Raw genomic sequence first — 57333 nt, 5'->3', positions numbered from 1 at the left:
ATTATGCCGACTGGGGCAACGCCGACGCACCGCTCGTGCTGATGGTCCATGGCGGCTACGACCACTGCCGCAGTTGGGACTGGATGGCCGCCGGGCTGCGCGCCGACTGGCGGGTGATCGCGCCCGACCTGCGCGGCCACGGCGATTCCGACTGGGACACGGGCGGAGCGTACCTGCTGCTCAATCACGTGTATGACCTCGCCCGCCTCGTCGATCATCTGCAAGCGGAAAAGGTCAGGATCGTCGGCCACTCCTTCGGCGGCTTCATCTCGCTGCTGTACGCCGCGCTGTTTCCGGAACGCACGGAACGCGCGCTGGTCATCGACCCCTTCATCCATTACACGCCGCGACGCCTGCGCGCCCAGCACACGGACGCCCCGGCAGAGGTGGCGCGGGAATGGTTCGAGCGCGCGGGCAGGGCGGAAAAACGCGGCACGCGCCCATACCCGAACGAGGAAGAGGCCATGGCCCGCCTCGCCGTCGAGCATCCGCACCTGTCGGCCGATCAAGTGCGGCATCTGACGGTCCATGGCCTGAAGCGGAAAGAAGGCGGCCTGTACTGGAAATACGACCCCTACCTGGCGGCCATGCCGCCGCAATTCCTCTCCGGCCCCGAAACCACGGCCCTGTGGCCGAACGTCACCTGCCCCGTGCTGTTTCTGCGCGGCGACGCTTGCGGAGAACACTCCGACCCGCAACGCAACGGCGCCCTGGACCTGTTTCCAGACGCCCGCTCGATCACGATTCCAGGCGCCGGACACTGGGTGCATCACAACCAGCTGGAACGCGTCCTGGAGGAGGCCCGGCGCTTTCTTTAGGAAGCGCGGAACAAGTCCGTTCGTACTGAGCCCTTCGTCAAGCTCAGCCCGAACGGGTCATGACTTGTTCAGCGTGTCCTGTAGGTGCGGGCCAGTCGGAATCAGCGTGCCCTCAGGAAGAGCGCATCCCGTCGAGATAGCGTTCCCGCAGTTTTTCCCGGAATGCCGGATCGACCCCCAGCCCTTTGACCAGGTAGTTGTCGATCGATCCGTAATCGGCGTTGATCGTGTCGAACGCCGCCTGTAGATAGCGTTTTTCGACGCCCATGATGAAGCGGATGCCGTCCGTGTCGGCGCGGAACAGCGAGAAGACTTTCAGCTTGAGAACGGACCGCTCGTTCTTGTCTCTCAGGTAATCGTTCGAAGCCAGGTAATCCTGCATCACCGTATCCATCGGCACGCCAAGGCTGAGCAGGAAAACCGCCGCGGCGAAGCCGGTGCGGTCCTTCCCGGACGTGCAATGGATGACCTGCGCGCCCTCGGGGGCATTCGCAAGACCATGCAGCCATTCCCTGAATACCGGCGTGAAATCCCTGACGAATTGGCGGTTGATGTCGACCAGCATGTCGTTGAGTTTCATGTCGGCCGTATCGCCGCGCATCAGCCGCTCGACGAACTTGCGGTCCCCTTTCAGCTCCGCGACCGGCATCGGCATGCTCACATACCGTGCGGCAAGGGGCGCCGGCAGCCGGTCCGGCGCGTCCTTGACCTCCAGCGGACCGCGGAAATCGACGATTCTCTGGATGTTCAACCGTTCGAGGTACGCCTCGTCGCCATCGGTCAGCTCATTGAGCGCGTCGGTTCGATACAGCATTCCCCACTTCACCGACAGGCCATCGGCCGTTCTGTAACCGCCGAGATCGCGAAAATTCGGCGCGCCCTCGACGGGCAGATGACGAAACTTGAAACGCTCCGCGGAAGGCAATTGACTCGTCACGGGTCGCTGATCCGCGGGCAGCGAGGCCGGATTCCTGTCGCACGCGACGACGGCGACGGAAAGAAACGCCACAAGAGACAGAGAACGGACGAAACGCATGTGCCAGCTCCAGAGAGTTCATTTCAAACGCGCTGATTTTACAGAAAAATTACATCACTTGACCAACCTACTAACTAGTAGGTAGTCTACTTGCGTGGCTCGGCGATCAAAGACGGCCGCTATCGTTGGCAGGCAATAAAACAACAGGAGGAGAGGATATGTCACGCAAAAAAATCGCATCGGCGATCTGCCTGATGCTCGGAGAAGCGGTGGTCGCCAACAGCGTCGCCGCGAAACAGCCGGAACAATTGGAAGAGATCATCGTGACCGCTGAAAAGCGGGCCGAGTCCCTTCAGAAAACCAACATTTCCATCGTTGCCCTGACCGAGGACAGCCTGGAAATCAGAGGCATCAGCGGTCTCACCGACCTGCGCTCCCAGGTGCCCAACCTGCAACTGACCCCCCATCCCAACAGCGCGGGCACCGCACTGCTCTACATCCGCGGCATCGGTCTCACCGATGACCAGATCACGCAGGACCCCAGTGTCGCAATGTACGTAGATGGCATCTATGTCGCCCGGAGCCAGGGGTTGGCGAGCAGCGTGGCAGAACTGGAGCGGGTGGAGGTATTGCGTGGTCCTCAAGGCACGCTGTACGGCCGCAACGCCACGGGTGGAGCGGTCAACTTCATTTCCAAGGCCCCCAGTACCGGCGAATGGCGATTCAAGCAGCAAATTTCCTTTGGCAACCGAGATCGTTTCGACGCGCGCACTTCCGTGAACGTGCCGATCGGCGAAGACTTCGCGGTACGCATCGGCTACTTGAAGGAAAAAGAAAATGGATTCATCAAGAATCTCGGCACCGGCGTTGCCCGCTATGGCGATAAAGACCGCGAGGCCTGGCGCATCGACGCACTGTGGAAAGCCAGCAACACGGTGACGGTGCGCTACGCCTATGACGAGACCAACATCAACGACACGCCCTTCTATGCTGCCCCGGCGACCCTCTTTCCCAAAATAACCGACCGGCCTACAGCCGGCGGCGCCCTGGCACGCAACGTTCTCCCCAACGACGTGAAGTCTTCCGGCCACAGCCTGACCGTCACCTGGGACGTGGGCCCGAGGATGCAAATCAAATCCCTGACCGGCTATCGGAAACTGGACAATTTCCAGAACCAGATCTTCTACGCCAACCCGGTCACGCTGGGCAACTATCCTCTGCTGCAGAATGCCGGCCGCACTCACCAGGAACAGCTCAGCGAAGAGCTTCAGTTCCTGGGGAGTTCCGCCGACGATCGTTGGAAATATGTTGCCGGTATCTACTACTTCTGGGAAAAAGGGGATGCGAACGCAATCACGCAGACGATTCGCAACCCGGTCAACAGCGTAACCGCCAGCCTGCAGAATCAGCAGATCCACAATGAATCGACGGCCCTGTTCGGTCAGGCCACGTGGACGCCCGACGTACTTGACAACCGCCTGCACTTGACCGTTGGCGGCCGCTGGAGCAGCGACAGCCGCTCGGCAAGCAAGTACCAGGCATCTCAGACCATTCTTCCGGTGCGCGGCGCAATCGTGCCCGATCCCACGGCGCCGGGCGGCGTGGCAAACGGAGACAAGGATTTCCGGAACTTCAGTCCCAGCTTTGTCGCTGCCTATGACATCAATGACACCACGAATGTCTACGGCAAGGTGGTGAGGGGCTACAAGAGCGGTGGCTACAACGTTCGGGCACCGAGCCCCGCGGCGTTCGCCCAGGGATTCAGCGAGGAAACCCTGGAGAGCACCGAACTGGGTCTCAAGACCCAGATGTTCAACAATAAATTGCGCCTGAATTCGGCTCTGTTCCAGGCAAAGTATGACGATATCCAGGTGAACGTACAGGCCGATCCACTGAACCCGGCGATCACCAACATCTTCAACGCCGGCAAGGCCACCATCCGCGGCCTGGAACTGGAAGCCACGGCGTTGTTGACCCGGGGACTCGTGATCAATGCCAACTACGCCTATCTTTACGCCAACTACGACAAGGTGGTGAGCCCCGCAACCGGCAAGGATGTATCGAGCACTTTCCGTTTCCCCAATGCCCCGGGTCACGCAGCGAATGTCGACATCACCTACGAGTTGCCGCGTATTCCGGTCGGTCTCCTGACGGCCAACCTGAACTATTCGTGGCAAGGCCAGAAGTTTTCGCAAACCAGTGTCGCCACATCGCAGTACATCATTGGCGACTACAGTCTGCTGAACGCACGCCTGAGTCTCTCTGAAATGCCGGGACTCAAAGGGGTGCGCCTGGCCGTGTGGGGCAAGAACCTGGCGGATACCAAGTACTATGTCGGCCACTTCAACGCGGGCGCCCCCACGGCGGTGTTCGGTGCGCCACGCTCTTACGGCATCGACATGATCTACGAGTTCTGACGGGAGGGGCGACGCATGCGCTGCATCAACAACCCGCACTGGCGATGGCTGACCATTGCATTGCTGGTCGTGACTGCCACGGGCTGCGTCAGCCCCGCACCGTCACCGCTGGATGCCACCATTCCTCAGACTGCCAGGCCGATCCAGGCAGACCCTCAGGAATTCCACTTCGCCATGGTCGGTGACCGCACCGCCGGTCACCGGGTTGGCGTTTTTGAGCAGGCCATGGCCCAGCTCAATCTGCTGCGACCCGAGTTCGTCATCAACGTTGGCGACCTGATCGAGGGCTATAGCGAAGACCAGGCGACCATCAATGCCCAGTGGGACGAGATCGAAGAGTTCACCCAACGATTGGGCATGAAATTCTTCTACGTGCCCGGCAACCACGACATCAGCAACGATCTACAACGCAGGGAGTGGAACCGGCGTTTCGGCAAGGACCACTACCACTTCGTTTACAAGAACGTGCTGTTCGTCGTCCTCAACACCGAAGACCCGCCGCCGCCAAAATCCAACAAGCGGGCCTTGCTGTCCGAATATGGCGGCGCGGCCATGGGCAAGGTCATGCAGGCCCTGCAGGCGAACCCCGATGCGGACTTTCCCGACGATCCAAAGTTGATGGAACTTGCGCGGAAGGTTCGCAGTGCGGACGCGGTCAACATCAGTCCGCGGCAGGTTGAATCGGTGCGGCAGACGCTGGCGCGGAACAAGGACGTGCGCTGGACGGTGTTCCTCATGCATCGTCCGGGGTGGCGCTACCAATCCGGGGAGTTCCGCCAGATCGAGCGGATGACGGCCGATCGTCCCTACTCGATGTTCGCCGGCCATTTCCACAAATATGCCTACGAACAACGCAACGGCCGCGATTACATCACCCTCGGCACCACGGGCGGATCGCAACCGACCGGCAGTGTTGATCATTTGATGTGGGTGACCATGACCTCCAACGGCCCCGAGATCGCCAACATCCTGCAAAGCGGTCTATCGGACCGCAAGAGGCTCGCAGTCGACGTCACCAAGCCGGAGCCGGTAGATATGAGCCGGCACTGAGCCGGTACCAAGCCTGCATCGAGTGCGCTTCAGATTGAAGCGATCGAAGCTGCCGGTACCAACACCGGCAGCTTTTTCATTTCCCGGGCGGCGTCAGCAAGGCCCGGGCCGCGCGATGGACCATCGCTCGAAAGGCGGCCATCCGGGCCGGATCGTCGGGATGATATGAGCGAACGGGCCCCAGATGCGGCGCGATGCAGACGTATTGAAGAATGCTGCCGCCCAACAGGCAAATCAGGTCGCTGGCATTGCACTCGATGAACTCGCCCTGTTCGATGCCGGATCGGATGATGCGTTCGAAATGCAGGATGATGGGTCCGGCGAACTGGATCGGATCATTGATGCGCGGGGTGATGTCCGCCGTTATCCGCAGAATGATGCGGGCCCCGGTCGGGCGCCCGGTCCAGAATTCGAGCCACACGTCGATCAAGGTCAGAAGCTGTTCCCAGGGCGTCTTGCAGTCGCGCAGTTTCTGCTCCGCATAGGCTTCAAGCTCGCGAAAGATATCCGCCTCGACCTGATCGTAAAGTTCCTGCTTGGTGGGGAAGTGATACAGCAGCGAAGCACGACGAATGCCCACCGCATCCGCCACGTGGTCGAGACGCGCGGTGGAGAAACCATACTCGGCAAAGACCTTCTCCGCAGCCTTGAGCAAAGCGGCCTTGGTCGCCTCGCCGCTCCCCGGCCGTCGATCGCGTGAAGCGGAAAGCGCGCTTTTCTGTCTGGTTTTCAGAGGCACTGTATTTTCCTGAAACGATGGAGGAAACGCATTTGAAACCGCGACCATTTCGAATTTGTGATTTTACTGGCAGCACTATGATGAAAATGGCTAAGACACCCATTTCGTTGCCTTCAGCGTGAAAAACGAGCTTTTCCGCCGGGCCGCTATTTCCCACGATGGGGAAAAGCGGCACGCGGCGCCAGCCGCATCCTATCGGTGCCGCCCACAAAGCTCCCCCAAACACCCGAGCGCAGCGAGCAAATGAGAACCCCCCGGAGGGGGGCGAAGGGGGGAGAGCCAGTAGTCTCGCCTACCGGTTTTCCATCCGATACCCCCGCGGGCTGCTGCCGGTCCAGGCGCTGAAGGCCCGGTAGAAGGCGGCGCCGTCGGCGAAGCCCAGATCGGCGGCGATCTGTTGCAGGGGGCGCTCGCTCTTGGTCAGCCATTCGATGGCCAGTTCCTGGCGCAGGCCGTCGCGGATGGCGCGGAAGCTGGTGCCCTCGGCTTCCAGCCGGCGATGCAGGGTGCGCGGCGAGACGAACATCGCCCGGGCCAGGTCCGGCAGGCTGCGGTTCTCCGGCAAGGCGGCCTTGAGCGCGTCGCGCACCCGTTGCGCATACACCCGGTCGCCCCGATACAGGGTGGTGATGCTGGCCGGCGCTTCCTTCAGATAAGCCCTCAGCGCGGCCTCGTCCCGGCGCAGGGGCAGGGCCAGGCAGGCGCGGGAGAAGCGGGCCTGGAGCATCGCGCCGACGCCATCGCCGAAGTTACCCTGGTCACCCTGGTCGCCCTGGTCACCGAGGTCGCCGAATTCGCAATGGGGCGCGAAGATCCGCGCATAGTCGGCGGCGTGCGCCGGGCGCGCGTAGGGGAAGCGCACCGCGTCCAGCGCCAGCGGCTGCGCCGTGAGCCAGGCGGCCAGGTCGTGCAGCAGGCGCAGCAGCCATTCGAAGGCGAAAATCCGCCCCGCCGCGTCCACCGGCAGCGGGTTCACCTGCCGGATCGTCAGCACCGCGGCGTCCCGCTCCACGGTCAGGGCGACGGCCAGATCGTCGAGCAGCAGTTCCAGGTAGCGGCCGGCCCGTTGCAGCGCCTCTTGCAGATCGGCGGCGGAAATCACCGCGCGGCAGAGAAACTCGAAAGCGCCCGGTTTCAAGGGACGGGAGAACAGCGCGAAGCCCTCGTCCGCCAGCGCCGCGCTGACGCCGCGGTACAAGGCCGCGTAACGGGAAAGGGCCACCCGCGCCTTGGGATTCGCCATCTGTGATTTGGCAATTCCTACAGTGTGCAGAAAGCCATCCGGGCTTTGGCCATGACGCTCAAGCCCAGATAGCATCCCGGTTACGAATCCAATGCTGACGGTTGGGTGTGAATCGATACTCATGATTTTGTCAATTCTTGCATAGTTTTCGTCCGCTTGCGCCATGGCGCCGCCGGCCCCGTTTCCCTAACATGAGGAACATTCCCTCACTCCCGTCCCGGATTCGTCGCCATGACCTCCTCTTCCGCCGACAAATGCGCGCCCTACAAACCCCGCCACAAGGTGCGCATCGTCACCGCCGCGTCCCTGTTCGACGGCCATGACGCCTCCATCAACATCATGCGCCGGATCCTGCAATCGTCCGGCGCCGAGGTGATCCACCTGGGCCACAACCGTTCCGTCGAGGAAGTGGTGAATGCCGCCTTGCAGGAAGACGTGCAGGGCATTGCCGTGTCGTCCTACCAGGGCGGGCACGTGGAGTATTTCAAATACATGATCGACCTGCTGCGGAGCCGCGGCGGCGAGAACATCCAGGTCTTCGGCGGCGGCGGCGGCGTGATCGTGCCGGCCGAGATACGCGAACTGCACGACTACGGCGTGACCCGCATCTACTCCATCGAGGACGGCCAGCGGCTGGGCCTGCAAGGCATGATCAACCACATGCTGGAATGCTGCGACCGCGACCCGGCCGACCTGCTGCCGCCGGCGCCGCGCGATCTCGCCGCGCTCGATGCGGCCCTCGGCGCGACCGACGCGGCGGCCCGGACGCGGGCCCTGTCGCGTGTCGTCACCGCGCTGGAAAACGGCGCCTGGTCCGAGGAGCAGACGGCGGCGCTGCGGGCGCGGGCCGCCGCCCTGACGGTGCCCACGCTGGGCATCACCGGCACCGGCGGCGCCGGCAAGTCCAGCCTCACCGACGAACTGATCCGCCGCGCCCGCATCGACCAAGACGACGCGCTGAGGATCGCGGTGATCTCCATCGATCCCTCGCGCAAGCGCACCGGCGGCGCGCTGCTGGGCGACCGCATCCGCATGAACGCCATCGAGCACCCCAGCGTCTTCATGCGCTCCCTGGCGACGCGGGATACGGGCAGCGAAATCTCCACCGCGCTGCCCGAGGTGATCGCCGCCTGCAAGGTGGCGGGCTTCGACCTGGTGATCGTGGAAACCTCCGGCATCGGCCAGGGCGACACCGCCATCGTGCCCCACGTCGACACCTCGCTCTACGTGATGACGCCGGAGTTCGGCGCCGCCTCGCAACTGGAGAAGATCGACATGCTCGACTTCGCCGACTGCGTCGCCATCAACAAATTCGACCGGCGCGGCGCCGCCGACGCCCTGCGCGACGTGCGCAAGCAATACCAGCGCAACCGTGAGCAGTTCGACCGGGCGCCCGACGAAATGCCGGTCTTCGGCACCATGGCGAGCCGCTTCAACGACGACGGCGTCACCGCCCTGTATCAGGCGCTGCTGCCGCGGCTGACGGCGCAGGGTCTGAAGCTCCCCGTCGTTCCCGGCCGGCTGCCGCCGGTCGCGGTGCGGCATTCCTCGCTGGGCCGGGCGATCGTCCCCGCCGAGCGCGTCCGCTACCTGGCCGAGATCGCCGACGCGCTGCGCGGCTACCATCGGCACCTCCAGCAACAGTCCGTGATCGCCCGTGAACGCCAGGCGCTGCGCATCACCCGGCGGCTGTTGACGCAGGACGGCAAGCCCGCCGAGGGCCTGGACGAACTGCTGGCGAACAAGGAACAGGAACTCACTCCCCACAGCCGCAAGCTCCTGGCCCAGTGGCCGGACCTGGTGCAGTCCTATGCCGGCGACGAATACGTGGTGAAGATCCGCGACCAGGAAATCCGCACCGGCCTGATCAATGAATCCCTTTCCGGCACCAAGGTGCGCAAGGTGGCGCTGCCGCGCTACGAGGACGAGGGCGAAATCCTCAAGTTCCTCAAGCGCGAGAACGTGCCCGGCAGCTTCCCGTTCACCGCCGGCGTGTTCGCCTTCAAGCGCGAGGGCGAGGACCCGACCCGCATGTTCGCCGGCGAGGGCGACGCCTTCCGCACCAACCGCCGCTTCAAGAAAGTGTCCGAGGGCATGCCGGCCCACCGCCTGTCCACCGCCTTCGACTCGGTGACCCTCTACGGCTGCGACCCGGACCTGCGCCCCGACATCTACGGCAAGATCGGCAACGCCGGCGTCTCCATCGCCACCCTGGACGACATGAAGGTGCTGTATTCCGGCTTCGACCTGTGCGCACCCAGCACCTCGGTCTCGATGACCATCAACGGCCCGGCGCCGATGGTCCTGGCGATGTTCTTCAACACCGCCATCGACCAGCAGTTCGACAAATTCAAGACGGACAACGGCCGCGAACCCTCCGACGACGAGATCGCCAAGATCCGCGAATGGACGCTCTCCAACGTGCGCGGCACGGTGCAGGCCGACATCCTGAAGGAAGACCAGGGCCAGAACACCTGCATCTTCTCCACCGAGTTCGCGCTGAAGATGATGGGCGACATCCAGGAATTCTTCGTCCACAACCAGGTGCGCAACTTCTACTCGGTCTCGATCTCCGGCTATCACATCGCCGAAGCCGGGGCCAATCCGATCAGCCAGCTCGCCTTCACTCTCGCCAACGGCTTCACCTACGTCGAGAGCTACCTGGCGCGCGGCATGCACATCGACGACTTCGCCCCCAACCTCTCCTTCTTCTTCTCCAACGGCATGGACCCCGAATATTCGGTGATCGGCCGCGTCGCGCGCCGCATCTGGGCCGTGGCGATGAAGAACAAGTACGGCGCCAACGAGCGCAGCCAGAAACTCAAGTACCACATCCAGACCTCGGGCCGCTCGCTGCACGCGCAGGAGATGGACTTCAACGACATCCGCACCACGCTGCAGGCGCTGATCGCCCTCTACGACAACTGCAACAGCCTGCACACCAACGCCTACGACGAGGCGATCACCACCCCGACCGAGGAATCGGTGCGCCGCGCCATGGCGATCCAACTGATCATCAACCGCGAATGGGGCGTCTCCAAGAACGAGAACCCCAACCAGGGCGCCTTCATCATCGAGGAACTGACCGACCTGGTGGAAGAGGCCGTGCTCAAGGAATTCGAGGCCATCGCCGCCCGCGGCGGCGTGCTGGGCGCGATGGAAACCGGCTACCAGCGCGGCAAGATCCAGGAGGAGTCGCTGTATTACGAGCACCGGAAGCACGACGGCTCCTATCCGATCATCGGCGTGAACACCTTCCTCAACCCCCACGGCAAGGCCGTGCCCGACCAGATCGAACTGGCCCGCTCCACCGAGGAGGAAAAGCAGTCGCAGCTCGCCCGCCTGGCCGATTTCCAGACCCGCAACGCCGGCGATTCCGCCCGCTGGCTGCAAACGCTCAAGGACACGGTGATCGCCGACGGCAACGTCTTCACGGTGATGATGGATGCCGTGCGCCACTGCTCGCTGGGCCAAATCTCCCGCACGCTCTACGAAGTGGGCGGACAATATCGGCGCAACGCCTGAAACCGCGCCTATTGATATGGCACTCATGGTCTTGAAAACCCCGTTCGGGCTGAGATTCTGTGGTTCAGGTCAAGCCCCGTAGGTCGGGTTAGCCCGCAGGGCGTAACCCGACAGACAGCCGTTGCAGACACCGATGTCGGGTTACGCTACGCTAACCCGACCTACGGGACTTCAAGTACATCTCTGCCGGCTCAATAAAACCACGCCTGAAACCGCGGCGACCGATTTCGCGGCCCTTCGCTTTCGAAAGGTTCTTCACATGAACACCTACACCGCCCCCCTCAAGGACATCCGTTTCGTCCTCAACGAACTGGCCGACCTGCGTGGCATCTCCACGCTGCCCGACTGCGAGGAGGCGACGCCGGAGGTGGTGGACGCCATCCTGGAGGAAGCCGCGCGCTTCGCCGGCGGCGTGCTGGCGCCGCTCAACCACAGCGGCGACGTGGAAGGCTCGCGCTGGCAGGACAAGCGGGTGATCCCGCCCGCCGGCTTCGCCGCGGCCTATCGCGAGTTCGCCGCCAACGGCTGGTCCGCCCTGCCCTGCAAGCCCGACCACGGCGGCCAGGGCCTGCCGCGGCTGGTGGCGGCGGCCGTTTCGGAAATGTGGAAATCGGCCAACCACGCCTTCTCGCTGTGCCCGATGCTGACGCTGGGCGCCATCGAGGCCCTGGAACTGTGCGGCACCCCGGCGCAGAAGGCCACCTACCTGCCGAAGATGGTGAGCGGCGAATGGACCGGCACCATGAACCTCACCGAGCCCCAGGCCGGCTCCGACCTGGCGGCCATCCGCACCCGCGCCGTGCCGCAGGGCGACGGCACCTATCGCCTGTTCGGCCAGAAGATCTTCATCACCTGGGGCGAGCACGACATGACCGACAACATCGTGCACCTGGTGCTGGCCCGCACCCCCGACGCGCCGGAAGGCGTGAAGGGCATCTCGCTCTTCGTCGTGCCCAAATACCTGGTCGATGCCGACGGCGGCCTGGGCGCGCGCAACGACGTGTATTGCGTCTCGATCGAGGAAAAGCTCGGCATCCACGCCAGCCCCACCTGCGTGATGGCCTACGGCGACAACGGCGGCGCCGTCGGCACCCTGGTCGGCCAGGAGAACGAGGGCCTGAAATACATGTTCATCATGATGAACGCGGCCCGCTTCGCCGTCGGCCTGGAGGGCCTGGCCAACGCCGAGAGCGCCTACCAGAAGGCCCGCGCCTACGCCCGCGAACGCGTCCAGAGCCGCGCCATCGAAGGCTCGCCGGCGCCGGTCGCCATCGTCCACCACCCCGACGTGCGCCGCATGCTGATGACCATGAAAGCGCAGGTGGAAGCCATGCGCGCCCTGGCCTACCCGGTCGCCGCCGCCGCCGACCGCGCCCAGCGCCATCCGGACCCGGAAGAGCGGCGGCGCCAGCAGGCCCTCGTCGAACTGATGACCCCGGTGGTGAAAGGCTGGCTGACGGAAACCGGCATCGAAGTCGCCTCGCTGGGCATGCAGATCCACGGCGGCATGGGCTACATCGAGGAAACCGGCGCCGCCCAATATCTGCGCGACGCCCGCATCACCACCATCTACGAGGGCACCACCGGCATCCAGGCCAATGACCTGATCGGCCGCAAGATCGTCCGCAACGGCGGCGCCGCGGTGAAGGCCCTGATGGCCGAAATGCAGGCCACGCGGATCGAGGCGGCGCGCCAGCAGGACAACGGCTTCGCCACGATCGCCCACCAGTTGGGCCGGGGCATCGCCGCGCTGGAGCAGGCGGTGGATTACATCGTCGGCAACAGCACCCAGGACATCCGCGCCGTGGCCGCCGGCGCGGTGCCCTGCCTGAAACTGATGGGCATCGTCTGCGGCGGCTGGATGCTGGCCCGCGCCGCGCTCGCCGCCCAGGCCCGCATCGACGGCGGCAGCAGCGACGCCTTCCACCCGGCCAAGATCACCACCGCCCGCTTCTTCGCCGAACACCTGCTGCCCCAGGCCCCGGCCCTGGCCGAAACCATCGTCAGCGGCGGCGCCAGCGTCCTGGCGTTGCCGGAGGAGATGTTCTGAGCGCCGGTCGCCGGCAGGCGTCGGCGTCTAATCCAATCGGCTCAATTCCGCGCGGCCCCCGCCCGCGATAATTCATATCGGCGTGCAAGACTTCCTTCCATAGCGCGATGCGTCACTGATTGCCGCGGAAGGCGTTTCCAGCCCCGGTAGCCGGTAGCCACGTTCCGGCTCCATCCCCGGCGCAGCGCGGCGACGCAAAGCGACAGGGCTGATGGACGGCGCCGTCCGACGCTTGCCGACTGCCGCGATCGCCCAGGCGGACCCGGCAACGTCGTCTCCCATGGACGGCACTCGTCACCCGACAGGGGGTGCCGCCATGAAACTCGCGCAAAGCCGTCGATTCCTGTGGACGCCGCTGCTGGTGTCCGCGTCCCTCACGCTGGCCGCCGCGCCCGGCGTCCGCAATCCGTCGTGGAACACCAACGGCGATGGCGGCCCGGTCGACGTCGATGCCGCCAACCAGCTCCGCGCGGCGAACGCCGCCTATGCCAGCGGCGACTATCCCAAGGCGCTGAAGCTGTTCCGCAACATCGCCGTGCTGGGCGTGCCCGAGGCCCACTTCCGCCTCGGCATCATGTATGCACGGGGGTTGGGCACCCGCCAAAGCAGCCGCCAGGCGGAATACTGGCTGGCGCTGGCGGTACGGGCGAACTACCCGGGGGCGGCCGATGCGCTGGCGGCCCTGAGCGCGCCCCCCGAGGGCGAGCCCTGAAAACGTTCCCCGAGGATTGTTGAGACCGACGCCATCCTTGCGGCCGGGCGCGTCAGGGATCATCATGGCGCCCTTTTCGATGATTTGGGCCCCGCCCGACGCACCATGGCGCAACTGATACTCGAACCCGGCAAGGAACGCTCGCTGTTCCGCCGCCATCCCTGGATTTTCGCCGGCTCGGTGAAGCAATTGAGCGGCCGCGCCCGGCCTGGCGACACGGTCGAGGTGGCGTCCGCCGACGGCCGGGTGCTGGCGCGGGCGGCCTGGAGCCCGGAGTCGCAGATCCGCGCCCGGGTGTGGAGCTTCGATCCGGCCGAGAGCATCGACGACGCCTTTTTCAAACGCCGGGTGGCCGCCGCCGTGGCGCGCCGCGCCGCGCTGCCGGAACTGGCCGGGCAGAGCGGGCTGCGCCTGATCCACGCCGAATCCGACGGGCTGCCCGGCGTGATCGCCGACCGCTACGGCGACACCGTGGTGGTGCAACTGACCAGCGCCGGCGCCGACAAATGGCGCGACGCCATCGCCGGCGCGCTGGTCAAGGCCACGGGCTGCGGGCGGATCTTCGAGCGTTCGGATTCCGAGGTGCGCGCCCTGGAGGGGCTGGCGCCGCGCACCGGCTGGCTGCTGGGCGAGGCGTCGGATAGCCCCCTGCTGATCGAGGAACACGGGGTCAGGATGACGGTGGACATCGAGTCCGGCCACAAGACCGGCTTCTACCTGGACCAGCGCGACAACCGCCGCCTGCTGGGCGAACTGGCCCGCGACAAGCGGGTGCTGAACTGCTTTTGCTACACCGGCGGTTTTTCCCTCCAGGCGCTGGCCGGCGGCGCCCGCCAAGTGGTCTCGGTGGACAGCTCGCAGCCGGCGCTGGACACCGCCGCCGCCAATCTGGCGCTGAATCCGCAACTCGACGCCGGCCGCGCCGAATGGCGCTGCGCCAACGTCTTCGACGAACTGCGGCGCCTGCGGCCGCGCCGCGAGGATGAGTCCGGCCCGGCCCAGGCGGGCGAGCAGTACGACGTGATCGTGCTGGACCCGCCCAAGTTCGCCCCCTCGGCCCGCCATGCCGAGCAGGCCAGCCGCGCCTACAAGGACATCAACCTGCAGGGCTTCAAGCTGCTGGCGCCGGGCGGCTTCCTGATGACCTATTCCTGCTCCGGCGGCATCGGCCTGGAACTGTTCCAGAAGATCGTCGCCGGCGCGGCGCGCGACGCGGGACGCAGCGCCCGCATCGTGCGACGCCTGCAAGGCGCCGCCGATCATCCGGTGGACCTGGCCTTCCCCGAGGGCGAGTATCTGAAGGGCCTGCTGGTGCAGGTAGACTGACCGGGGGAGGTGATTACGTTTGCTCGCGGCGCTCGGATGTTTGGCCCGCCGTTTCAATGGGCTGTTTCACAGTCGACAAACCCCAAATACAACGAGGAGAACACCCAATGAAGCTGCGCCGTCCGCTTGCCGCCTTGCTGCTCGCCGTCCTTCCGGCCATCGCCACACTGGCCACCCAGGCCGCCGAGCCGACGGCGGCGCCGACCCTGCCGACCCTGCCGACCCTGCCGACCCTGCCGGCCTTTCCGACGCTGCCCGCCGCCACCCGGTTGACGGAAACCAGCGCCGGCGACATCTACTTCGAGACCCGCACGCCCTACGACTTCGACATCCTGGTCAGCCAGGGCGCCCGGCTGCCGACCCACCGCGGCATGGGCCGCTTGTTCCTGCCCGCCGGCGCCAGCGCCAGGCAGCCGGTGCCGGCGGTGGTGCTGGTTCATGGCAGCGGCGGCATCTCGCCGGGGCGGGAGATGGAATACGGCGCGCTCCTGGCCGCCGACGGCTATGCCGCGCTGGTGATCGACTACTACCGGCCCCGGGGGATGACGGAGACCACGCCCTACCTGACCAAGACCCTGGGCGTGACCGAGTTCGACGCCACCGCCGACGCCTACGCCGGCCTGCGCGCCTTGAGCAGCCATCCGGCGATCGACCCCAAGCGCATCGCCGTGGCGGGCTTCTCCTACGGCGGCATGGCGGTGCGCATCGCCCTGGACGCGCGGGTGCGCGCCGCCCTGGCGCCCGATCTGCCGCCCTTCGCCGCCCACGTGGATTACTACGGCCCGTGTTTCCAGGACTTCCACGTCCAGCACACCACCGGCGCCCCCCTTCTGTCGCTGCGCGGCGGCGAGGATGCCTCCAACGATCTGGCGGCCTGCGCCACCCGCGAGGCCCAGTTGCGCCAGGCGGGCTCGGAGGTCAGCTCGGTGATCTACGCCCGCGCCGGCCATGCCTGGGAAAACCGCGCACCGCGGGGTCCCAACAAGTATCCCTACCTGGCCGGCTGCACGCTCGACTACGACGGCGCGGGCTTCCCCTCGGTGAACGGCACGACCCTGATCCCGCCCGGCACGGCGCCGGACCGCCAGCGGCGCTTCCAGTTGCGCATGGTCAGCGGTGGTACGATGGGCGCCTGCGTCAAGACCGGCTACATCGTCGGCCGCGACGACGCCACCCGCGTCCAGTCGGACTACCAGTTGCTGCGCTTCCTGCGCCAGACGCTGAATTGAATGGCGTGATCGGCGAGCCCGATCCAGACTCGAACCGGAGACGACGATGCAGATAGCCGAATACACCCAGGTCAGCGAAGAGGAATACCTGGCCCTCGAAGCGCGCAGCCCGGTGCGCCACGAATATGTCTGCGGCGAGGTCTATGCCATGACCGGCGCCTCGTTGCGGCACAACGTCATCGCACTGAATATCGCCGCGCTGCTGCGCGCCCATCTGCGCGGCACGCCCTGCCGGGCCTTCGTCTCCGACGCCAAGCTGCGCATCGCCAAGGCGGGCGCCTACTACTACCCCGACGTGATGGTCACTTGCGACCCGCGTCATCTCACGGTGGGCAGCGACGATCAGGTAGTCGAGGCGCCGCGGGTCGTGATCGAAGTGTTGTCCACCAGCACCGAGGCCGTGGACCGGCGCGAGAAGCTGATCGCCTATCGGGGCATTCCGTCCCTGCAGGAATACGTGCTGGTGGCCCAGGACGAAGCGAGAATCGAAATCCACCGCCGCCACGGCGATATCGGCTGGGAGATCGTCACCCTCGTTCCGGGCGACCCCGTGGAGCTCGGAAGCCTCGAATTCGCCAGCGATTTTTCGGCGATCTACGAAGAGACGGGGCTGGTCATGGGCGGCGTGGCCGGGTAGGCCGCCCGCAGTTGCCCTACGCAGTTGCCCTGCGATTGCCAGAACCGCCACAACCGATTACCCTGCGTCCCCCATGAAGCGTTGCCCTTCCCCGATCCTTGCCGTCGTCCTCGCCCTGCTGCTGCTTTGCGCGCAGCAGGGGGCCTTGGCGCACCTGATCGGGCACTTGGGCACTGCGCCGCAGGTAGCGGTGCAGCAGGACGAATCGGGGCACGGCGCCGCCCTGGCCCTGGCCGACGTCTGCACCACCTGCGTCGCCTTGTCGGCCCTGGGCGGACCGCCGTCCGCCGACTTCCAGGCGCTCACCCCGGCGTTGGCCGCGAACGAAGCTCCCGGCTTCGTCCATGTCCCCGCGCCCACTCCGCCCCACCTCCGCCCGCGCGCCCGCGCTCCACCCACCGCTTCTGCCAGCTGATTCGGATTCGCCAAGATTCATTGCCCATCGCCGGAAGGCGATGGGCATTCCAGCTATCAGGAGTTCATCATGTCGCAGCTATCCGTGCGGCGTTCCCGGCGTTCGCGCCCGGCCGCCTCCCGTCTCGTTTTCTGTTTCTCCGCCCTGATCCTCGCGCCGGCCGTCCGGGCCGATCAGACCACCATTCTGGAAGAAGTCACCGTCATCGCCAAACGGCTGGACGAGTTCCGCAACGCCCTGTCCCCGAAGACCGGTGGCAGTCTTTACCGATTCAATGCGGACGACGTGTCGAGCCTGCCGGAAGGCGGCAATACCGCCTTCAACCAGGTGCTGCTGCAAGCCCCCGGCGTGGTCAATGATTCCTACGGTCAACTGCATGTGCGCGGCGACCACGGCAATCTCCAGTACCGCATCAACGGCGTGATCCTGCCCGAAGGACTGAGCGGCTTCGGGCAGGCGCTGGATACCCGCTTCGCCAAGCGCATCGACCTGATGACCGGCGCGTTGCCGGCCCAGTACGGCTACCGCACCGCCGGCGTGATCGAGATCGAAACCAAGAGCCAGTTCGACAGCGGCGGCCGCATCGACTACTACGGCGGCAGCAACGGAACGGCCAACCCCAGCTTCGAGTATGGCAACAGCACGGGCCCCCTGAGCTATTACATCACCGGGTCCAGCTTCGCCAGCGATATGGGCCTGGAGAACCCCACCACGGCCCGCTCGGCCACCCACAACCGCACCGAGCAGACAAAAGGCTTCGGCTACTTGTCCTATGTGCTCGACCCGACCAGCCGGGTCAGCCTGATGCTGAGCGGCTACGACGGCAGCTTCCAGATTCCCGCCAATCCCGGCCAGGACGCGACCGCCAATGCCGCCGCCTATCTGGGCTCGACGCCGGCGCCCGATTCCGCCGGGCTGCGCGACCGGCAGCGCGAAACCAACCGCTACGCGGTGCTGGCGTTGCAGAGTTCCATCGGCGCCGGCTTCGATTACCAGTTGTCCATGTTCAACCGCTACAGCCAGGTACGCTTCGTCCCCGACGGCAACGACCTGTTGTTCACCGACGTCGCCTCCAGGGTCATGCGCAGCAGCGACAGCTTCGGTCTCCAGGCCGACGGCAGCTATCGCTTGAACGAGTCGCACACGGTCCGCATGGGGCTGTTCGCCAACCACGAAGACGTCCGCAGCGACAACACGGCGACGGTGTTCCGGGTGGACGCCGCCGGCGCCTACCTGCCGGGCACGGTTCCGCTGACGCTGATCGACAACAACTCCAGGAACGACAACCGCTTGTGGGGGCTTTATCTGCAGGACGAATGGCGGGCCGGCGACCGCCTCACCGTCAACTACGGCGCCCGCTTCGACCAGGTGAATGCCTTCGTCACGGCCAGCCAGCTCAGCCCCCGCCTGGGCCTGGTGTTCAAGGCGACGCCGAGCACCACGCTGCACGCCGCCTACGCCCGCTACTTCACGCCCCCGGCGACGGAGCTGGTGAGCGCCGCCACGGTGGCCCGCTTCCTCGGCACCTCCGGCCTGCCCGACCAGGGCAACCTGCGCAACGACGCCGTGCAGGTGGAACGTTCCCACTACCTGGACATCGGCATCAGCCACGAAGTGAACGCGCGCCTGACCCTGAGCGCCGACCTGTTCCTCAAGCGCGTCAGCAACCTGCTCGACGACGGTCAGTTCGGCAATGCCCTGATCTTCACGCCCTTCAATTACGCGCGGGGCAAGATCTACGGTTTCGAGCTTTCGGCCGCCTATCGTTCCGGCAATCTCTCCGCCTACGCCAATCTGACCCGCACCGTCAGCCTGGGCAGGAACATCGTTTCGGGCCAGTTCAACATCGACCAGGCCACCCTGGACTATGCGGCCGATCACTGGGTCCATACCGATCACGACCAGGCGTATACCGCGTCGGCGGGCATTGCCCACCAATGGCGCGGCACGACGCTGTCGGCCAACGCGATTTTCGGCAGCGGCCTGCGCAACGGCGACTTCAACACCGACCGCCTGCCGGCCTATACGCAGGTCAACCTCGGCGCGTCGCGCATCTGGCACAGCGAGGCGCTGGGTACGGTCGAAACCCGGCTGGCGGTGATCAACCTGTTCGACAAGGTGTATGCGATCCGCGACGGCAGCGGCATCGGCGTCTTCGCCCCGCAGTACGGGCCGCGCCGGGGCGTGTTCATCGGCTTGAGCAAGCTGTTCTAGGGAAACGCCGAACACGTCGCCATCCGTTCGGGCTGAGCCTGTCGATCCATCCGCGATGGCAGGACCGGCATGCCCCGGGGAGCGGGTAAAATCCGCGCTTCATTCATTTTCCCCGGGGCATCCCCATGGAGCAGTATCACGGCACCACCATCCTTTCCGTGCGCCGCGGCAGCCGCGTCGCATTGGGCGGCGACGGCCAGGTCACGCTGGGCAACATCGTCGTCAAGGCCAGCGCCCGCAAGGTGCGGCGCCTCTACAACGAGAAAATCCTCGCCGGTTTCGCCGGCGGCACGGCGGACGCCTTCACCCTGTTCGAACGCTTCGAGGCCAAGCTGGAGAAACACCAGGGCAACCTGGTGCGCAGCGCGGTGGAACTGGCCAAGGACTGGCGCACCGACCGCATGCTGCGCCGCCTGGAGGCGATGCTGGCGGTGGCCGACCGTGAAAGCTCGCTGATCATCACCGGCAACGGCGACGTGCTGGAGCCAGAGCTGGGCATCGTCGCCATCGGCAGCGGCGGCCCCTACGCCCAGTCCGCCGCCCGCGCGCTGCTGGAGAACACCGAGCTGACGCCCGCCGAGATCGTCAAGAAGTCGCTGGCCATCGCCGGCGACCTGTGCATCTACACCAACCAGAACCACCTGATCGAGACCCTGGAATGACCCAGATGACCCCGCCGGAGATCGTCTCCGAACTCGACAAGCACATCGTCGGCCAGGGCCGCGCCAAGCGCGCGGTGGCCATCGCGCTGCGCAACCGCTGGCGCCGGGCCCAGGTGGCCGAGCCGCTGCGCCAGGAGATCACGCCCAAGAACATTTTGATGATCGGCCCCACCGGCGTCGGCAAGACCGAGATCGCGCGCCGCCTGGCGCGGCTGGCGAACGCGCCCTTCATCAAGATCGAGGCCACCAAGTTCACCGAAGTGGGCTACGTCGGCCGCGACGTGGACACCATCATCCGCGACCTGGTGGAGACCGCGATCAAGGACGGCCGCGAGAAGGCCATGCGCCAGGTGCGCTACCGGGCCATGGACGCCGCCGAGGACCGCGTGCTGGACGTGCTGCTGCCGCCGGCCCGCTCGGTGGGCTTCGGCGAGTCCGCACCCGCCGAGGACAGCGCCACGCGGCAGAAATTCCGCAAGAAGCTGCGGGAGGGCGAACTGAACGAGAAGGAGATCGAGATCGAGGTCGCCGCCCCTTCGGCGCAGATGGAGATCTTCGCCCCGCCCGGCATGGAGGAACTGACCCAGCAGATCCAGGGCATGTTCCAGAACATCGGCGGCGGCAAGCGCCGCAGCCGCAAGATGAAGATCGCCGACGCCCTGAAGGCGCTGGCCGACGAGGAAGCGGCGCGCCTGATCAACGACGAGGAAGTGAAGACCGCCGCCGTGCGCAACGTGGAGCAGAACGGCATCGTCTTCCTGGACGAGATCGACAAGATCGCCGCCCGCTCCGACGTCCACGGCGCCGACGTCTCGCGCCAGGGTGTGCAGCGCGACCTGCTGCCGCTGGTGGAGGGCACGACGGTGTCCACCAAGTACGGCATGATCAAGACCGACCATATCCTGTTCATCGCCAGCGGCGCCTTCCACCTGTCCAAGCCCTCGGACCTGATTCCCGAACTGCAGGGCCGCTTTCCGATCCGGGTGGAACTGGACTCCCTCTCCGTCGACGATTTCGTGCGCATCCTGACCGAGACCGATGCCTGCCTCACGCGCCAGTACCAGGCCCTGCTCGAAACCGAGTCGGTCACCCTGGCATTCGCGCCGGACGGCATCCGCCGCATGGCGGAGATCGCCTTCCAGGTGAATGAGAAGACCGAGAACATCGGCGCGCGCAGGCTGTACACGGTGATGGAAAAACTGCTCGAGGAGGTCTCCTTCGACGCCGGCTGCCACGGCGCGCTGAGCGTCACCGTGGACGCCGCCTACGTGGACAGCCGCCTGGGCGAACTGGCGAAGGACGAGGACTTGTCGCGCTACGTGCTCTAAGATTCCTGAATAAAGCTACAGGGAGCCACGGATGGACAAAGCTCAGACCATGCAAGCACTGACCCGGCACAAACCGGTGTTGGCGCAACGTTTCGGCGTTGTCGGCTTGGCGTTGTTCGGGTCCACCGCGCGTGACTCCGCCAAAGAGCAAAGCGATGTCGACATCCTGGTCACGTTCGACGGTCCGGCCACCTCCGAACGCTATTTTGGCGTCCAGTTCTATCTTGAGGACCTGCTGGGAAAACCAGTGGATCTCGTCACGGACAAGGCGCTGCGCCTGGAATTGCGGCCATTTGTCGAGCGCGAGGCCATTCATGTCTGAACATGGAAACTCATCTCCAAGAGAATGGCGTTTCTATCTGGACGACATGATCGGTTTCTCTGAAAAGGTTCTCGCCTATACGGAAGGTCTGGATCAGGCAGCATTTGTGGCCAGCGGGCTGAATTACGATGCGACCATCCGGAACTTGGAACTCATCGGGGAAGCGGCGACCCGCATTCCGGACGTCATCAGGAATGAAAATCCGCAAATTCCCTGGCGACAAATCATTGCCACACGGAATCGCCTGATCCACGGCTATCTCGGCATCGACAACGACACCCTCTGGAGCATCATCGAGCACGACACGCCCGCATTGCTGCCGCAGCTCCAGGCACTGCGGGCGGGGTGTTGAAAGCAACGCCCTGCCGTCGTTCTTCCACTGTTCTTGAGCGTTCGCTACATGGACCTGTCTCTCCGCATCCTTGCCATCCTCTTCCCCATGTTCGCGCTGGTGGGGACCGGCTATTTCTACGGCCGGCGCCACGAGTCCGACATGTCGGTGGCGAACCGGCTCAACATGGACGTGTTCATCACCGCGCTGGTGTTCTCGGCCCTGGCCAACAAGTCGTTCGACCTGGCCAATTACGGCGGCCTGGCGCTGGCGATGGTGATCATGATCCTCGGCTCCGGCGCCGTGGGCTGGGCCGTCGCCCGTATGACGGGCATCCGTCCGCTGACGCTGTCGCCGACCCTGATGTTCAACAACAGCGTGAACCTGGGCGTGCCGCTGGCGGTGCTGACCTTCGGCCCCGACGTGCTGCCGCTGGCGGTGGTGCTGTTCGTGGTGTCCACGACGCTGCACTTTTCCCTCGGCGTGTGGCTGCTCGACCACCACGCCAAGCTCGGCAACCTCTGGATGAAGCCGGTGGTGCTCGCCACCGTGGCCGGCCTGGCGGTGGGTTCGCTGGGCGTGCCGCTGTGGGAGCCCCTGGCGCTGTCGGTCAAGATGCTGGGCGACATCTCGATCCCGCTGGCGCTGTTCAGCCTGGGCGTGCGCCTCACCGACGGTGCGCTGCACGGCTGGCGCGTCGGCCTGGTGGGCGCCGTCGCCCGGCCCCTGGCCGGCATGGCGCTGGCCTGGGCCGCCGCGCGCGGCCTCGGGCTCAACGCGCAGCAAAGCAAGCTGATGCTGCTCTACGGCGCGCTGCCGCCGGCGGTGATGAACTACGTCTTCGCCGAGCGCTACCACCAGGAGCCGGACAAGGTGGCCTCCATCGTCCTGGTGGGCAACCTGGCCTCGGTGGTGTTCCTGCCGATCGCGCTGGCGCTGGTGCTGTAGCTCAGAGCGGCGCGACGGCGACGACCTCGACCCGCGGCTTGGTGGCAACGCGCGCCCGCAGCTGGCCGCAGCCACCCTCCACGTCCTGCCCCGCCGAATTGCGCAATTTGGTCAGGATACCGCGCCGGTGCAGGCGCCGCGCCATGTCGGCGGCCCGCTCCCAGTCGGGGCGCTGGAATTCGAGGCCCTCGTTGCGGTTGTAGGGGATCAGGTTCAGCATCCCGTACCTGCCGCCCAGCAGGCGGACGATGCCCTCCACTTCCTCGTCGCCGTCGTTGATGCCCTCCAGCAGCGTCCATTGATACTGGACCGGATAGCCGGTGCGGCGGGCGTAGTCGTCGGCCAGCGCCACCAGTTCCTCGGGGGCGATGCGCGGCGCCTTGGGCAGCAGGCGCTCCCGCAGTTCGGCGCGGGTGGTGTGCAGCGACAGCGCCAATGCCGGCTTGACGACGCCCTGCGGCAGACGCTCGAACACGCGCCGGTCGCCGACGGTGGAGAAGACCAGGTTCTTGTGGCCGATTCCGCCCTCGTGGCCCAGCGACTCGATGGCTTCCAGCACGTTGTCCATGTTGTGGGCCGGCTCGCCCATGCCCATGAACACCACTTTCCTCACCGGGCGACGGCTGCGCGCCAGCACCACCTGGGCGACGATCTCGGCGCTGCCCAACTGGCGCAGCAGGCCGTCGCGCCCGGTCATGCAGAACACGCAGCCCACCGCGCAGCCGACCTGGGTGGAGACGCACAGGCCGTCGCGCGGCAGCAGCACGCTCTCCACGGTCTGGCCGTCGGCCAGGTCGAGCAGCAGCCGGGCGGAGCCGTCGTTGCCGGGGTGTTCCGAGCGCAGCCGCACCAGGGCGCCGAGATCCGCCTCGATGGCGGGCAGCGCCTGCCGCAGCGGCGCGGGCAGGGTCGGCGCGGAGCGGCTGGCGCCGCCCTCCAGGGGCAGGCGTTGCAGCCAGGCGCGGAGCAGCGTCTGTTCGTGGCAGGGCTTGGCGCCCAGGTCCCGCAGGCGCTGGCGCAGATGTTCGAGACGCATGGAGTGAAACGGGAATGAGGGGGGATCAGACTTTGCGGGCAGGGTACATCATGACCACCTCCGCTGCCAGGTTGACCTCGTCGCGCTGGTTGATCATTTGCAGGCCGCAGATCAACAGCCCCATTTCGGGCCGGCTGTTCGAAGCGCGTGCCGAAAGGGTGCGGTAACGGCAGCGCAAGGTGTCGCCGATGCGGAAGGGCGCGTGGAAAGTCCAGCGGTCGCAGAGGTGGCCGGCCAGGCCGCTGTCGGGGGTGCCCATGCGGCACCAGTCCTTGAGCCAGAGCGCGAAACCGATCTCGAAGGCCAGCAGGGGCTGCACGATGCGCGCGCCGAACAGGCCCTGGCGGGCGAATTCGGCATCGCCGGCGTGACCGCCGTTGTCGCCGGTGAAGCCGCCGTAGTGGATCACGTCGGCTTCCGTCAGGGTGCGGCCCTCGGTTTCACCGGCGTGGCTGCCGGGCTGGAAATCCTCCAGGAAGTACACCCGGCCGGGCTCCGGATCGAAGTACGCCCCGGGCCAGGCCGCGGGACCCGGTGGCGGGGCGTGACGGACGGCCGTGGCGGTGGGCAGCTGCAGCAGCAGATGGCCGTCACTGACCACCTGGTCCTTGTGGTTGAGCACGTCGAAGCCGGTCCGCACCGGCGCGAAGGCCTCGCCCGCGTCGGCCTGCTTCGCCAGGGACCAGCGGGTGCGCAGGGTATCGCCGGGAAACACCGGCTGCCGGTAATTCACTTCGAAATGGGACAGATAGGCGCCGCCATGGCGCCGGCCCACGGCGAGGGGAGCATCCTGGGCCAGCCCGCCGAGCGCCAGGCTGGCCGAGAGCAGGCCGTGGGCGATGCGGCTGCCGTACGGCAGGCTGGCGCCGTAATGGTCGTCCATGTGGAAGCGGTTGTAGTCGCCGGTGAGGCAACCGAAGGTGACGATGTCATGTGCACCGACGCTGCGCGGCGTGGTCTCGCCGCTCAGCGCCTCGGGGTAGTCGGCATGCAGCAGGAAAGAAGACGGGTTCATGGTGAGTCGCGGAGTGGGTTATCGTGAAAGTCGGGTTCCGGCCTGGCCGGCTCAAGGAATCAGCACCACGCGGCCGCTGGCGCCGCGGGCCTCCAGCAGGCGGTGGGCCTCGGCGGCCTCGGCCAATGGCAGACGGGCATGGATCAGCGGCTCGATGCGGCCGTCGCGCACCAGCGCCATCACCTGGCGCAGGGCCGCGCGCGTCACGTTGTCGGAACCGATGATGGACAGGCCGCGCACCAGGATGTAGCCGAGGTTCAGCTCGAAGCGCCGGGCATCCACGTTGCCCACCACCACCACCCGGCCGTAGGGGCGCAGGCTGCGCAGACAGCCGTTGAGGGTGGGCGTGCCGACGCAGTCGATGGCCGCATCCACGCCCTGCCCGCCGGTTTCCGCCAGCACCTGCTTGTGGAAGTCGCCGGCGCCATTGACGACCACGTGATCGGCACCCAGCGCACGCAAGCCGTCGGCCTTGGCTGGACTGGAGGTGACGGCCCAGACCTCGGCGCCCAGCAGCTTGGCGGTCTGCAACGCGGCGGAGCCGACCCCGCCGCTGGCACCGGTGACCAGTACCCGCTCGCCCGGTTCCACCCGCGCGGCATGGGCGGTGTTGTTGAAGCCGACGCCGGTGGCCGAGTAGAGCGTCGCCGCCACGTCGTAGGGAATCTCCGGCAACAGCCGCTCCAGCGCCCGCTCGTGGGCCAGCGCGTATTCGGCATAGCCGCCGTCGGCGGTGAGGCCGAAGGCTTCGCCGCCGGCGCGGCAGCGGCGCTCGTCGCCGCCCAGGCAATGTTCGCAGTGGCCGCAACTGGCGGTATAGAGGTTCAGCACCCGGTCGCCCACCACCCAGCGCGCCACGCCGGCGCCCACCGCCACGACCTCGCCGGCGAATTCATGGCCGGGAATGATGGGCGTGCGGATCATCGGCACGTCGCCGCGCCGGTCGATCACATCGCGATAGCCGACGCCGCAGGCATGGACCCGCACCAGCACGTGGCCCGGCGTCACCGCGGGTGTCGGCACTTCCTGATGGATCAGTTGGGACGGGTCACCCACCCGCTGCAAGACGACCGCCTTCATCGCTCACCTCCGCTTGATTCGGCTTGTTCGTTATGAGCGGTTTTTAGCACGGGCACCGGCGCTCGCGGTTCGCGTTAGGGCCGATTGCGCTGCAGGACGAACTCGAACGGCTGCTGGGCGATGGAACGGACCGCCTGGCCGTTGCGCTGCGCGGGGGTGCAGCGCCACCCGCGCACGGCCAGCAGCGCGGCCTCGTCGAGACGGGCATGGCCGCTCGATGTCACGATCCGCGCGGCATCCACCCGGCCCTGCGCATCGAGTTCGACTTGCAGCAGCACGCTGCCCTCCTCGCCCAGGCGCCGGGAGATGAAGGGGTATTCCGGCGCCACCCGCGCCGGACAATGGGCGGAGAGTTCGCCGCCCAATCTGACGGGCTCTGACGGCGCGGCGGCCGGAACCACGGCCGGCGATGCCTCGGCTGCCGGCACGGAAATCGCGGAGGGCGCACCCGCCACAATCGCCGGCGGCGGCGTTTCAGGCGATGGAGGCCGCGAGACAGGCGGCCGCGGCGGAGGTGTGTTCGCCTTGTGCGCCGGCACGTCGGCCGGCGGCACGATCACGGATACGGTGACGGATACTGCATCCGCGGCGGTAAGCGGAAGGCGCTGACGCAACAGCCCCCAGAGGACGAGCGCATGCAGAGCGACGACCAGCAGCAGCGCCAGGACGCGCGGTTTCCTTGTGATGATGTTGCCTGCCATGACTCATGGTTTTCCGGGGTCGCCAGAATACCACCGCCATGGCAGGCGCCAGGACCTACTCAGAACTTGTAAGTGATGCCGGCGTAGAACGTCCGACCAAGGCCGGGAACAGCAGTACCCCACATCGACGCCGAGCCTGAGGTGCCATAAGAACCGCCAACCCCTGGGTTGGCGGGGCGGACGATGCCTGCTTCGTTGTTGAGGGACATGGTGGCCCCCTCTCCGACATAGGCGCCGCCCAAGGGCAGGTAATACTTGCGGTCGAAAAGATTCTCGATGCCGAAGTCGAAACGCAGCTTCTGCATGGAATAGCTGCCGCGCAGGTTGATCAGGCTGTAGCCCGGCGTCTTGATCTCGTTGCGCACATCGGAGACATCGTTCTTGGATTTCACCGCCACCAGTTCGGCGCTGTTGCTCCAACTGCCACTCTGATGCGTCAGAGCCAGCTTGGTGTTGAGCGGCATGATGTTGTAGAGATCATCACCCGTGTCGGTGTTCTTGCCGTTCGTGTAATTGAGCAACCCCTTCAAGCCGAAATCGCCGATGCCGGTCTTGCCGAGCGGCATGCGGCCGGAAATGTCGATGCCGTAGAGACGGGCCGTCTGGTTGGCGTAAGAAAGCTTCACGAAGCCGGTCGTTCTGGTGGCGTTCTGGTCCGTCCCGCTCGTCGGCCGCCGCACGGCGTCGATGTAGTCTTTCACCGCCGTGTAGTAGGGCGTGATCTTCAACTCGTAGCTGCGATCCTCGCTGTGCCAGTCGCCGGTGATGCTCAGGGTCCGCGCCACTTCCGGCTTGAGATCGGGATTGCCGACATAGCCGTTGCCGTCGCCGACGAAGTTGTTCATCTCCATCACCATGCTGTTGGTGGACCACGGGGAGCGCTCATAGAGATTGGGCGAACGGGTCTTCTGGGCAAAGCCGTATTCGAAGGTTTTATGGCTATCCACTGTGTTGCGCGCCAGCAGGGTGACATCGACATTGTTGTCGGCGCGCTTTCGATCCAAGTCATTCCATGCTTGCCGCGTGCCGACCACGCTGCTGGCGTACATCATGCCGGTGTTGTAACCCTGGATATCGTCGCTGTCTGTCTTGACCCGCTCGTAACGCAGGCCGGCAAGCGTTTGCCAGGCCGCGCTCCATGCAGCTTCCCACTCGCCGTAGATGGCCATGCGGTCGCGCTTGCCATTGCGGACGTTCCAGAACGTGTCGGGCGCCATGCCGCCGGTACAGTTGGCAACGGCTCCCGTATAGCCGCAGTCGGGTGCCGGCGGCCACCAGTCGTCGAGCCGGTAGGTCTGCCATTCGGCGCCGAGCCGCAGCAGATCGCGCGGGTTGAGACCGATATCCGCCTTGGCGGATGCGCCATTGGTCTTGCCCTTGGTGTACATCGGCATGCCATTGACAGGGTACAGATTGAGCAGCTTGCCGTAGCTATAGAGCTTGTCCTGCCCGAAGTCCATGAAGTGATCCACCTTTTCATGGTAGGCGCGGGCTTCCAGATTGCCCCAGCCGAACTGGCCGAGATAGCGCAGATTCAGGCGCAACTGTTCATTGTTTAGCATGTCCATCCGCTGGTTCGGATAGAGTTGGTAGGGCATGTCCTGATAGCCGAGCTTGGCTTCGATCAGGTGATCGCCGCCTTTGAAGGCGACGCCCAGCGTGTGGTTGCGCGTTTCGTACGCCGTCGAGCCGACTTCTGTCGAACCGAGTTTGCGCAGATAGGGTACGCCCGCGGCGGCATTGGCCGGGTTGGTCGCGGCCGTCACGGCAAAGTTCCGATAGTCGCCGCCCGCCTTGTAGTTGTCCGACTTGGCGGACGCGCCGGAATAGCTGATGTTGAATGAATCGGTGGCGTAGGTCATTGAGAGGTTAGCGCCGGAGGCATTGCCATTGCTGCGGTAGAAGGCGCCGACCTCGCCCTCGAGCAGGCTGCCCTGGCCGGGCGCGGCGAATTTCGGCGCGGACGTTTCGACAATGATGCTGCCGCCGATGCTGTCGCCGCCGACGCTCACCGGCGAAATGCCGGCATACACCTTAATGTTGCCGACGTTGGTCGGATCGACGTAGGACAGCGCCGGGTTCATGTGGTTCGGGCAGGAGGCGATCAGGTCCATGCCATCCACCTTGATGCGCAACCTGTCGTCGGCCAAGCCGTGGATGGCCGGCAGGCTGGAGACGCCGCCGGCGCCGTAGAGTGAAACCCCGGGCACATCCGTGAGCAAACTCGCGGTATCGCTGGTGGCGGCGCGCAGGGAGCGCAGGCCCTGGCCATCGACCGGCACGCCGCCGGGCGACTGGCTGTCGGCGGCCGGCGCGGTGATGACCAGCGGACTCAATTTCTTGGCTTCCTGCGCCATCGACACAAGAGGTAGCGCGGGTAGTGCGGCCAGCAGCACGGCCAGGGTTCGTTGCTTCATTTCACGACTCCAGGAGATTCACAAAGCTGTGGATTCTAGGAAAGCGCCGCCCGGACTGCGTGCGTCATAACGTCGCAGAAGAACGTCATGGCGCGGAAGATCCGCGCGGCGCGCGGCCGGGAGCGATCCGCAATGCGACGCCGCGGGGCCGGGTTCTTCCGCAACGCGTGAGGGCATGGGATTTTTTCCCCGAGGGAAAACCCGCCATCGAGCGGCGTTCCGGATCTTCCTGGAGTGGATTGGACTACCTGCTGGTGCCGGGAGGGGGACTCGAACCCCCACACCTTGCGGCGGCGGATTTTGAATCCGCTGCGTCTACCGATTCCGCCATCCCGGCCGGGAGCAGGGTCGCGTAGAATGGCGCGCCCTGCGGAAAGGAGGGCGCATTATCCGCGAATTGCGCGCCCGCTTCAACCGATTATGCCGACTCTCGACGATTTCGATTACCCGTTGCCGCCGGAACGCATCGCCCAGGCCCCCCTGGCCGAGCGCGCCGCCAGCCGTCTATTGGTAATGGAAGGCCGGCGTCTGCGGGACCGCGCCATCCGCGACCTGCCCGACCTGCTGCTGCCGGGAGACCTGCTGGTGATGAACGACACCCGCGTGATCCATGCCCGCCTGCTGGGCCGCAAGATCGGGGCCGTCCCTGAAGGGAACCCCGCCGAGGTTAACCTCGGCGGGGCGGTGGAGGTGCTGCTGGAGCGCCCGCTGGCGGATGCGACCGAAGTGCTGGCCCAGGTGCGGGCCAGCAAGTCGCCGAAGCCCGGCAGCCGCCTGCTGCTGGAGGATGCGCTGACGGTGGAGGTGCTGGGCCGGGAGGGGGAGTTCTATCGCCTGCGCTTTCCCGGCGACGCCCTGGCGCTGGCCGAGCGCCACGGCCGCCTGCCGCTGCCCCCCTACATCGAGCGCGCCGCCGGCGATGCCGACGAGTCGCGCTACCAGACGGTGTTCGCCCGCGAGCGTGGCTCCGTGGCGGCGCCCACGGCCGGCCTGCACTTCGACCAGACGCTGCTGGAAAGCCTGCGCGCACGGGGCGTCGAGACCGCCCACGTCACCCTGCACGTGGGCGCCGGCACCTTCCAGCCGGTGCGGGTCCAGCAATTGTCGGAACACCGGATGCACCGCGAACGCTGGCAACTGCCCCAGGCCACCGTGGATGCCATCGCCGCCTGCCGCGCGCGCGGCGGCCGCGTGGTGGCGGTGGGCACCACCAGCCTGCGCACCCTGGAATCGGCGGCGCTGGCGGGAGAACTCAAGGCCGGCGGCGGCGAGACGGACCTGTTCGTCACGCCGGGCTTCCGCTTCCGCGTGGTGGACCTGCTGCTGACCAACTTCCATCTGCCCAGGTCGACGCTGTTGATGCTGGTCTCGGCCTTTGGCGGCATGGACCACATCCGCGCCGCCTATCGTCATGCGATCGAGCATGAATACCGTTTCTTCAGCTATGGCGACGCCATGCTGATCCACCGGAACCCCGACGATGCGATTTGACCTGCTCGCCCACGCCGGCGCCGCCCGGCGCGGGCGCCTGACCCTGGCCCATGGCGTGGTGGAGACCCCGGTCTTCATGCCAGTGGGCACCTACGGCACGGTGAAAGCCATGGCCCCCAACGAACTGGAGGAGATCGGCGCCCGCATCGTGCTGGGCAACACCTTCCACCTCTGGCTGCGCCCGGGGCTGGACATCATCCGCGCCCACGGCGGGCTGCACCGCTTCATGGGCTGGGAACGGCCGATCCTCACCGACTCCGGCGGCTTCCAGGTGTTCAGCTTGGGCGACCTGCGCAAGATCACCGAGGAGGGCGTCAAGTTCCAGTCGCCGATCAACGGCGACCGGCTGTTCATGCGCCCCGAGGACTCGATGCAGATCCAGCACGTGCTGAACTCGGACGTGGTGATGATCTTCGACGAATGCACGCCTTACCCCGCCACGGAACGGCAGGCCGGCGACTCGATGCGCCTTTCGCTGCGCTGGGCGCGGCGCTCGCGCGACGAGCACGACCGCCTGGGCAACGCCAACGCCCTGTTCGGCATCGTCCAGGGGGGCATGTACGAACCCCTGCGCGACGAGTCGCTGGCCGGTCTGACGGAGATCGGCTTCGACGGCTACGCCATCGGCGGCCTCTCGGTGGGCGAGCCGAAGGAGGACTTCGCCCGCATCCTGGCCCACACCGCGCCGCGCCTGCCGCGCCACAAGCCGCGCTACCTGATGGGGGTGGGCACGCCGGAGGACATCGTGTATGCGGTGAGCCAGGGCATCGACATGTTCGACTGCGTGATGCCCACCCGCAACGCCAGGAACGGCTGGCTGTTCACCCGCTGGGGCGACGTCAAGATCAAGAACGCCAGCCACAAGAGCGACGCCCGCCCGCTCGACGAGACTTGCGGCTGCTACACCTGCCGCCATTTCACCCGCGCCTACCTGCACCATCTGCACCGCATCGGCGAGATTCTGGGCGCCCGGCTGAACACCATCCACAACCTGTTCTATTACCAGACCCTGATGGCCGAGCTGCGGCTCGCCATCGAGAGCGGCGACCTCGCCGGGACGATTGCCGAATTCCATCGGAATCGGGCCCGGGGGCCGCTATAATCACCCGCTAACCCTATTGAATTACCGGAGAAAACAGTGCTGATCTCAAACGCCTACGCCCAAGCCGCCGCCCCCGCCGCCGATCCCACCGGCGGTCTGATGAGCATCCTGCCCCTGGCCCTGATGTTCGTCGTGCTCTGGTTCCTGATGATCCGGCCGCAGATGAAAAAGGCCAAGGAGCACCAGAAGATGGTCGGCGAACTGCAAAAGGGCGACGAAGTGGTGACCCAGGGCGGCATGGCCGGCCGCGTCACCAAGGTGGGCGAGAATTTCCTGACCCTGGCCGTCGCCGATCTCAAGGAAGGCCCGGTGGAGATCCTGGTGCAGAAGAGCTCGGTCGGCGCCCTGCTGCCCAAGGGCACACTGAAAAACCTGTGAGGCGGATGGAGTCGGCGGGAGGAGCCACGCCGTTCCCGTGTTGACGGTGTTGCGCCTCGCTCCCGCCGGTAGCCTCTCGACGTCTTGACTCCTTACGCCTCGCGCCTCGCTCAAAATGAACCGCTACCCCCTCTGGAAAAACGCCACCGTCATCATCGCGCTGGTCCTGGGCCTGCTCTACACCCTCCCCAACTTCTTCGGCGAGGCGCCGGCGGTGCAGGTCTCCAGCGTCAGAGCCACGATCAAGGTGGACACCGCGCTGATGTCCAAGGTGGAGGACATTCTCCAGTCCGCCGGCATCGCCGCCACCGGGCTCCACGCCGACCCCAACAGCATCCGGGTACGCCTGATCGACACCGACACCCAGCTCAAGGCCAAGGACGTCATCGAGAAGGCGCTCAACCCCGACCCGGCCAACGCCGCCTACAGCGTGGCCCTGAACCTGGTGTCGAACTCGCCCGAATGGCTGACCTCGATGCACGCGCTGCCCATGTATCTGGGCCTCGACCTGCGCGGCGGCGTGCATTTCCTGCTCCAGGTGGACATGAAGGGGGCGCTGACCAAGCGGCTGGACGCCACCGCCGCCGACCTGCGCAGCCTGCTGCGGGAAAAGAACGTGCGTCACCTGGGCATCAATCGCGACGGCATGACCCTGGCGATCAAGTTCCGCGACGCCGAGACCCGCAACAAGGCCCGCACCGCCATCGCCAACCAGCAGCCGGACCTGACGCTGGCCGACGGCCAGGAGGGCGCCGACCTGAAACTGGTGGCCACCCTCAAGCCGCAGGCCGGCAAGAGCATCCAGGAATTCGCGATCAAGCAGAACATCACCACGCTCCACAACCGGATCAACGAACTGGGCGTCGCCGAGCCGGTGATCCAGCAGCAGGGCGCCGACCGCATCGTGGTGCAGCTGCCCGGCGTGCAGGACACCGCCAAGGCCAAGGACATCCTGGGCCGCACCGCCACCCTGGAACTGCGCATGGTGGACGACGAGGCCAGCGCCAACCCGACCGTGATGGAAGCCGCGGCCCAGGGCCAGCTGCCGGCCGGCACCGAGTACTACGTGGAGCGCGGCGGCCGGCCGCTGCTGGTGAAAAAGCAGGTGATGCTCACCGGCGAGCGCCTCACCGACGCCCAGCCCGGCTTCGACGGCCAGAGCCACGAACCGGCGGTGCATCTGACCCTGGATTCCGCCGGCGCCCGCATCTTCAAGGATCTGACGCGGGAGAACGTCGGCAAGCGGATGGCCATCCTGCTGGTGGAAAAGGGCAAGGGCGAGGTGGTCACCGCCCCAGTGATCCGCACCGAGATCGGCGGCGGCCGGGTGCAGATCTCCGGCCGCATGAGTACCCAGGAAGCCAGCGACGTGGCGCTGCTGCTGCGCGCCGGCTCCCTGGCCGCGCCGATGGAGATCGTCGAGGAGCGCACCATCGGCCCCAGCCTCGGCGCCGAGAACATCAACAAGGGCCTGCACTCGACGATGTGGGGCTTCGCCGCCATCGCCGTGTTCATGATGATCTACTACCTGCTGTTCGGCTTCATCTCGGTGCTGGCGCTGTCGGCCAACCTGCTGTTCCTGGTGGCGCTGCTCTCGCTGTTGCAGGCCACCCTGACCCTGCCCGGCATCGCCGCCATCGCCCTGGCGCTTGGCATGGCCATCGACGCCAACGTGCTGATCAACGAGCGGGTGCGCGAGGAACTGCGCAACGGCGCCACGCCCCAGGCGTCCATTCTGGCCGGCTACGAGCGGGCCTGGGCGACGATCCTGGACTCCAACGTGACCACCCTGATCGCCGGCATCGCCCTGCTGATCTTCGGCTCCGGCCCGGTACGCGGTTTCGCCGTGGTGCATTGCCTGGGCATTCTGACCTCGCTGTTCAGCTCGGTGGTGGTCTCCCGCGCCCTGGTGAACCTGATCTACGGCCGGCGCAAGAAACTCGCCAGCCTGTCGATCGGCCAGATCTGGAAACCCGGCATCGCCGCCAAATAAGGTAGAGCACCATGGAATTCTTCCGCATCAAGAAAGACATCCCCTTCATGCGCTATGCGCTGGTGTTCAACGTGATTTCGTTGATCACCTTCGTCCTGGCCGTGGTGTTCCTGGTCGGCAAGGGGCTGCACTTCTCCATCGAGTTCACCGGCGGCACCCTGATGGAAATCAGCTACGCCCAGGCGCCCGACCTCGAGAAGCTGCGCGACCGGTTGCGCAACGACGGCTTCACCGACACCCAGGTGCAGAACTTCGGCACCTCGCGCGACGTGCTGATCCGCGTGCCCCTGTCCAAGGATGCCGAGACCGCCAAGGTCGGTGAGCGGGTAATGGCCTCCCTCCGCACCGTGGACGCCGCCAATGCGGCGACCCTGAAGCGAGTGGAGTTCGTTGGTCCCCAGGTCGGCAAAGAGCTCGCCTCCGACGGGGCGCTCGCCCTGCTGCTGGTGGTGGTCGGCATCGTCATTTACCTGGCGATGCGCTTCGAATGGCGCTTCGCGGTTTCCGCCATCATCGCCAACCTGCACGACGTGGTGATCATCCTTGGCTTCTTCGCCTTCTTCCAGTGGGAGTTCTCCCTGCCGGTGCTGGCCGCCGTGCTGGCGGTGCTGGGCTACTCGGTGAACGAGTCGGTGGTGGTTTTCGACCGGGTGCGTGAAACCTTCAAGAAGAAGCGCGGCATGACCACGCCCGAGGTGCTCAACCACGCGATCACAAGTACCATCTCGCGGACCATCATCACCCACGGCTGCACCCAGATGATGGTCACCTCGATGCTGATCTTCGGCGGCGAGGCTCTGCACTACTTCGCCATGGCGCTGACCATCGGCATTCTGTTCGGCATCTACTCCTCGGTGCTGGTGGCCAGCCCCCTGGTGATGTGGCTGGGCGTCTCCCGCGAGCAGTTCATCAAGGTGAAGGTGGAAAAGCAGGAAGCCGTGGTCTGACGCCGCGCCCCCCGAAGCATGGCGCCCGTACCGGGCACGCACAAAAAAGCCATGGGCGGTGCCCATGGCTTTTTTACTCTCGCTGACTTTCAGCCAGCGGCTAGCGGGCTTTGCCCCGCATCGCCTTCAGGCACACCACCACGAACAGCAGGCCGCCGATGATCGCGATGAAGCCACCCAGGCCCATCATGCCCATGCCGATCTTCTGCGGCAGCGAGGTCAGCACCTGCTCGGCACCGGCCACCTTGCGCTGCACGCCGTAACCGCCGGACCAGGCCAGGCCCAGGATGTGCAGCAACTGGCCGCCGCCGTAGACATAAGGCTGCCAGCGGGCCAGCCCGCCCTCCACCGCCCGGTAGCCCAACTGGGGCAGCAGCACGTAGGCCATACCCATGAAGGCCAGCGTCACGCCGACGATGGAGCCGTGATAGTGGGCCGGAATCACCACATTGACGCCCTGGATCATGTGCCCGAGCACGCCGCCCACGGTGAAGAGCACGAAGGACGCCCACAGCGCCGACTTCACCGGATCGGCCAGACCGCGCCCACGCCACAGCGCCGGCACGATCAGCGCCATCAGGGGCAGCATCGCCATGTGCCCGTAGATCATCAGTTTGGCGAACCCGCCCATCTGCTCCGGGCTGCCGGCCGCCGTGGTCAACACCAGATAGGGGGCGACCAGCAGGGGAAGGGCGGCGAGCACGAACAGGGCGCCGTGGGCCGCCGACGCTTGCCGCGGCAGCAACGCCAGTTCCCGGGCCATCCAGAACCAGGCCACCAGCATCAACAGCGCGTGCTGGAACTGCAGGGTGTGCCCACCCGCCCAGAACAGCCTCTCGAAATAGACATGATCCGTCGCCGTCGGCAGCGCGATCCAGGAGGCGGCGAAACAGAACCAGGCCAGCGCGCCCGCCAGCGCGCCCAGCCAGAGCCCGAGGTGCAGCGGCGAGGCCAGGGCCTGGCCGGTGATCAGCGCCCGCACCAGCACCAGGCCGAAGCCCGCGCCACAGAGCACCAGGCTGGCGTAGAACACCGGGTGCTGGAGCACCGGAATATAGTTGTTCAGCAGCGGCTGGGCGTCGGGGAAAAACGGCGAGACGGTCATCAGCACCGTTCCCAGCGCGGCCAGCCACAAGCCGGCCCGGCTCAGCAGCGCCAATCGCGTCCCCCCGACCGTGCTCCACAGCAGCGCGGCCAGGGCCATGAACCAGATCGCCACCGACAGATCGACATGCACGATCAGCGCGGAGCGAAAGAAATTGCGCAGGGGAAAGAAGTCCTGGAATCCCGGCGTACGGGAGAAGACCAGCAGGATGGCCAGCAAACCCGAGCCGATCAAGGCCGCGAGCCCGAGCCATAGCCAGGCCCGGCTCAATTGACGCGGTATGCCATTAGGAATGGAATCCATGGAACCCCCAATCGATGAAAAGGCCGCCAGTATAAAGTCAGCGGCGCGTACCGACCTTGATCCAGCCCCGCCTCCGTCAAGTTTCCGGCATGCCGGCTCGGTTATACTGGCCCGCTCCATGGCACGCTCTCACGACTTACCCCACCTGGTTTTCCATCCGATGCGCCGCTATCTCCACATCCTGCTCACCGCCCTGGCGCTCGCCGGCTGCGGCCAGCCCGTCCAGTTCCATGCCACGGACATCACCGGGATCGACTGGGGCAAGACCTTCAGCCTCAACGATCCCGCCGGCAACCCGCGGCGCCTCGAGGATTTCCGCGGCAAGGTCGTGGTGCTGTTCTTCGGCTACACCCATTGCCCCGACGTCTGCCCCACCACGCTGACCACCATGCGCGAAGTCATGGATCTGCTGGGTCCCGATGCGCAGCGCGTCCAGGTGCTGTTCGTCACCCTCGACCCGGAACGGGACAGCGCCGAATTGCTGGCCACCTACGTTCCCCAATTCAACCCGAGTTTTCTCGGCCTGCGCGGCGACGCGCAGGCGACGGCGGCGGTTGCCCAGGAGTTCAAGGTGTTCTACGCCAAGCAACCCGCCGGCAGCGGCTACACCATCGACCATTCCACGGCCAGTTACGCCTTCGACCCGCAGGGCCGCCTGCGCCTGGTGATCCGCTACGGCGAAAGCGCGCGCAACGTGGCCGACGATCTCAAACTGCTACTGTCCGGAAAATAGGAGAGCCCCATGAAGTTCGCCCTGACCGTCCTGCTGTCCGCCGCCACCCTGTCCACCGCCTGGGCGGAAACCATCGACGGCATCAACTACGACATGGGCACCCCGCCCATCGTGGTCACCCATCACGCGATGGGGCAGCGCTTCTCGCGCCTGGTCCGCTTCTACGAAGCCGGCATCATCGGCGTCGACAACAAGGGCATGGTGGCGATCCACCCCGGCGCCGACCAGCACCTGACCCTGCCGCAACGCCAGATCGCCGAAAAGCTGATCGACGCCGAGAACCATGACCGGGAATCCATGGCCATGGCGATCGCCGACGGCAACGGCAAGCGCGACGCCATCCCCGTCATCCGGGTGCACCTGAAAGACCGCTGGCAGAAGGAAATGAAATCCGGCTGGTGGATTCAGGACGACAAGGGCGAGTGGCTCAAGAAGCCCTGACCGCCCTGCTGGACGCCGCCCATGCCGCCCGTGGCGGGCTGCTGGCGCGGCTCCACGCCGAGTCCACCGACGCCTACCGCTTGTTCCACGGCAGCGTGGAGGGGGAAAGCGGGCTGACGGTGGACCGCTACGGCGAGTTGCTGCTGGTGCAGAGCTTCCATCGCACCCTGGAACCGGCCGCGGTGGAGGCCATCGAGTCCTTCTACCGCAGCCGGATAGCGGGGCTGAAGCTGGTCTACAACGACCGCAGCGCGAAGAATTCGCGCATCGGCAATCCTTTGTCGGCCGAGGCCATGGCCATCGCCACCACGCCGGTGATCGCACGGGAAATGGGCGTGAAATACCAGATCCAGGCCCGTCACGACGGCCAGGATCCCTGGCTGTTTCTCGACCTGCGCGCCGCCCGGCGCCGGGTGATGGCGGAAGCGGCGGGCCAGTCCATCAAATCCCTGCTCAACGTGTTCGCCTATACCTGCGGCGTCGGCGTGGCTGCGGCCAAGGCCGGCGCGGACTTCGTGGTGAACGTGGATTTTTCCGAGACCGCGCTCAAGGTCGGCAAGGACAACGCCGCCTTGAACGAACTGCCCCAGCGCCTGCGCTTCATCAAGTCCGACGCCTTCGCCGCGATGCGCCAGTATTCGGGCATCGGCCAGCCGCAACGGGTGCGCGGCAAGCCGATGCCTCCCTTCCCCAAACTGGAGCCGCGCGCCTTCGACCTGGTGTTCCTCGACCCGCCCCGCTACGCCAAAAGTCCTTTCGGCGTGGTGGACCTGGTCAACGACTACCCGGCGCTGTTCAAGCCCGCCCTGCTGTGCACCGCCGAGGGCGGCACCCTCGTTTGCTGCAACAACGTGGCCCAGGTGGAGCGGGAAGCCTGGCTGGACCAGCTCGAACGCAGCGCCAGAAAAGCCGGCCGGCCGATCCGCGAAGCCGAATGGATCGTCCCGGAAGCCGACTTCCCCAGCCGCGACGGCAAGCATCCGCTGAAAATGCTGCTGCTGCGGGTTTGAGCCTCATTCATTGAATTGCGGAAACACCATGAAACGCACCGATCTGGAAAAGAACCTCGGCCTCAAGATCATGGGCCAGATGAAGAATGCCGGCACTCCCGGCCGCTTCGGCCAGGCCGCCGCCGTGCCCGACAAGAAGGAACAGCGCCGCCGGGATCAGGCGTTGGGCCTGGTGCCCTTCGCGGTGAAGCTCGACAAGGAATTGGTGCAGACCCTGCAGCAGCGGTCCACAGACCGGCAGGTGCCACTCAACGCACTGGTGGAGGAACTGCTGCGGGCCGGCCTGGCCGCAGCGCGGGGCTGACGCCGGGCGAAGTCCCGATAGCGACCTAGCCCCAGGCCGCCAGGAACTTGCGCCAATGCGCCTGGGGCGAAGCCTCCAGCTGCGCACGGACGAAGGCCACCTCGTCCTCATGCTCGGCGGCCGTGAGATGGCCGCGCATCTGCTGGAAGCGCAGATAGACCAGGTAGGTATTCACCACGTCGGTTTCGCAATAATCGCGGATGTCGTCGATGCGGCCGTCGAGCCACCCCTGCCAGACGGCGGAGCCGTCCATGCCGAGCTTGCCGGGCAGGCCCATCAGCTTGGCCAGTTCGTCCAGGGGGGCGTTGGCCCGGGGCTGGTAGAGCGCCAGCAGGTCCATCAGGTCCAGGTGCCGGCTGTGGTAACGACTGATGTAGTTGTTCCACTTGAAGTCGCGGGCATCAAAGGCGCCGCCCTCGCCGGTCTCCCAGTAGCGGGGCGCGGTCACGCCGTGGATCAGGCCGCGATAATGCAGCACCGGCAGGTCGAAGCCGCCGCCGTTCCAGGAGATGATCTGGGGCGTGTATTTCTCGATGCCGGAATAGAAACGCTGGATGATCTCGCCTTCGTTGAGCTTGGGCTCGGCCAGGGACCAGACCTTGAAGCCCTCGTCGGAACGCATGACGCAGGAGATCACCGCCACCCGCTGCAGGTACAGGGGCAGGAAGTCGCTGCCGTTCCGGGCGCGCTGTTTCTGAAAGGCGTATTCAGCCACCTCGGCATCGGACAGCGCCTCCGGCAGCGCGTGGATCTGGCGCAGGCCGGTTACGTCGGGGATGGTCTCGATGTCGAAGACGAGGACGGGCGTCATGGCGAAAGGCAGCGGCTTGGAAACGCGGGCATTCTAGCCCAGGGGCAACACCCCTCGACCGGCGCCGGCGGCGGAAATGCGAATATCGTCCGGGAGTCTCGCTTCTTATACTCGCCGCTCCGATATTCCAGGAAATCCCGATGTATCAGGACATCCGCTATGAAGTCCACGATCATGTCGCGCTGATCACCCTCCATCGTCCCGAGGTGATGAACGCCTTTTCAGGCCGCATGGGCGAGGAATGGTCCGACGCCTACCGCCGTGCCGACGCCGATGACGATGTGCGCGTCGTGGTGGTCACCGGCGCCGGCAAGGCCTTCTGCGCCGGCGCCGACATGAGCGGCGGCGCAGACACCTTCGGCAGCTTCGAGGGCGGCGACTACAGTGCCGCGGCGCTATCTACCGCCGCCTTCGAGATCAGGAAGCCGGTGATCGCGGCCGTCAATGGCGCGGCCATCGGCCTGGGGTTGAGCCTCGCGATCCAGGCCGACTTCCGCGTCCTGGCCCGGGAAGGCAAGTACGGCTTGCTCCAGGTGCGGCGCGGCGTGGTGGCCGATGCCTACATCCATTGGACCCTGCCCCGGCTGATCGGCACCGAGCGGGCCAACGAACTGCTGATGACCGGGCGGCGCATCGACGGCGACGAGGCGGAAAAACTGGGCCTGGCCTTGCGCGTGGTGCCGGCGGCCGAAGTGCTGCCCACGGCGCTGGCCCTCTCGGCCGAGATCGCGACCCAATGCTCGCCGCTGGCCGTCTCCATGACCAAGCACCTGCTTTGCCGCGCCGCCACCCTGACGCTGCCCGAGGTGGAGCGCCTTGAGACCCGTTGGCTCAAGCAGAGCATGGGCCGCGAAGACGCCATCGAAGGCGGCGTGGCCTACCTGGAAAAGCGCCTGCCGCAGTGGCGCTCCCGGGTCGGCCGCGACTGGCCCGTGGGCTTGGACAACGAAACATAAAGTGGAGAATGCACAATGAAGATCGACGCCCCTCTGCTTACCGAAAACCCGCTGGACGCGGGCGCCCAGGCCCGGCAACTGGAAGCCCAGGGACTGGACGGCGCCTACACCTTCGACGGCCGGATCGACCCTTTCCTGCCGCTCGCCTTCGCCGCCGAGCACACCGAGCGCCTGACCCTGACCACCGCCATCGCCGTGGCCTTCGCCCGCAACCCGATGGTGGTTGCCCAGCTAGGCAACGACCTGCAGCGGATCTCCCAGGGTCGCTTCATCCTCGGCCTGGGCTCCCAGATCAAGGCCCATATCGAGAAACGCTTTTCCATGCCCTGGTCGGCGCCCGCCGCACGGATGCGGGAATTCGTCCTCGCCCTGCGCGCCATCTGGCAGGCCTGGCAGCAGCGCGCGCCGCTCGACTTCCGCGGCGAGTTCTACACCCACACCCTGATGCCGCCGCTCCTGGCGCCGCCGCCCAACCCCTATGGGCCGCCCCGTATTTACCTCGCCGGCGTCGGCCCGGTCATGACCGAGGTGGCCGGCGAAGTCGCCGACGGCTATCTGGTACATCCCTTCCATTGCCGGCCCTACCTCGACCAACTGGCGCTGCCGGCGTTGCAGCGTGGCCTCGCCAAAGGCGGCCGGCCGGCCGACGCCATCGATATCTCCTGCCAACTGCTGGTGGCGGTCGGCCGCAACAGCGAGGAAATGGCCAAGGCCCGGGAGGCGCTGCAAAACCAGATCGCCTTCTACGCGTCCACGCCGGCCTACCGGCCGGTGCTCGACGCGCTGGGCCGGGGCGTCCTGCAGGAAGAACTCAACGCCATGAGCAAGGCGGGGCGCTGGGCCGAGATGGGCGGCTGCATCGACGACGAACTGATCCACGCCGTCGCCATCCTGGATACGCCCGAGGCCGCCGCCCGGACCATCGTCGAACGCTACCGAGGTTGGGCGCACCGGGTCAGTCCCACCGGCTATATTACCGACCCACAGCTGGCCGCCGCCCTCGTGGCCGCGCTGCGCCAGGCCCTTCATTAAATCGAAAGGAATGCCCATGAACGACAACACCATGCACGACAACGCCCGTCGCGTCGCCCTGGTCAGCGGCGGCGGCACCGGCATTGGCAAGGCCATCTGCCTGCGCCTGGCGCGGGACGGCTTCGCCGTGGCCGTCGGCTACGCTCGATCCGCCGAGGGGGCGGAAGACACGGTCAAACGCATCGGCGCGGCCGGCGGCGAAGCTTTCGCCCACCGCGCCGATGTGAGCCAGGAGGAAGAGGTCGTCGCCTTCTTCGCCGCCGTCAAAGCTCGCTACGGCCGCATCGACGTGGTGATCAACAATGCGGGCATCGGCCACATGAAGCCCTTCCACGACATCCCGATGAGTCACTACGACTTCACCTTCGGCCTCAATGCGCGCGGCACCTTCATGATGTGTCGTGAAGCCGCCCGCCACATCGAGGACGACGGCCGCATCGTCAGCATTTCCACCGGCGCCACGGTCGCGAACCCGGCGGCCATGGCCCTCTACGTCGGTAGCAAGATGGCGGTCGAGGGTTTCACCAAGGTGCTGGCCCGGGAACTGGCGCCGCGCGGCATCACGGTCAATGCGGTGTCGCCGGGGATGACCGACACGCCGATGCTGGAAGGGGGCGATGCCGCGGCGCTGCGCAAGTACGGTGCAACGGCGGCGGCGATGGGTCGGCTGGGCCAGCCCGAGGAGGTGGCCGATGCCGTCGCCGCGCTGGTATCGCAGGACGGCCGCTGGATCACCGGTCAGGTGATCCACGTCGACGGCGGCACCATCATCGTCTGAGCGACGGCAAGCGGGATTTCACCGAGGATGCCCCGGCGATGCGCCGATTTTTGCCGAACGAGGCCGCCCGGGAATTCATGGGATTACCCAGAATAGGGAATCCCACTCGCTCCGACCTTGCATCCGGCTCCGACAGTGACTGACAATTCAGTAATGGACGGTGCTCAGGGTTGGGCATGGGCCACCCGCAAACCGTGGGAATGCCGCCTGCCTCCGCTTGAGCTGTCCGTAACCGGACCGACGCCCCAGGGCTCCGGTCTTTTCTCATCCCGCTAAGCAACATACAAGGAGCAATCGGAAATCATGGCTTTCAATCTGGATTCCAAGGTGGGCGATCTGTTGGATAACGAGGCTGCCCGCACAACGCTGGACAAGCACCTGCCCGACTTCTCGACCAACCCCCAACTGGCGATGGCGCGCGGCTTTTCGCTGAAAATGGTCGCCGGCTTCTCCGGTGGCAAGATCACGCCGGAAATGCTCGCCGCAGTCGAGGCCGACCTGGCAAAGCTGTAAACATCTCCAGGGGGCGCCCAAAGCCCCCTTCTTCGCGCATTCCGCGCCACCACAAGGCCGTCGGCTCTCGCTCGACGGCCTTGTGCATTTTCCCCGCGGCGGCTCTCAACGGCACGACGCGACGCAAAAGCGGTTTGAACCGCAGTTTTCAGGTTTTGAGGATCAAACCGGGAAGACGCCGGTGGACAGATAGCGGTCGCCCCGGTCGCAGACGATGGTGACGATGGTGGCGTTCTCCAGTTCGACCGAAAGGCGCAGCGCGACGTGCAGCGCGCCGCCCGAGGAGATGCCGGCGAAGATGCCCTCCTCGGCCGCCAGGCGCCGGGTCATGGCCTCGGCCTCGGCCTGGCTCACGGATTCGATGCGATCCACCCGCGACTTGTCGTAGATGCGCGGCAGGTAGGCCTCGGGCCACTTGCGGATGCCGGGGATCTGCGAGCCCTCGTTGGGCTGGCAGCCGACGATCTGGATCGCCGGGTTCCGCTCCTTCAGATAGCGGGAGCAGCCCATGATGGTGCCGGTGGTGCCCATGCTGGAAACGAAGTGGGTGATGCGCCCCGCGCTGTCGCGCCATATCTCGGGGCCGGTGCCCTCATAGTGGGCCAGCGGATTGTCCGGGTTGGCGAACTGGTCGAGCATGATGCCCTTGCCTTCCCGCACCATGTGGTCGGCCAGGTCGCGCGCCGCCTCCATGCCGCCGGCCCTGGGGGTGAGGATCAGTTCGGCGCCGAAGGCGCTCATGGTCTGGCAACGCTCCACGCTCTGGCTCTCGGGCATGATCAGGATCATGCGGTAGCCGCGCATCGCCGCCGCCATCGCCAGGGCGATGCCGGTATTGCCCGAAGTGGCCTCGATCAGGGTGTCGCCGGGCTTGATGTCGCCGCGCGCCTCGGCCCGGACGATCATCGACAGGGCCGGCCGATCCTTCACCGAACCGGCCGGGTTGTTGCCCTCCAGCTTGACCAGGATCACGTTGTTGCGCCGGGCGTTCTCCGCACCCGGGATGCGCTTCAGTTGCACCAGCGGCGTATTGCCGACGAAATTCTCGAGGGTCTTCAGGGGCGGTTGCGGGGTATCGGGTTTCATGGCGCTTGCAGCAGATGCTGGACATATTGGGCGACCCCCTCGCCGACGCCGGCGAACCGGCCTTCGTAGCCGGCGGCGCGCAGGTTGGAGAGATCGGCCTGGGTGAAGCTCTGATACTTGCCTTTCAACGCCTCGGGGAAGTCGACGTATTCGACCAGGCCCTGCGCCACCATCTCGGCCAGCGTCAGCGGCGGCTTGCCCTCGGCGGCGCGGCAGGCATTCACCGCCGCCACCGCCACGTCGTTGAAGGGCTGGGCATGGCCGGTGCCCAGGTTGTAGATGCCCGAGGTGCCCTTGTCGAGGAAGTGCAGGTTCACCTTCACCACGTCCTCGACGAAAACGAAGTCGCGGCTCTGCTCGCCGTTGCCGTAGCCGTCGCAGCCCTCGAACAGCTTCACCTTGCCCTCGGCCCGGTACTGGTTGAAATGGTGGAAGGCCACCGAGGCCATGCGGCCCTTGTGCTGTTCGCGCGGCCCATAGACGTTGAAGTAGCGGAACCCGGTCACCGGCGATGCCGCGTCGACCAGGCGGCGGCGCACGATCTGGTCGAAGAGGAACTTGGAATAGCCATAGACGTTGAGCGGCGCCTCATACCGGCGCTCTTCCTTGAATATGCCGCCGCCGCCGTATACCGAGGCGGAGGAGGCGTAGAGATAGGGCACCCCCTGGTCCAGGCAGTAATCCAGCAACGACCAGGAATAGCGGTAGTTGTTGGACATCATGTAGGCGCCGTCGGTCTCCATGGTGTCGGAACAGGCGCCCTGGTGCAGCACGGCCTCGATCACGCCGTCGAGATCGCCTTCCTCGATCAGTTCGAGGAATTCGGCCTTGTCCAGATAGTCGGCGATCTCGCAATCCGTCAGGTTCTTGAACTTGTCCGCTTTTTTCAGGTTGTCGACGGCGATGATGTTGTCGATGCCGCGCTGATTCAAGGCATGAACCAGATTGGAGCCGATGAAACCGGCGGCGCCGGTGACGACGTAGTAGCTCATGGAATTTCCTTCCGCCAGTAACGGCGCCCTAGCCTTCTAGGACGCCTGCAATTCTTCGAGGGAGCACACGGCGGTGCCCAGCTTGCCCACCACGATGCCGGCCGCCCGGTTGGCGATCTTCATCGCCTCGGGCAACGCCAGGCCGCTGGCCAGCATCACGGCCAGGGTGGCGATGACGGTGTCGCCGGCGCCGGAAACGTCGAACACCTCGCGGGCCCTCGCCGACTCGTGGCTCTCGCCCGCATCCGAGAACAGCGTCATACCCTCCTCGGAGCGGGTCAGCAGCAATGCCTCCAGGCCCAGGTCGCGGCGCAGGCGCTGCGCCTTTTCGGTGAGTTCCGCCTCGTCGCGCCAGCGGCCGACGACCTCCCGCAACTCGGCGCGGTTGGGCGTGACCACGGTGGCCCCGACATAGCGGACGTAGTCGTCGCCCTTGGGGTCCACCAGCACCGGCTTGCCCGCGGCGCGGGCGAGCCGGATCATTTCGGTGATGTGGGTCAGGCCGCCCTTGCCGTAGTCGGAGAGGATCACCGCGTCGCAGTCGACCACGCGCTGGGCGAACTCGGCCAGCTTGGTCCGCAGCACCTCGTGGTCGGGCGCGTTCTCGAAATCGATGCGGATCAATTGCTGCTGGCGCGCCACCACGCGCAGCTTGACCGTGGTGTTGAGCTTGGCATCCTCGTGCAGGCTGGCGTCCACGCCGGAGTTGGAGAGCAGCCGGGCCAATGCCTGCCCCGGCTCGTCGGCCCCCACCACCGACAGCAGGCCGGTGCGGGCGCCGAGGGCGGCGCAGTTGCGGGCCACGTTGGCCGCGCCGCCGGGACGATCCTCGGTGCGTTCGATCTTCGCCACCGGCACCGGCGCCTCGGGCGAAATCCGCGAAACGTCGCCGAACCAGTAGCGGTCGAGCATGACGTCGCCGACGATCAGCAAGCGGGCTTTCGAGGTGTCGGGAATTTTCATATTTGTTATTTACTCCAACGTAGTCTCGCCGCCGGGCAGCCGCTCGGGGTCCCCGCGAAACAAGTTTCGCGGGGTGGGCATGGCGAGACGGCGAGCCGCCGCCAGGCGGCAACGGTACGATATCCGCCACGCAGTTCCTCGTGACAGCCCGAGCGTAGCGAGCTGGCGAGTTCCCCCGCCCGGGTGGGGGTTAGGGGGTGGGGGCTCATTTTCTGCCGATGGGGAAATACTCCAGACCCGCCTTGCGGGGATGCTGGGGATCGTAGAGATTACGGCCGTCGAAGATCACCGGCTGCTTCAATTGGCTCTTGATGGCCTCGAAATCCGGCGCGCGGAATTCCTTCCATTCGGTGACGATGGCCAGGGCGTCGGCATCCTTCAGTGCATCCATCGGACTGGTGGCGAACTCGACGCGGCCTTCCCCGGCGAAGATCCGCTGCGCCTCGTGGGTCGCCACCGGATCGTAGGCCCGCACCCGCGCGCCGCGCGCCAGCAGGTCGTCGATCAGGGCGCGGCTGGGCGCCTCGCGCATGTCGTCGGTGTTGGGCTTGAAGGCCAGGCCCCAGAGGGCGAAGTTCCTGCCCGTCAGATCCTCGCCAAAGCGCTTGACGATCTTGCCGGTGAGCACGTGCTTCTGGGCTTCATTGGCGGCCTCCACCGCGGTCAGTATCTTCAGCTCCTGGCCGACTTCGCGGGCGGTGCGCTCCAGTGCCTGCACGTCCTTGGGGAAGCAGGAGCCGCCATAGCCGCAGCCGGGATAGAGAAAGTGGTAGCCGATGCGCGGATCGGAGCCCATGCCGTGGCGCACGTGCTCGATGTCGGCACCGAGCTTCTCGGCCAGGTTGGCCAGTTCGTTCATGAAGCTGATGCGGGTCGCCAGCATCGCGTTGGCGGCGTACTTGGTGAGTTCGGCGGAACGCACGTCCATCATGATCAGGCGCTCGTGGTTGCGCTGGAAGGGCGCGTAGAGCTGCCGCATCAGTTCGATGGCGTGGGGATCCTCGGCGCCGACGACGATGCGGTCGGGTTTCATGAAGTCCTCGACGGCGGCGCCTTCCTTGAGGAATTCGGGGTTGGAAACCACGCTGTAGGGGACCTCGATGCCACGCTGCCGCAGTTCGTCGGCGATGGCGGCGCGGACCTTGTCGGCGGTGCCCACCGGCACGGTGCTCTTGTCCACCACCACCTTGTAGTCCTGCATGTGGCGGCCCACGTTGCGCGCGGCGGCCAGCACGTATTGCAGGTCGGCGGAGCCATCCTCGTCGGGCGGCGTGCCGACGGCGATGAACTGGATGGTGCCGTGGGCCACGGCGGCCTCGATGTCGGTGGTGAAGCGCAGCCGGCCGGCCGCCTCGTTCTTCTTCACCATGGCCTCCAGACCCGGTTCGTAGATGGGGATGCCGCCTTCGTTGAGGATGCGGATCTTGTTGGCATCCACGTCCAGGCACAGCACGTCGTTGCCCACGTCCGCCAGGCAGGTGCCGCTCACCAGGCCCACATAGCCGGTGCCGATTACGGTGATTTTCATATCGAGTCGAGAATTTGAGGTTTGAAGAAGGGGGCTCCGTCAGGGAGCCAGGTCGAATTCCTCGGTACGCCTGGGCGGATAGGTTTCCCAGCCGCCGCAGGCCGGGCAGCGCCAATGGAACTGGCGGGCCTTGAAGCCGCAACTGTCGCAGCGGTAGCGGGCCACACGGCGGGTATGGGCGTGGATCAGATTGCGCACCAGCTCCAGGTCGCTGCGCCGCTCCGGCGGCGCCATGGTCACCTGGGCCTCCAGCAATTTGTTCAGACCCAGCAGGGTGGGATTGCGCCGCAGCTCGTCGCGTACCAGCTGGTAGGCCGCTTCGGGACCGCTTTCCTGCAACGTCATCTGGGCCACCACGTCGAGGAGATCGAGGGAGGGATTGCGCTCCAGATAGCCGCGCAGCAGCTGCAGGCCCTGCTCGGCGCGCCCCAGCCTGACATGGGCCTCCACCAGCTTGCCGGCGACCAGCGCCAGGTAGGCCGGACTCTGGCCTTCCACCCGCTTCCAGGCCTCGATCGCGCCTTCGGCGTCGTTATCGTTCCAGGCCAGGTCCCCCTGCAGGATGGTGGCCCTGACGCACTTACGGTTCGCCCGCAGGGCCTCATCCAGATGCTGACGCGCCGCGTCGGAGCGGCCGTGCAACAGCTCGGATGCGGCCAGTTCGCAGTGGAACTCGGCCATCTCCTTCTGCCAGATGTGGTCGGCATGGCCCGGCATCGCCGCGGCGGTGTCGATCGCCTTGGCCCATTCCTTCTCCTGCTGGTAGATCTCGAGCAGGAAACGCAGGGCATCCTCGTCGCGGATCGTGCCCCGCAGCTTGAGGAAGATGCCCTCGGCCCGGTCCAGCAGGCCCGCCTTCAGGTAGTCCTGGCCCAGTTCGGAGAGCGCGTGGAGGCGCTGTTCGGCGGACAGGCCGTCGCGATCCACCAGATTCTGATGCACGCGGATGGCGCGGTCGGTTTCGCCCCGACGGCGAAACAGGCTGCCCAGGGCGAAGTGCAGTTCGATGGTTTCGGTATCGACCTTGGCCGCTTCGAGAAAGGCTTCGATCGCCTTGTCCGGCTGCTCGTTGAGCAGGAAGTTGAGGCCGCGGAAGTAGGAACGGGGCAGCGCCCGCGACTCCCGGACCAGATGTTTGATGTCGATGCGCGCGGCGACCCAGCCCAGGATGAAAAAGGCGGGCAGGGCCAGCAGCCACCAGAGTTGGATTTCCACGATTCAGTGCGTCCCCAGGGAATCGATTTTGCGCCGGATGCGACTCAGTTCCCGTTTCTGCCGGATCAGGGTTGCCAGGGCGGCGGTCACGCCCACCACGGCGCCCGCGACGAAGGCCACCAGCAGCACCAAGGATAACGGCGCCAGGGTGTGTTGATCGAAGAAAAAGCGCAATTCCACCGTGGAGCTGTTCTTGATGGCGAGACCGAACAGAGCGATGAAGATGACGATGCGCAACAGCCAGATCAGAATTTTCATGCTTTCAGCCCACATTCAATCCTTCGATCATGAAAAACGGGCGGCATCCGCAATGAATGCCGCCCGCCCGATACAGCGCCAGCAGGGCGCCCATGACGCTAGCCGGTGTGACCGTTCTGATCCACCCGCTCCCGCAACTCCTTGCCCGCCTTGAAGTGCGGCACGTACTTGGCCGGCACCTGCACCTTGGCTCCCGATTTGGGGTTGCGCCCGATGCGGGGAGGACGATAGTTGAGGGCGAAGCTGCCGAAGCCGCGGATCTCGATGCGATCGCCTTGCGCCAGCGCGCTGGTCATCGCATCCAGGATGGTCTTCACCGCGAAATCGGCGTCCTTCGCCACCAGTTGGGGGAAGCGGGCCGACAGCCTGTCAATCAGCTCAGACTTGGTCATGGACGACGCCTGCAACGGCTCAGTTCTGGTTCAGCTTGGCCTTGAGCAGGGCACCCAGGTTGGTGGTGCCTGCGGAGCCGGAGCTTTCCGAAGCCAGCTTCTGCATCACCGCGTTCTGCTCGGCCTGGTCCTTCGCCTTGATGGACAGGCTGATGGAACGGGTCTTGCGGTCCACGTTGATGATCACGGCCTCGACGGCGTCGCCTTCCTTGTACAGCGTGCGCAGATCCTCGATGCGCTCGCGGGCGGCCTCGGAAGCGCGCAGATAACCCTCGACGTCGCCGCCCAGGTCGATCACCGCGCCGCGCTGATCCACGCTCTTGACGGTGCCGTTGACCAGGCTGTTCTTGTCATGGGTGGCGATGAAGCTGGTGAAGGGGTCGCCGTCCATCTGCTTGATGCCCAGGGAGATGCGCTCCTTCTCGACGTCGATGGCCAGCACCATGGCTTCCACCTCGTCGCCCTTCTTGTAGTTCTGCTTGGCTTCCTCGCCAGCCACGTTCCAGGACAGGTCGGACAGATGCACCAGACCGTCGATGCCGCCGGGCAGGCCGATGAAGATGCCGAAGTCGGTGATCGACTTGATGGCGCCCTTCACCTTGTCGCCCTTCTTGTAGTTCTGGGCGAAATCGTCCCAGGGGTTGGACAGGCACTGTTTCATGCCCAGGGAGATGCGGCGACGCTCCTCGTCGATCTCGAGGATCATCACTTCCACCTCGTCGCCCAGCTGAACGACCTTGGACGGATGGATGTTCTTGTTGGTCCAGTCCATCTCGGAGACGTGCACCAGGCCTTCGATGCCCTGCTCGATCTCGACGAAGGCGCCGTAGTCGGTGAGGTTGGTGACCTTGCCGAACAGGCGGGTACCGAAGGGGTAGCGGCGGGCGATGCCCACCCAGGGATCTTCGCCCAGCTGCTTCATGCCCAGGGAGACGCGGTTCTTCTCCTGGTCGAACTTCAGCACCTTGGCGGTGATCTCATCACCCACGGTGAGCACTTCGGAGGGGTGACGGACGCGGCGCCAAGCCAGATCGGTGATGTGCAGCAGGCCGTCGATGCCGCCCAGGTCCACGAAGGCGCCGTAGTCGGTGATGTTCTTGACGATGCCCTTGATGATGGTGCCTTCCTGGAGGGTTTCCAGCAGCTTCTGGCGCTCTTCGCCCATGGAAGCCTCGAGCACGGCGCGGCGCGACAGCACCACGTTGTTGCGCTTGCGGTCGAGCTTGATGACCTTGAATTCGAATTCCTTGCCCTCGTAGGGGGTGGTGTCCTTGACCGGGCGGGTATCCACCAGGGAACCGGGCAGGAAGGCGCGGATGCCGTTGGCCATGACGGTGAGGCCGCCCTTGACCTTGCCGGTGATCATGCCCTTGACCAGGATGCTCTCGTTGAGCGCCTTGTCCAGGTCGTTCCAGGCAGCGATGCGTTTGGCCTTGTCGCGGGACAGGCGGGTTTCCCCATAGCCGTCTTCCAGCATCTCGATCGCGACTTGCACGAAATCGCCGGGCTGGACTTCGACTTCGCCGCGATCGTTCTTGAATTCGTCGATGGCGATGAAGGATTCGGATTTGAGACCGGCGTTGACGACCACATAGTTCTGGTCGATGCGCACGACTTCGGCGGTGATGACTTCACCGGCGCGCATTTCCTGGCGGGAAAGGCTCTCCTCGAAAAGGGCGGCAAAGCTTTCGGTAATAGCAGACATGATTGGTTGGTATCCATACACACCGTCGGGAGACGGCGGGGAAGTTGCAATACGTCCGGCAGGCTGGCACCCGCCGGACACCCTGACGCGGCGGCTAGTGGATGCGGTCCCGGGCCCAGCCCAGCACCGCCGCCACGGCCTGCTCGATGGAAAGATCCGAGGTATCGAGCAACTCCGCCTCCGCGCACTTCTGCAAGGGAGCGACGCTACGGGCGCTGTCTCGCGCATCGCGCTCGCGCAAATCCTGCAGAAGAAGGTCAATGTTAGCAGGCATCCCCTTTGCGATCAACTGTTTATAGCGTCTTTCGGCGCGCGCCGGAGCCGATGCGGTGAGGAACACCTTGCACTCGGCCCAGGGAAATACCACCGAGCCCATGTCGCGCCCGTCGGCCACCAATCCCGGCCAGCGCCGGTAGGCCCGCTGGCGGTCCAGCAGCGCGGCCCGCACCGCCGGCAGGGCGGCCACCTTGGAAGCGCCGACGCCCATCTCCTCGCTGCGGATGGCCTCGGTCGCCTCCTCGCCCGCCAGCAGGATGCGCTCCCCCTCGAATTCGGCCGCCAGGGTGGCGGCCAGCGCGGCCACGCCGGCTTCGTCGTCCCAGGCCACACCGGCCTTGCGGGCCGCCAGCGCGGTGAGGCGATAGAGCGCGCCGCTGTCGAGCATGTGGTAGCCGAGCGTTGCCGCCACCCGCGCCGCCACCGTGCCCTTGCCGGAGGCGGACGGGCCGTCGATGGCGATCACCGGCGCGGTCACCTCGGCATAGCGCTCGAAGTAGTCGGGGAAGGTCTTGGCCACGCAGCCGGGATCGAGGATGCGCACCGGCACGCCGCCGAGCGCCGCCAGCGACAGGCACATGGCCATGCGGTGGTCGTCGTAGGTGGCGATCGCGGCGCCAGGTGTCAGGGACGCCGGCGGGCCGACCCGGATGAAGTCGACGCCTTCATCCACCGTGGCGCCGACCTTGCGCAACTCGGTTGCCATCGCGGCGATGCGGTCGGTTTCCTTGACCCGCCAGGAGGCGATGTTGCGCAGGGTGCAGGGGCCGTCGGCGAACAGCGCCGCCACCGCCAGGGTCATCGCCGCGTCGGGAATATGGTTCAGATCCAGGTCGAAGGCGCGCAGCCGGCCGCCGGTCGGTGCGCTGGCTTCGATCCAGTTGGCGCCCATCTCGATGCGCGCCCCCATGGCCTCCAGGGCCGCGGCGAAGGCCACGTCGCCCTGGATGCTGTCGCGGCCGACGCCCTCCACCCGCACCGGTCCGCCGCCGATGGCGCCGGCGGCGAGGAAGTAGGAGGCCGAGGAGGCGTCGCCTTCGACGTGGATCGCACCGGGGCTGCGATAACGTTGGCCGGCGGGAATGACGAAACGCTCCCAGCCCTGCCGTTCCACGTTCACACCGAAACGGGCCATCAGGTTCAGGGTGATCTCGATATAGGGCTTGGAGATCAGTTCCGTGGTCATCTCGATCACGGCCCGCTCGCCGGTCAGGGGCAGCGCCATCAGCAGCGCGGTGAGGAATTGGGACGAGACGTCGCCGCGCACCCGGATCGGCGCCGACAGGCGGACCGCCGCGGGTTTCAGCGCGAGCGGCGGATAGCCTTCGTGCTCCAGGTAATCCACCACGGCGCCGATCTGGCGCAAGCCATCCACCAGATCGCCGATCGGCCGCTCGTGCATGCGCGGCACGCCCGACAATCGATAATGCCCGCCGGACAGGGCCAGCGCCGCGGTCAGCGGGCGGAACGCCGTACCGGCATTGCCGAGAAACAGCGCAGCCTCCTTGACGGGGAAAGCGCCGCCCGCGCCGCCGATCCGATAGCTGTCGGCGCCGATGTGCTGGATGCCGATGCCGAGTTGCCGCAGACCGGCCAGCATCACCCGGGTGTCGTCGGAGTCCAGCAGGTCATGGATGTCGGTGTCGCCCTCGGCCAGGGCGGCGAGCAGCAGCGTGCGGTTGGAAATGCTTTTCGAGCCGGGCAGACGAACCACGCCGGCGGCGCGGCGCAGAGGGGGAAGATCGAGATGGGTCATTGGCAAAGCGTCAATCCGTGTTTTCCTGTATTCCTTGGGCCGCGGGCGGAAGTTCCCGCTTTTCCCCGTCTTCGCCGATCGCGACGAAGGTCAGCACCGCCTCGGTCACCTTGACCACGGCGCAGCGGCCCTGCCCGCCGTGGAAACGTTCGGCGAAGACCTGGACATCGACGGTCACCGAGGTACGGCCGGTCTTGACCACCTCAGCATAAAAACTGACCACGTCGCCCACGGCGATGGGTTGCTTGAACTGGAAGGAGTTGACGGCCACCGTGACCGCCCGCCCCCGGGCCACGCGGGCGGCGCAGGCGCCCGCGGCGAGGTCCACCTGGGACATGACCCAGCCGCCGAAAATGTCGCCATTGGGGTTGGTGTCCTTGACCTGGGGCATGACCCGGAGGGTGGGCTGGCGTTGGGGAAGTTCGAGTTCGGTCGCCATGAGGGTTTCCCTTGTTATTGTGGATACCGTATCAATGATACAGGGTGCGGTTCATTCGAAGCCGGGCCGGCGGCCGGTAGAATCGGGCTCATGAGACATCGCGCCAACGCCCTTCCCCTCCCCGCCCCGCTCCTGAAGGAAAGACACATCTGGCAGACCGTCAGGACGCTGCTGCCCTACCTGCTGGCGTGGAAATGGCGCGTCTTGCTGGCCATCGTCTGCCTGGTCGCGGCCAAGGTCGCCAATGTGACGGTGCCCCTGATCTTCAAGCAGTTGATCGACCAGTTGGCCCTGCCGCGGGAACAGGCCGTGGTGGCGGTGCCGCTGGGGCTGCTCGGCGCCTATGGCGCCTTGCGTTTCGCCGCCGCGGCCTTCACCGAACTGAGGGAGATTTTTTTCGCCCGGGTGACCCAACGGGCGGTGCGCGCGATCGCGCTCCAGGTCTTCGAGCACCTCCACGCACTGTCACTGCGCTTTCACCTGGAGCGCCAGACCGGCGGCCTTTCCCGCGACATCGAACGCGGCACCCGGGCCATCGGCAGCCTGATCAGCTATTCGCTGTATTCGATCCTGCCCACGATCATCGAGGTCGGCATCGTGATGGGGATACTGATCAACCGCTACGAGCCGGCCTTCGCCCTGATCACGGGCGGCACGCTGGCTTCCTACGTGGGATTCACCATCCTGGTGACCAACTGGCGCACCCATCTGCGGCGCGAGGTCAACGAACTGGACTCGGCGGCCAATACCCGCGCCGTCGACAGTCTGCTGAACTACGAGACGGTGAAGTATTTCAACAACGAAGGCTGGGAGCGCGAACGCTACGATCTTCAACTGCACAAGTGGGAGCGCGCCCAGGTGAAGAGCCAGGTCTCCCTGGCCTACCTGAACCTGGGCCAAGCCGCGATCATCGCCAGCGGCGTCACCCTGATGATGTGGCGGGCCGCCAGCGGGGTGGCGCAGGGTACCATGACCCTGGGCGACATCGTGCTGGTGAATGCCTTCCTGATCCAGCTCTACGCGCCTTTGAATTTCCTCGGCATTCTGTACCGGGAAGTGCGCCAGTCCCTGACCGACATCGAGCGCATGTTCGGCCTGCTGCGGGAGCACCGGGAGGTGCAGGACGCGGCAAATGCGGCGCCGCTGACCCACGGTGCCTGCACGGTGCGCTTCGATGCGGTGGACTTCGCCTATGAGCCGCGGCGGCCCATCCTGCACGGCGTCAGCTTCGAGATTCCGGCCGGTCAGTCGCTGGCCGTGGTGGGCCACAGCGGCTCGGGCAAGAGCACCCTGGCGCGGTTGCTGTTCCGCTTCTACGACGTGGGCGGGGGATCGATCCGCATCAATGGCGCGGACATCCGCCAACTGACCCAGGCCAGCCTGCGCGCGGCGATCGGCATCGTGCCGCAGGACACGGTGCTGTTCAACGACAGCATTCTCTACAACATCCAATACGGCAGGCCTCAGGCCAGCCGCGATGAGGTCGTCGCCGCCGCCCGCGCCGCCCACTTGCACGAGTTCATCGAGCGCTTGCCGGACGGCTATGCCACCATGGTCGGCGAGCGGGGACTGAAGCTCTCCGGCGGGGAAAAGCAGCGGGTCGCCATCGCGCGGGCACTGCTGAAGAATCCGCCGATCCTGATATTCGATGAAGCCACCTCGGCCCTGGACTCCAAGACCGAGAAAGCCATCCAGGCGGAACTGGCTCAGGCCGCCCTGGGACGGACCACCCTGATCATCGCCCACCGCCTGTCCACGATCATGGATGCGGACCAGATTCTGGTGCTCGATGGCGGGCGGGTCGTGGAACGGGGCCGCCACCGGGAGCTATTGGCGGCCGGCGGCGCCTATGCCCGAATGTGGGCACTCCAGTTGCAGGAAGGAGAGTCTTCCTAGGTTGCTTATCCGCATTTTTGCGACCATTGCCGCTCTCATTCCACAAATATAACTAAAAGTTTCTTAAAAAAAACTATAAAGTATTTCTGGAAATATAAGCAAAACATTACCATGGCACCATCCTTTTTGGATCTTGTCATGATTGATCTAGCTCAAACACTTTCGGGCTTCGTCGTTGGCGCCATCGTAGGCGTCACGGGCGTCGGCGGCGGCTCGCTGATGACGCCGATCCTGGTGCTGCTGTTCGGCATCACCCCCGCCACGGCGGTAGGCACCGACCTGCTTTATGCGGCCATCACCAAATCCGGCGGCACTTGGGTCCATGGCCGCAAAGGGACGGTCGATTGGCGGATCGTGCGTTATTTGGCGCTGGGCAGCATACCCGCCGCCGTCCTGACCCTGACGCTGACCCATGCCTTCGCGCCGGGTGGGCTGGGTAGCGCGTCGAAAGTGATGACGACGGCCCTGGGCGTGGCCCTGGTGCTGACAGCGGCCGCCCTGGTGTTCCGCCAGCGTCTGCTGGCCTGGGCCAGACGTCATGATCCGAATACCGAGCACAAGCCCTGGAAAACGGTGGCCGTGGGCGCGACCCTGGGCGTTCTGGTCTCCATTTCCTCAGTGGGCGCCGGCGCCCTTGGCGTCACCGCCCTGTTCTTTCTTTATCCCAAGTTGCCGGCGATCCGCATCGTCGGCTCCGACCTGGCCCACGCCGTTCCTCTCACCCTGGTGGCCGGTATCGGTCACTGGCTGCTGGGAAGCGTGAATTGGCCCCTGCTCGGTTCGCTGCTGCTGGGTTCGCTGCCCGGCATCTATGTCGGCAGCCACCTGGCTTCCCGCATCCCTGAACACGTGCTGCGCCCCACGTTGGCCGCCATGCTGGTTCTGGTGGGCGGCAAGCTGATCGCTTTCTGAAGGAGAAACGCCATGTACCGCTACGACGACTATGACCGCCGACTGGTGCGCGAACGGGCCGCCCAGTTCCGCGACCAGACCCGCCGTTACCTGGCGGGCGAACTCGGCGAGGACGAATTCCGCCCCCTGCGGCTGCAGAACGGCCTGTACATCCAGCGCCATGCGCCGATGCTGCGCCTGGCGGTGCCCTACGGCATTCTGTCGAGCACCCAGTTGCGCGGCCTGGCCCACGTGGCCCGCAAATACGACAAGGGTGTCGGCCACTTCACCACGCGCCACAATCTGCAACTGAACTGGCCACAGTTGAAGGACGTGCCCGACATCCTGGCCGAACTGGCCGAGGTGGATATGCACGCCATCCAGACCAGCGGCAATTGCATCCGCAACGTCACCACCGACCCTCTGGCCGGCGTCACCCGCCGCGAGGTGGCCGACCCCCGCCCCTGGTGCGAGATCCTGCGCCAATGGTCCACTTTCCATCCGGAATTCGCCTACCTGCCGCGCAAATTCAAGATCGCCGTCAGCGGCGGTCCGGACGACAACGCCAATGTTCGCATCCACGACCTGGGCTTCCAGCTCCTGCGTCGCAATGAGGAACTCGGCTTCCGCGTCTGGGTGGGCGGCGGCCTGGGCCGCACCCCGATCCTGGCCCAGGTGATCTGCGGCTACCTGCCCTGGCGGCATCTGCTGACCTACGCCGAGGCCATCCTGCGCGTCTATAACCGCTTCGGTCGACGCGACAACCCCTTCAAGGCCCGCATCAAGATCCTGGTCAAGGCATTGGGCGTCGAGGAATTCGCCCGCCAAGTGAATGAGGAATGGGAACA

The 57333-nt window shown here is 65.9% G+C and carries 52 protein-coding genes and 1 tRNA gene (2 of these 53 running past the window's edge); 32 read left to right on the top strand and 21 right to left on the bottom strand.

Annotation, left to right across the window (positions count from 1 at the left end; genetic code table 11):
* Positions 1-818, top strand: partial view of an alpha/beta fold hydrolase gene (locus B9N43_RS16315; protein WP_186453875.1) — the 3' portion only. It extends 49 nt beyond the left edge of the window; 818 of the gene's 867 nt are visible here — the last part of the coding sequence; its start codon lies beyond the left edge, outside the window; it ends in the stop codon at positions 816-818.
* 112 nt (positions 819-930) lie between these two features.
* Here B9N43_RS16315 and B9N43_RS16310 read toward each other — a convergent pair whose 3' ends face one another.
* The gene (locus tag B9N43_RS16310; protein ID WP_145843258.1) at positions 931-1854 is read right to left on the bottom strand and encodes a tyrosine-protein phosphatase; all 924 of its coding nucleotides are present in this window, start codon (positions 1852-1854) and stop codon (positions 931-933) included.
* A 158-nt stretch (positions 1855-2012) separates the two neighbouring features.
* Between B9N43_RS16310 and B9N43_RS16305 the strand changes: the two genes are divergently transcribed.
* Together B9N43_RS16305 and B9N43_RS16300 are read left to right on the top strand one after the other, a co-directional pair.
* Positions 2013-4211 (top strand): TonB-dependent receptor, encoded by a 2199-nt coding sequence (locus B9N43_RS16305; protein ID WP_145843257.1) that lies wholly within the window; start codon positions 2013-2015, stop codon positions 4209-4211.
* Between the two features lie 15 nt (positions 4212-4226).
* Positions 4227-5261, top strand: coding sequence for a metallophosphoesterase family protein (locus B9N43_RS16300; RefSeq protein ID WP_145843256.1), 1035 nt, complete (start codon positions 4227-4229; stop codon positions 5259-5261).
* 76 nt (positions 5262-5337) lie between these two features.
* Here B9N43_RS16300 and B9N43_RS16295 read toward each other — a convergent pair whose 3' ends face one another.
* Both B9N43_RS16295 and B9N43_RS16290 read right to left on the bottom strand, forming a co-directional pair.
* Positions 5338-6000: a TetR/AcrR family transcriptional regulator gene (locus B9N43_RS16295; protein WP_186453874.1), complete on the bottom strand. Its 663-nt coding sequence runs from the start codon at positions 5998-6000 to the stop codon at positions 5338-5340.
* 292 nt (positions 6001-6292) lie between these two features.
* Positions 6293-7318 (bottom strand): AraC family transcriptional regulator, encoded by a 1026-nt coding sequence (locus tag B9N43_RS16290; protein ID WP_222428760.1) that lies wholly within the window; start codon positions 7316-7318, stop codon positions 6293-6295.
* Positions 7319-7474: 156 nt separating this feature from the next.
* On the opposite strand from B9N43_RS16290, the gene icmF reads away from it, so the two are divergent.
* From icmF to B9N43_RS16225, 13 genes are all read left to right on the top strand, one after another.
* Positions 7475-10768, top strand: a complete 3294-nt coding sequence (icmF, locus tag B9N43_RS16285) for a fused isobutyryl-CoA mutase/GTPase IcmF (RefSeq protein WP_145843252.1) — start codon at positions 7475-7477, stop codon at positions 10766-10768.
* Between the two features lie 259 nt (positions 10769-11027).
* Positions 11028-12818, top strand: a complete 1791-nt coding sequence (locus B9N43_RS16280) for an acyl-CoA dehydrogenase (RefSeq protein WP_145843251.1) — start codon at positions 11028-11030, stop codon at positions 12816-12818.
* A 316-nt stretch (positions 12819-13134) separates the two neighbouring features.
* Positions 13135-13530 carry a sel1 repeat family protein gene (locus B9N43_RS16275; RefSeq protein WP_145843250.1) on the top strand — a complete coding sequence of 132 codons (396 nt, stop codon included), beginning with the start codon at positions 13135-13137 and terminating at the stop codon, positions 13528-13530.
* A gap of 105 nt (positions 13531-13635) precedes the next feature.
* Positions 13636-14856 carry a class I SAM-dependent rRNA methyltransferase gene (locus B9N43_RS16270; RefSeq protein WP_145843249.1) on the top strand — a complete coding sequence of 407 codons (1221 nt, stop codon included), beginning with the start codon at positions 13636-13638 and terminating at the stop codon, positions 14854-14856.
* Between the two features lie 107 nt (positions 14857-14963).
* Positions 14964-16085 carry a dienelactone hydrolase family protein gene (locus tag B9N43_RS16265; RefSeq protein WP_186453873.1) on the top strand — a complete coding sequence of 374 codons (1122 nt, stop codon included), beginning with the start codon at positions 14964-14966 and terminating at the stop codon, positions 16083-16085.
* A 46-nt stretch (positions 16086-16131) separates the two neighbouring features.
* Positions 16132-16722, top strand: coding sequence for a Uma2 family endonuclease (locus B9N43_RS16260; protein WP_145843247.1), 591 nt, complete (start codon positions 16132-16134; stop codon positions 16720-16722).
* Between the two features lie 73 nt (positions 16723-16795).
* Complete coding sequence (locus B9N43_RS16255) at positions 16796-17137, top strand: DUF2946 family protein (RefSeq protein WP_145843246.1); 342 nt, start codon at positions 16796-16798, stop codon at positions 17135-17137.
* 69 nt (positions 17138-17206) lie between these two features.
* Positions 17207-19351: a TonB-dependent receptor gene (locus B9N43_RS16250; protein ID WP_145843244.1), complete on the top strand. Its 2145-nt coding sequence runs from the start codon at positions 17207-17209 to the stop codon at positions 19349-19351.
* Between the two features lie 125 nt (positions 19352-19476).
* Positions 19477-20013, top strand: coding sequence for an ATP-dependent protease subunit HslV (gene hslV / locus B9N43_RS16245; RefSeq protein WP_145843243.1), 537 nt, complete (start codon positions 19477-19479; stop codon positions 20011-20013).
* Positions 20010-21341, top strand: coding sequence for an ATP-dependent protease ATPase subunit HslU (gene hslU, locus B9N43_RS16240; RefSeq protein ID WP_145843242.1), 1332 nt, complete (start codon positions 20010-20012; stop codon positions 21339-21341). Before hslV ends, hslU begins: the two co-directional genes overlap by 4 nt.
* 31 nt (positions 21342-21372) lie before the next feature.
* On the top strand, positions 21373-21663 hold the full coding sequence (locus tag B9N43_RS16235) for a nucleotidyltransferase family protein (RefSeq protein WP_145843241.1): 291 nt from the start codon (positions 21373-21375) through the stop codon (positions 21661-21663).
* Complete coding sequence (locus B9N43_RS16230) at positions 21656-22015, top strand: DUF86 domain-containing protein (RefSeq protein ID WP_145843240.1); 360 nt, start codon at positions 21656-21658, stop codon at positions 22013-22015. The genes B9N43_RS16235 and B9N43_RS16230 overlap by 8 nt, the downstream gene beginning before the upstream one ends.
* Positions 22016-22063: 48 nt before the next feature.
* Complete coding sequence (locus tag B9N43_RS16225; protein ID WP_222428759.1) at positions 22064-22942, top strand: AEC family transporter; 879 nt, start codon at positions 22064-22066, stop codon at positions 22940-22942.
* Between the two features lies 1 nt (position 22943).
* Here B9N43_RS16225 and B9N43_RS16220 read toward each other — a convergent pair whose 3' ends face one another.
* The 6 genes from B9N43_RS16220 to B9N43_RS16195 all read right to left on the bottom strand — a co-directional run bounded on the left by B9N43_RS16220 (position 22944) and on the right by B9N43_RS16195 (position 29528).
* Positions 22944-23978: an RNA methyltransferase gene (locus B9N43_RS16220; protein WP_145843239.1), complete on the bottom strand. Its 1035-nt coding sequence runs from the start codon at positions 23976-23978 to the stop codon at positions 22944-22946.
* A 25-nt stretch (positions 23979-24003) separates the two neighbouring features.
* Positions 24004-24993 carry a MaoC family dehydratase gene (locus B9N43_RS16215; RefSeq protein ID WP_145843238.1) on the bottom strand — a complete coding sequence of 330 codons (990 nt, stop codon included), beginning with the start codon at positions 24991-24993 and terminating at the stop codon, positions 24004-24006.
* A 51-nt stretch (positions 24994-25044) separates the two neighbouring features.
* The gene (locus tag B9N43_RS16210; protein ID WP_145843237.1) at positions 25045-26073 is read right to left on the bottom strand and encodes a zinc-binding alcohol dehydrogenase family protein; all 1029 of its coding nucleotides are present in this window, start codon (positions 26071-26073) and stop codon (positions 25045-25047) included.
* A 74-nt stretch (positions 26074-26147) separates the two neighbouring features.
* On the bottom strand, positions 26148-26774 hold the full coding sequence (locus B9N43_RS16205) for an energy transducer TonB (protein ID WP_145843235.1): 627 nt from the start codon (positions 26772-26774) through the stop codon (positions 26148-26150).
* Positions 26775-26833: 59 nt separating this feature from the next.
* Complete coding sequence (locus B9N43_RS16200) at positions 26834-29191, bottom strand: TonB-dependent receptor (RefSeq protein WP_145843234.1); 2358 nt, start codon at positions 29189-29191, stop codon at positions 26834-26836.
* Positions 29192-29443: 252 nt separating this feature from the next.
* Positions 29444-29528, bottom strand: a tRNA-Leu gene (locus B9N43_RS16195).
* Between the two features lie 83 nt (positions 29529-29611).
* On the opposite strand from B9N43_RS16195, the gene queA reads away from it, so the two are divergent.
* The 5 genes from queA to secF all read left to right on the top strand — a co-directional run bounded on the left by queA (position 29612) and on the right by secF (position 35102).
* A complete protein-coding gene (gene queA, locus B9N43_RS16190; protein ID WP_145843233.1) occupies positions 29612-30682 on the top strand; it encodes a tRNA preQ1(34) S-adenosylmethionine ribosyltransferase-isomerase QueA in 1071 nt (356 codons plus the stop codon).
* Complete coding sequence (tgt, locus tag B9N43_RS16185) at positions 30672-31784, top strand: tRNA guanosine(34) transglycosylase Tgt (protein WP_145843232.1); 1113 nt, start codon at positions 30672-30674, stop codon at positions 31782-31784. The genes queA and tgt overlap by 11 nt, the downstream gene beginning before the upstream one ends.
* A gap of 36 nt (positions 31785-31820) precedes the next feature.
* On the top strand, positions 31821-32162 hold the full coding sequence (gene yajC, locus B9N43_RS16180; protein WP_145843231.1) for a preprotein translocase subunit YajC: 342 nt from the start codon (positions 31821-31823) through the stop codon (positions 32160-32162).
* 115 nt (positions 32163-32277) lie between these two features.
* The gene (secD, locus tag B9N43_RS16175) at positions 32278-34155 is read left to right on the top strand and encodes a protein translocase subunit SecD (RefSeq protein ID WP_145843230.1); all 1878 of its coding nucleotides are present in this window, start codon (positions 32278-32280) and stop codon (positions 34153-34155) included.
* Between the two features lie 11 nt (positions 34156-34166).
* Positions 34167-35102 (top strand): protein translocase subunit SecF, encoded by a 936-nt coding sequence (gene secF / locus B9N43_RS16170; RefSeq protein WP_145843228.1) that lies wholly within the window; start codon positions 34167-34169, stop codon positions 35100-35102.
* A gap of 100 nt (positions 35103-35202) precedes the next feature.
* Here secF and B9N43_RS16165 read toward each other — a convergent pair whose 3' ends face one another.
* Entirely contained in the window at positions 35203-36510 is a 1308-nt protein-coding gene (locus B9N43_RS16165) for a cbb3-type cytochrome c oxidase subunit I (RefSeq protein ID WP_186453872.1), read from the bottom strand.
* Positions 36511-36670: 160 nt separating this feature from the next.
* Between B9N43_RS16165 and B9N43_RS16160 the strand changes: the two genes are divergently transcribed.
* From B9N43_RS16160 to B9N43_RS16145, 4 genes are read left to right on the top strand one after another with little or no spacing between them, the layout of a single operon-like run.
* Entirely contained in the window at positions 36671-37243 is a 573-nt protein-coding gene (locus B9N43_RS16160) for an SCO family protein (RefSeq protein WP_145843623.1), read from the top strand.
* A 9-nt stretch (positions 37244-37252) separates the two neighbouring features.
* Complete coding sequence (locus B9N43_RS16155; RefSeq protein WP_145843226.1) at positions 37253-37684, top strand: DUF1318 domain-containing protein; 432 nt, start codon at positions 37253-37255, stop codon at positions 37682-37684.
* A complete protein-coding gene (locus B9N43_RS16150; RefSeq protein WP_186453871.1) occupies positions 37666-38694 on the top strand; it encodes a class I SAM-dependent rRNA methyltransferase in 1029 nt (342 codons plus the stop codon). The genes B9N43_RS16155 and B9N43_RS16150 overlap by 19 nt, the downstream gene beginning before the upstream one ends.
* 28 nt (positions 38695-38722) lie before the next feature.
* The gene (locus B9N43_RS16145) at positions 38723-38998 is read left to right on the top strand and encodes a hypothetical protein (RefSeq protein ID WP_145843225.1); all 276 of its coding nucleotides are present in this window, start codon (positions 38723-38725) and stop codon (positions 38996-38998) included.
* Between the two features lie 25 nt (positions 38999-39023).
* On the opposite strand, the gene B9N43_RS16140 is transcribed toward B9N43_RS16145, so the two are convergent.
* Positions 39024-39809, bottom strand: a complete 786-nt coding sequence (locus B9N43_RS16140; protein WP_145843224.1) for a 3'-5' exonuclease — start codon at positions 39807-39809, stop codon at positions 39024-39026.
* Positions 39810-39949: 140 nt separating this feature from the next.
* Here B9N43_RS16140 and B9N43_RS16135 point away from each other — a divergent pair, with 140 nt between their 5' ends.
* The 4 genes from B9N43_RS16135 to B9N43_RS16120 all read left to right on the top strand — a co-directional run bounded on the left by B9N43_RS16135 (position 39950) and on the right by B9N43_RS16120 (position 43088).
* A complete protein-coding gene (locus tag B9N43_RS16135) occupies positions 39950-40765 on the top strand; it encodes an enoyl-CoA hydratase-related protein (protein ID WP_145843223.1) in 816 nt (271 codons plus the stop codon).
* Positions 40766-40780: 15 nt separating this feature from the next.
* Positions 40781-41797: a TIGR03617 family F420-dependent LLM class oxidoreductase gene (locus tag B9N43_RS16130; protein ID WP_145843221.1), complete on the top strand. Its 1017-nt coding sequence runs from the start codon at positions 40781-40783 to the stop codon at positions 41795-41797.
* Between the two features lie 16 nt (positions 41798-41813).
* Positions 41814-42575, top strand: coding sequence for an SDR family oxidoreductase (locus B9N43_RS16125; protein WP_186453870.1), 762 nt, complete (start codon positions 41814-41816; stop codon positions 42573-42575).
* A gap of 303 nt (positions 42576-42878) precedes the next feature.
* Positions 42879-43088 (top strand): hypothetical protein, encoded by a 210-nt coding sequence (locus B9N43_RS16120; protein ID WP_145843219.1) that lies wholly within the window; start codon positions 42879-42881, stop codon positions 43086-43088.
* Between the two features lie 162 nt (positions 43089-43250).
* On the opposite strand, the gene cysM is transcribed toward B9N43_RS16120, so the two are convergent.
* The 10 genes from cysM to B9N43_RS16070 form a co-directional block, all read right to left on the bottom strand.
* Positions 43251-44174: a cysteine synthase CysM gene (gene cysM / locus B9N43_RS16115; RefSeq protein ID WP_145843218.1), complete on the bottom strand. Its 924-nt coding sequence runs from the start codon at positions 44172-44174 to the stop codon at positions 43251-43253.
* Positions 44171-45166, bottom strand: coding sequence for an ADP-glyceromanno-heptose 6-epimerase (gene rfaD / locus B9N43_RS16110; RefSeq protein WP_145843217.1), 996 nt, complete (start codon positions 45164-45166; stop codon positions 44171-44173). Before rfaD ends, cysM begins: the two co-directional genes overlap by 4 nt.
* Before the next feature lie 36 nt (positions 45167-45202).
* Positions 45203-46129, bottom strand: a complete 927-nt coding sequence (gene rfaE1 / locus B9N43_RS16105; RefSeq protein WP_145843215.1) for a D-glycero-beta-D-manno-heptose-7-phosphate kinase — start codon at positions 46127-46129, stop codon at positions 45203-45205.
* 205 nt (positions 46130-46334) lie between these two features.
* Positions 46335-47657: a UDP-glucose dehydrogenase family protein gene (locus B9N43_RS16100; protein ID WP_145843214.1), complete on the bottom strand. Its 1323-nt coding sequence runs from the start codon at positions 47655-47657 to the stop codon at positions 46335-46337.
* Positions 47658-47696: 39 nt separating this feature from the next.
* Positions 47697-48872, bottom strand: coding sequence for a lipopolysaccharide assembly protein LapB (gene lapB, locus B9N43_RS16095; RefSeq protein ID WP_145843213.1), 1176 nt, complete (start codon positions 48870-48872; stop codon positions 47697-47699).
* Positions 48873-48875: 3 nt separating this feature from the next.
* On the bottom strand, positions 48876-49130 hold the full coding sequence (locus B9N43_RS16090; protein ID WP_186453869.1) for a lipopolysaccharide assembly LapA domain-containing protein: 255 nt from the start codon (positions 49128-49130) through the stop codon (positions 48876-48878).
* Positions 49131-49228: 98 nt separating this feature from the next.
* A complete protein-coding gene (locus B9N43_RS16085; RefSeq protein ID WP_145843211.1) occupies positions 49229-49522 on the bottom strand; it encodes an integration host factor subunit beta in 294 nt (97 codons plus the stop codon).
* A 19-nt stretch (positions 49523-49541) separates the two neighbouring features.
* A complete protein-coding gene (gene rpsA / locus B9N43_RS16080) occupies positions 49542-51227 on the bottom strand; it encodes a 30S ribosomal protein S1 (RefSeq protein WP_145843210.1) in 1686 nt (561 codons plus the stop codon).
* Between the two features lie 94 nt (positions 51228-51321).
* Positions 51322-53259, bottom strand: a complete 1938-nt coding sequence (locus B9N43_RS16075; RefSeq protein ID WP_145843209.1) for a bifunctional 3-phosphoshikimate 1-carboxyvinyltransferase/cytidylate kinase — start codon at positions 53257-53259, stop codon at positions 51322-51324.
* Between the two features lie 10 nt (positions 53260-53269).
* Positions 53270-53698: an acyl-CoA thioesterase gene (locus tag B9N43_RS16070; RefSeq protein ID WP_145843207.1), complete on the bottom strand. Its 429-nt coding sequence runs from the start codon at positions 53696-53698 to the stop codon at positions 53270-53272.
* Between the two features lie 90 nt (positions 53699-53788).
* Between B9N43_RS16070 and B9N43_RS16065 the strand changes: the two genes are divergently transcribed.
* The 3 genes from B9N43_RS16065 to B9N43_RS16055 form a co-directional block, all read left to right on the top strand.
* A complete protein-coding gene (locus B9N43_RS16065) occupies positions 53789-55594 on the top strand; it encodes an ABCB family ABC transporter ATP-binding protein/permease (RefSeq protein WP_145843206.1) in 1806 nt (601 codons plus the stop codon).
* Positions 55595-55735: 141 nt separating this feature from the next.
* Positions 55736-56506, top strand: a complete 771-nt coding sequence (locus B9N43_RS16060; protein WP_145843620.1) for a sulfite exporter TauE/SafE family protein — start codon at positions 55736-55738, stop codon at positions 56504-56506.
* A 12-nt stretch (positions 56507-56518) separates the two neighbouring features.
* On the top strand, positions 56519-57333 hold the start of the coding sequence (locus B9N43_RS16055) for a nitrite/sulfite reductase (protein WP_145843205.1). It continues 874 nt past the right edge of the window; the window shows 815 of its 1689 coding nt (coding positions 1-815); its start codon is at positions 56519-56521; its stop codon lies off the right edge, out of view.

The organism is Denitratisoma sp. DHT3 (assembly GCF_007833355.1).
Classification (GTDB): domain Bacteria; phylum Pseudomonadota; class Gammaproteobacteria; order Burkholderiales; family Rhodocyclaceae; genus Denitratisoma.
Note: the sequence above shows the minus strand (reverse complement) of the source record. Positions and strands in the feature narration are given on the sequence as shown.

Bases quoted from the DNA above. Each gene is read 5' to 3' on its own strand.
- hslU (WP_145843242.1), top strand. From the start codon at position 20,010: ATGACCCAGATGACCCCGCCGGAGATCGTCTCCGAACTCGACAAGCAC.
- B9N43_RS16270 (WP_145843249.1), top strand. From the start codon at position 13,636: ATGGCGCAACTGATACTCGAACCCGGCAAGGAACGCTCGCTGTTCCGC.
- B9N43_RS16155 (WP_145843226.1), top strand. From the start codon at position 37,253: ATGAAGTTCGCCCTGACCGTCCTGCTGTCCGCCGCCACCCTGTCCACC.
- B9N43_RS16085 (WP_145843211.1), bottom strand. From the start codon at position 49,522: ATGACCAAGTCTGAGCTGATTGACAGGCTGTCGGCCCGCTTCCCCCAA.
- B9N43_RS16200 (WP_145843234.1), bottom strand. From the start codon at position 29,191: ATGAAGCAACGAACCCTGGCCGTGCTGCTGGCCGCACTACCCGCGCTA.
- B9N43_RS16300 (WP_145843256.1), top strand. From the start codon at position 4,227: ATGCGCTGCATCAACAACCCGCACTGGCGATGGCTGACCATTGCATTG.
- icmF (WP_145843252.1), top strand. From the start codon at position 7,475: ATGACCTCCTCTTCCGCCGACAAATGCGCGCCCTACAAACCCCGCCAC.
- B9N43_RS16255 (WP_145843246.1), top strand. From the start codon at position 16,796: ATGAAGCGTTGCCCTTCCCCGATCCTTGCCGTCGTCCTCGCCCTGCTG.
- B9N43_RS16250 (WP_145843244.1), top strand. From the start codon at position 17,207: ATGTCGCAGCTATCCGTGCGGCGTTCCCGGCGTTCGCGCCCGGCCGCC.
- B9N43_RS16265 (WP_186453873.1), top strand. From the start codon at position 14,964: ATGAAGCTGCGCCGTCCGCTTGCCGCCTTGCTGCTCGCCGTCCTTCCG.
- secF (WP_145843228.1), top strand. From the start codon at position 34,167: ATGGAATTCTTCCGCATCAAGAAAGACATCCCCTTCATGCGCTATGCG.
- rpsA (WP_145843210.1), bottom strand. From the start codon at position 51,227: ATGTCTGCTATTACCGAAAGCTTTGCCGCCCTTTTCGAGGAGAGCCTT.
- B9N43_RS16065 (WP_145843206.1), top strand. From the start codon at position 53,789: ATGAGACATCGCGCCAACGCCCTTCCCCTCCCCGCCCCGCTCCTGAAG.
- B9N43_RS16310 (WP_145843258.1), bottom strand. From the start codon at position 1,854: ATGCGTTTCGTCCGTTCTCTGTCTCTTGTGGCGTTTCTTTCCGTCGCC.
- B9N43_RS16160 (WP_145843623.1), top strand. From the start codon at position 36,671: ATGCGCCGCTATCTCCACATCCTGCTCACCGCCCTGGCGCTCGCCGGC.
- B9N43_RS16125 (WP_186453870.1), top strand. From the start codon at position 41,814: ATGAACGACAACACCATGCACGACAACGCCCGTCGCGTCGCCCTGGTC.
- B9N43_RS16120 (WP_145843219.1), top strand. From the start codon at position 42,879: ATGGCTTTCAATCTGGATTCCAAGGTGGGCGATCTGTTGGATAACGAG.
- B9N43_RS16225 (WP_222428759.1), top strand. From the start codon at position 22,064: ATGGACCTGTCTCTCCGCATCCTTGCCATCCTCTTCCCCATGTTCGCG.
- B9N43_RS16235 (WP_145843241.1), top strand. From the start codon at position 21,373: ATGGACAAAGCTCAGACCATGCAAGCACTGACCCGGCACAAACCGGTG.
- B9N43_RS16140 (WP_145843224.1), bottom strand. From the start codon at position 39,809: ATGACGCCCGTCCTCGTCTTCGACATCGAGACCATCCCCGACGTAACC.
- B9N43_RS16290 (WP_222428760.1), bottom strand. From the start codon at position 7,318: ATGCTATCTGGGCTTGAGCGTCATGGCCAAAGCCCGGATGGCTTTCTG.
- B9N43_RS16075 (WP_145843209.1), bottom strand. From the start codon at position 53,259: ATGACCCATCTCGATCTTCCCCCTCTGCGCCGCGCCGCCGGCGTGGTT.
- queA (WP_145843233.1), top strand. From the start codon at position 29,612: ATGCCGACTCTCGACGATTTCGATTACCCGTTGCCGCCGGAACGCATC.
- B9N43_RS16210 (WP_145843237.1), bottom strand. From the start codon at position 26,073: ATGAAGGCGGTCGTCTTGCAGCGGGTGGGTGACCCGTCCCAACTGATC.
- B9N43_RS16215 (WP_145843238.1), bottom strand. From the start codon at position 24,993: ATGAACCCGTCTTCTTTCCTGCTGCATGCCGACTACCCCGAGGCGCTG.
- B9N43_RS16165 (WP_186453872.1), bottom strand. From the start codon at position 36,510: ATGGATTCCATTCCTAATGGCATACCGCGTCAATTGAGCCGGGCCTGG.
- B9N43_RS16275 (WP_145843250.1), top strand. From the start codon at position 13,135: ATGAAACTCGCGCAAAGCCGTCGATTCCTGTGGACGCCGCTGCTGGTG.
- B9N43_RS16205 (WP_145843235.1), bottom strand. From the start codon at position 26,774: ATGGCAGGCAACATCATCACAAGGAAACCGCGCGTCCTGGCGCTGCTG.
- B9N43_RS16145 (WP_145843225.1), top strand. From the start codon at position 38,723: ATGAAACGCACCGATCTGGAAAAGAACCTCGGCCTCAAGATCATGGGC.
- B9N43_RS16070 (WP_145843207.1), bottom strand. From the start codon at position 53,698: ATGGCGACCGAACTCGAACTTCCCCAACGCCAGCCCACCCTCCGGGTC.
- hslV (WP_145843243.1), top strand. From the start codon at position 19,477: ATGGAGCAGTATCACGGCACCACCATCCTTTCCGTGCGCCGCGGCAGC.
- B9N43_RS16230 (WP_145843240.1), top strand. From the start codon at position 21,656: ATGTCTGAACATGGAAACTCATCTCCAAGAGAATGGCGTTTCTATCTG.
- B9N43_RS16090 (WP_186453869.1), bottom strand. From the start codon at position 49,130: ATGAAAATTCTGATCTGGCTGTTGCGCATCGTCATCTTCATCGCTCTG.
- B9N43_RS16100 (WP_145843214.1), bottom strand. From the start codon at position 47,657: ATGAAAATCACCGTAATCGGCACCGGCTATGTGGGCCTGGTGAGCGGC.
- rfaE1 (WP_145843215.1), bottom strand. From the start codon at position 46,129: ATGAAAATTCCCGACACCTCGAAAGCCCGCTTGCTGATCGTCGGCGAC.
- B9N43_RS16305 (WP_145843257.1), top strand. From the start codon at position 2,013: ATGTCACGCAAAAAAATCGCATCGGCGATCTGCCTGATGCTCGGAGAA.
- B9N43_RS16260 (WP_145843247.1), top strand. From the start codon at position 16,132: ATGCAGATAGCCGAATACACCCAGGTCAGCGAAGAGGAATACCTGGCC.
- cysM (WP_145843218.1), bottom strand. From the start codon at position 44,174: ATGAAACCCGATACCCCGCAACCGCCCCTGAAGACCCTCGAGAATTTC.
- rfaD (WP_145843217.1), bottom strand. From the start codon at position 45,166: ATGAGCTACTACGTCGTCACCGGCGCCGCCGGTTTCATCGGCTCCAAT.
- secD (WP_145843230.1), top strand. From the start codon at position 32,278: ATGAACCGCTACCCCCTCTGGAAAAACGCCACCGTCATCATCGCGCTG.
- B9N43_RS16220 (WP_145843239.1), bottom strand. From the start codon at position 23,978: ATGCGTCTCGAACATCTGCGCCAGCGCCTGCGGGACCTGGGCGCCAAG.
- B9N43_RS16280 (WP_145843251.1), top strand. From the start codon at position 11,028: ATGAACACCTACACCGCCCCCCTCAAGGACATCCGTTTCGTCCTCAAC.
- B9N43_RS16130 (WP_145843221.1), top strand. From the start codon at position 40,781: ATGAAGATCGACGCCCCTCTGCTTACCGAAAACCCGCTGGACGCGGGC.
- tgt (WP_145843232.1), top strand. From the start codon at position 30,672: ATGCGATTTGACCTGCTCGCCCACGCCGGCGCCGCCCGGCGCGGGCGC.
- B9N43_RS16135 (WP_145843223.1), top strand. From the start codon at position 39,950: ATGTATCAGGACATCCGCTATGAAGTCCACGATCATGTCGCGCTGATC.